Here is a 57671-nt window from a genome sequence, read left to right on the forward strand (position 1 = left end):
CACATGCAATTTAGTTAGTGTAATAAAAATTGTTTAAAACATAATTAAAAAATAACCCTAAATCTTTTATTATGAAAAAAGTAATATTAAATATTTCTGGAGCAGAGGAGCTCTTAAAAAATGTACAGAAATTTCTCAATGAAGAATTAAAAACCTGTAAAACTGAGAAGGATGCTAGAAATCTACGTGAAGAAGAGCCAACAAATGTTTTAAAAAAGCGTGTAAATTAGAATTGTTGAATTACTATTTAGTTCTTCAATTAAAAAAATATTGTTGCAACGATAGTCAGAAACTCAACTGACTTTAAAGGCTTGAGTACAATCAAAAAAATAAACTTTATTATTATGAAAAAATCAATTTTAAATTTGAAAGGAGCTCAAGAGCTTACTAAAAATCAATTAAAATCTGTTGTTGGTGGATTGAGAACATGCAAACAAAATGGTGTATATATTCCGTGTCAAAGCGGACATTGTTGTGCAGCTGATGACATTTGCTACGTTATCGGAACTCCTAATTGTATAGAATTTCCTGGATAGAAAATTTTTTAAGAGAGGAAATTATTAATTTCCTCTCTTTTTTTAAATCTAATAACTATTTTTGTTAAAACAAACATTTTTGAGTAAATTCCCAACCTACATTCAAGCCGATTCCAAAGATTGCGGACCAACGTGTTTAAAAATTATCGCCAAATTTTACGGTAAAGTTTTAAACATTCAAACGCTACGAACACTTTCAGAAACCAATAGAGACGGCAGTAATCTATTATTCTTGTCTGATGCTTCAGAGAAAATTGGCTTTAGAAGTCTAGGTGTAAAACTTGATTTAAACAAACTACAAGAAGCACCATTGCCTTGCATTTTGCATTGGAATAAAGAACATTATGTAGTTCTTTACAAAATCAAGAAAAACAAATACTACATTTCTGATCCAGCAATTGGATTAATAGAATACAGCAAAGAAGAATTTCTTAAATTTTGGATTGGCAATAATTCTGATGAAAATACCTATGAAGGTATTGCACTTTTATTAGAACCAACGCCTAAATTGCATCAATCAGAATTTGACTTAGAAGATAATAAATCGTTTGGTTTCAATCTTCTGTTTAAATACATCGTTCCTTATAAATCATATATTCTTCAATTGGTTTTTGGATTATTAGCTGGAAGTTTACTCCAATTAATTTTGCCTTTTTTAACGCAAAGTGTTGTAGATGTTGGTATTAAAAATCAAAATATTCATTTTATATACATTGTTTTATTTGCACAACTATTTTTATTTCTTGGAAAAACAGCTTTAGAACTCATTCGAAGTTGGATATTACTACATCTTTCAGCAAGAATAAACATCGCATTAATCTCTGATTTTTTTATCAAATTAATGAATTTACCTATTTCATTTTTTGATGTTAGAATGACTGGCGATATCATGCAACGTATCAATGATCACCATCGAATTGAACGAATTCTCACCACATCATCACTCAACGTTTTGTTTTCGGTAATCAATATGTTTATTATGGGTGGCGTTTTGGCGTATTACAATTTGAAAATATTTGCTGTGTTTTTTATAGGTAGTTTTTGCTATTTTCTTTGGGTGATTTTGTTTTTAAAACGAAGAGAGAAATTAGACTACAAACGATTTTCTGAAGTTTCTCAAGAACAAAGTAAGGTAATCGAACTCATCAATGGAATGCAAGAAATCAAACTTCACAACGCCGAAAAGCAAAAACGTTGGGGTTGGGAATACATTCAAGCACGTCTGTTTAGAGTTTCTATGAAAGGTTTAGTGTTAGAACAAACGCAATCTATTGGTTCGAATTTCATCAACGAATTAAAGAACATAATTATTATCTTTTTATCTGCAAAATTGGTAATTGATGGCACAATTACGCTAGGAATGATGATGGCAATTAGCAGTATTGTTGGAGGTTTAAATGGTCCAATTATTCAACTGATAAGTTTTATTCGTGAAGCTCAAGATGCTAAAATATCGTTAGCTCGTTTATCTGAAATTCACGAAAAAGAAGATGAAACGCAGCACGAAGATTCGCAAACGCATGAAATTCCGGAAAACAGTGACATCATAATTAAAAATCTATCTTTTAAATACACCGGTTCGGATGTCAATGTTTTGGATGATTTAAATTTGACCATTCCAGCCAATAAAATTACAGCAATTGTAGGAACAAGTGGAAGCGGTAAAACCACACTAATGAAATTATTGCTAAAATTTTACGAACCCAATCAAGGAGAGATTTCAGTTCATAAAACGGCACTTAAAAGCATAGCACAAAAGACCTGGCGAAATCACGTTGGAACAGTGATGCAAGAAGGCTATATTTTTAGTGATACCATTGCCAATAATATTGCCATTGGAGTTACCAACATCAACAAAGAGCGATTGAAATATGCTTCAGACGTTGCTAATATCAAAGATTTTATTGAAGATTATCCATTAGGTTTTAATACCAAAATCGGAATGGAAGGTATCGGAATGAGTACGGGTCAAAAGCAACGTTTACTTATCGCAAGAGCTGTTTATAAAAATCCAGAAATGTTATTTTTTGACGAAGCAACAAGCGCACTTGATGCCAATAACGAAAAGGAAATTATGGAGAAATTAAATTTTTTCTTTAAGGATAAAACAGTTGTTGTAATAGCGCATCGACTAAGTACGGTAATGAATGCAGACCAAATTGTAGTTCTTGAAAAAGGTAAAATTGTAGAAGTTGGAAACCATCAGGAATTAGTTAATTTACAAGGAAGCTATTTTAAATTAGTTAAAAATCAATTGCAATTAGGGAAGTAGTTGGAAGTTGGAAGATGGGAGATGGAAGATGGAAGATGAAAGATGAAAGATGAAAGATGAAAGATGAAAGATGAAAGATGAAAGATTGTGAGAGATATATAGATTTGTTGAAACTTAAAATAGTGGTATGAGCTTTAAATTTGAAAAACTTATTATTTGGCAGAAGGCAATGGATTTTGGGGAAGAAATTAACTTGATGACTTCCAATTTCCCTCAAAAGGAAATTTATAATTTATCTTCTCAAATAATGAGAGCTTCTGATTCTATTGCATTAAATATTGCTGAAGGTTCGATAGAACAATCTAATGCCGAGTATAATAGGTTTTTAGGATATTCTGTTCGATCATTAGCTGAAGTTGTTACTTGTTTACATAAAGCAAAAAGGAGAAATTACATCGAAGAAGATGAGTTTAGTAAAAATTATGATGCAGCATTCAATCTTATGAATATGATGATTGCATTTAAAAATAAAGTAAAAAATGCCAATTGATAAACAAAAAAGTGATAGTTCATCTAGGGTAAACTCCCAACTTCCATCTTCTGACTTCCAACTTAGAAGCGAAGAAGTTCAAGAAATTCTTACTCGTGTTCCGCATTGGTTAATTCGATGGGGTTCATTGGTGGTTTTGATGATTTTTATGTTGCTGATATTTCTGTCGTGGTTGATAAAATACCCAGATATTATTTCGTCTCAAATAAGTATTACAACCAATATTCCACCACAAAAATTGATGGCAAAAGCATCGGGTAGAATTGAGGCTATTTTAGTGAATAATAAAGCTACAGTTTCTAAAAATGCACCATTAGCGGTGATAGAAAATTCAGCGAATTACAAAGATGTTTTTCTGCTTAAAAGTATTGTTGAATCAATTGACATTAAGAAGAATTCTTTTCCTTTCGAAAAATTAAACGAAGCGCAATTGGGTGAAATTGAAAGTTCTTTTGCTCTTTTTCAAAAGGAATACAGTATCGATAACTTGAATTCCAATTTGCAACCTTATAAAATTGAAGGTGACGCGCAAAGTTATGAAGCGATTCAATTAAAGGAACGATTAAGTTTACTTGAATCTCAAAGGCAAATTACCCAAAGTGAATTAGAACTGCAAAAAAATGATTTAGATCGATATGAAGCGTTGTTCAAAAAAGGAATTATTGCATCGCAAGAAATAGAAAGAGAACGTCTAAAATATTTGCAGTCACAGAAAAATTTCAAGAGTGTTTTGAGTACGATTTCACAATTAAAATCATCCATAAACGACTTAAATAGAAATAGTAAAGCTACAAGAATTAACGAAAGTAAAGAGAATAGTAATCTGGAGCGAAATGTTTTGCAAGCATTTTTCCAGTTAAAAAAAGCTATTAAAGAATGGGAACTGAACTACGTTTTACACTCTGATATCGAGGGTCAAATTAACTTTTTACAAATTTGGTCGGTCAATCAAACGGTGAATTCTGGAGATGAGGTTTTTGTTGTAGTTCCCACAAATAGAAATAATTATGTCGGAAAAGTAAAAGCAAGCGCTCAAAATTCTGGTAAAATTAGAGTCGGACAAGAAGTAAACATTCGCCTTGCCAATTATCCTGATGTTGAATTTGGTGTTTTAAAAGGAAAGATACAATCCATTTCTGATACGGCCGATAAAGATGGGAATTTACTACTAGATGTTTCACTTCCAAACGGATTGGAAACTTCCTATAAAAAGAAAATCAATTTCCGTCAAGAAATGGTTGGTTCTGCTGATATTGTTACAGAAGATTTGAGATTAATCGAGCGATTGTTGTATCAATTTAGAGGCATTTTCAACAGATAATTGTTTATTTTATCTTTTTGTATTCCTCGTTTTTAGAAATTAAAACATTCATCATTTCAAATTTATTTTTGTTACTAATAACTTCTAAGACCTTGTCGTCTGCTAAGCAATAATCAAGAAATAACTGAATTTGGTCAGGTTTTAATTGTAAGGTTTTAACAAAGAATTCTTCATTAAAAACCGATTCTATAAACTGTTCATAGTCGATTTCTTCTTCTTTAGTGACTTGCTTTTTCTTTTTGCCTTTTAGTAACTTCCATATCGATTTTCCTATTTGAACAAAGTCCATACCATTGACCATTTCGCCAGTATAAACGCCAACTACTTTTGGTGTAGTTTGTGCTTTTTCAATTCCAGCCATTTTAATATCGTTGTAACCAACAGGCACTTTAAATTGTGTTTTATCCTCAACTTTTACTTCGTCAAGTTCGATAGGTTTTTTTGTTAAATTGATGATGAGATTTTTAGCAACGTTTTCATGTGTGATTTTTACTTTAGTATCATAATATGCTTCAGAAATAAATATAAGCGTTTCAAAAACAGTTGCTGCGATTTTAAAATTTCCGTTCTTGTCAGAAGTCGTACTTGCTTTTGTATTCAAGTTAATAATATCAACAGATGCAACTGCCATTTCATTTGAAACAACTCTGCCTTGAACATAGCGTTCTGTTTGTGAAAAACTTTGAAAAAAGGTAAAAAGAAGTACAAGTAAAGATAATTTTAGCTTCAAAATAGAGGATTTTGGTTACAGCGAATAAAATTATCAGATTTTACTTTTTTAATGTAATAAAGAAGTGTTAATTGTGATTTTCATTTTACATTTTCAAATAAAAATCCTTTGTTAACTCTATATATTCGTCTGTATATTCATGGCGACTAATTTCAATAACTAGTTCATCTGCAGTCAATACTGAAAGTTCGTATCGTTTAAAAGCCAATAAACTTCTAACGATTGGTGTAGTGTGAGTTCCTTTTACACGAGTAACTTTCACAGGAAAAAGTTCTACTTGAGCACACAAATCTATAAATCGCTCTTCTTCTTTGTAAGGAATAATAACGGCGAAAATTCCGTTTTCAGATAATAATAAATCAGCAGCTTCAATCAATTCTTCAAAAGGCAAAGCATCTTGAAATCGCGCTAAATCTCTTTGAGAATCATCTGTTTTATAATTTTCAGAATGAAATGGTGGATTGGAAATTATAATATCATATTCGTCTTCGGGTTCATCAACAAACTCATCCAAACCTGCATGAAAACAAAATAAACGATCGCTCCAAGGCGAATTTTCAAAATTCTCAACGCATTGTTCATACGCATCTTCGTCAATTTCCAAAGCATCAATCTGTTCGGCATGACTTCTTTGCGCAAGCATTAAAGACAAAATCCCAGTCCCAGCACCAATATCCAAAACCGAAAAAGGATTGTTATCAACAGGACACCAAGCGCCAAGCAAGACACCATCAGTACCAATTTTCATAGCACATTTATCTTGATTAACCGAAAATTTTTTAAAATTGAATGTTGACATTTTTTTTGAAAAGGATATGATCTAAGTAGTCTAAAAATCCAACAATCTAAAAATCTAATTAAAGGTACATTTCCACCAAACCTTCCGGCAAGTCCATAATTACTTTCTTGTTTTCTCTATCAATTTTAACCAAAAACTGATCAATCATTGGAACAAGAATTTCTACAGAACCATTTACAACTTCAAATAAAGGTTGCGCCGAAGAATCATTGATAGAAACAATTTTTCCGAAAACACCCAAACGTTTGTCTTCAATTTCAAAACCAATAACCTCGTGAAAATAAAATTTGTTGCCTTCCAGTTTTGGCAACATCGAAATAGGAAGATAGACTTCGCAGTTGATAATTTCGTCGGCTTGCTCTTCATTATCAACATCTTCAAATTTGACTCTAAGAAAGTCATTTTTATGAAGGGAAGAATTTTCAATAAAAAATGGAATCAAATTTTTGTTGAATTCAACAAAAATCGATTCCATATCTTCATATAACTCAGGTTCGTCAGTATCTAAATAGATAAGAACTTCACCTTTGAAACTAAATTTCTTCGCGATTTTGCCTAGATAGAAACAATCTTCTTTACGCATTATCGCTAGGTATTAAGCTTCTGTTTCTTCGCTAGCTTCTTCAGCAGCTGGTGCTTCTTCAACAGCAGGAGTTTCAGCATCGGCAACAACTTCAGCAGTTTCTTCAACAACTTCTTCTGTTACTTCGTCAGCTTTTGCAGCTTCAGCAGCAGCATTTACTCTTTTTTCGTTTGCAGCTTGTTCAGCTTTCAACGCTTTAGCTTTAGCTTCAGCTTGTTTTTTAGTCAATCCTTCTTTTTTAGCATCAACTTTTCCAGCTTTTTCATCAATCCAAGCAGTTAATTTTGCATCAGCTTGCTCTTGAGTTAAAGCACCTTTACGAACTCCACCATCAAGGTGATGTTTCAATAAAGCACCTTTGTAAGAAAGAATTGCTCTTGCAGTATCTGTTGGTTGAGCTCCATTGTGTAACCATTGAACAGCTTGGTCAAGGTTTAAATCAATAGTAGCAGGATTTGTGTTTGGATTGTAAGTTCCCAATTTCTCTAAGAATTTACCATCTCTTTTTGAGCGAGCATCAGCCGCTACGATCCAGTAAAAAGGTCTTTGTTTTTTACCGTGTCTTTGTAATCTAATTTTTACTGACATAATCTTTTGATTAAATTTTGAGGTTCTCGACCTCGATTAATTAAGGGTGCAAAGATATAAAACTTTTCCATTCAAACTAATACCAATCAAAAAAATAGTTTTTATTTGAAATTTAGTTAAAAAAAGTAGGTCAAATCACTAAAAAAACTATTTTTGTGCTTGTAAATTAAATTTAAAATGAAGAAATTATTTTCCCTTATCGTAGTTTTGCTAACATTAAGTTCTTGTCAAGAAGAAGTTAAGTTTAATAATGATCCAGGTTTTCAAGCTTTTCGCGATGATGTTTTGTTTAAAGGTTTAGATGTAAAAGCATATAAATCAACATCAGGAGCGCTAAGAATTGTAGCATTAGCTCAAGGAGAAGAAGTAGTTTTAAGAACTACAAGTACAGACGTAGGATTGTATCCACTAGGAACATCTGTAAGTAAAGTAGCAACATATACTAATTCATTCGATGGTAATGAAGTTTTTTACACAACAGGTATAGATATTGGTAACGGACTTATTGAAATCACAGAAAGTGCCAACAATACTGTAACAGGTAAGTTTAAATTCAATGCAGAAAACACACTAAACAATCCGTTTGGGAACGAATTAGTTAATTTTCAATATGGTGCATTTTATAAGTTGCCATTAATTCCAGAACCATAACAAGAAACAATTTAAATCCTCATATCTAATCACCTCCCAAAAAGAGGTGATTTTTTTATTTTAGTTAATAAAAACCTATTTAATAGTAGTTTACATATTTATTTAGCTTACCTTTGACAGGAATTTTAAAATAAAATTATGAATATTTTTGTTGGAAGTCTTCCTTGGAGTATAGAGGAAGCAGATTTAAGAGAGTCTTTTGAAGTGTACGGATCTGTAAGTTCTGTTAAAATCATTACTGATAAATTTACTGGAAGAAGTAAAGGATTCGGTTTTGTTGAAATGGACAGTGATGAAGAAGCTGAAAAAGCAATAACTGAATTGAACGGCGCAACTGTTGACGGTCGTACAATTGTAGTTAACAAATCAGAACCAAAACCAGAAGGAGAAAGAAAATCTTTTTCTAACAACCGTCCAAGTGGTGGTGGTTACAATGGTGGTGGAAATTCTCGCGGTGGCGGTAGCGGAAGCTACGGTGGCGGAAATAGAGACAATAATGGTGGTGGAAACAGAGGAAGATACTAGTTTCAAACTAAATTATATACAGAAAACCATTCGAGAAATCGAGTGGTTTTTTTTTGTTCAGGAGCGAACGGCTCGGGATTTATCAGCAATCCATATTCCTGCTGCCTTTCCAAAGTCCCGATAAAAATCGGGAGCTTTTCCCTTGCATCAGGGCTAGTCAGCAATCCTTTTCTCCTTTTGTTAATAACTAAAATTGACAAATAATTCATTAAAACGTACTTTTGATAAATCCCAAAAATCAAATTCCAAATCCCAAAATAAAGGCGGTTACAATTGGAATTTGGAATTTATAATTTGGAATTTTATAAAGTATGTATTTAATATTCGATACCGAAACCACTGGATTGCCCAAAAAATGGGCCGCACCAATTTCTGACACAGACAACTGGCCAAGATGTATACAAATTGCCTGGCAACTGCACGACGAAATGGGAAATCTTATCGAGCATCAAGACTATTTGGTGCAACCAGAAGGTTTCAATATTCCATACGATGCCGAAAGAATTCACGGAATTTCAACCGAATTAGCGCAACAAGACGGAATTTCATTACAAGAAGTTTTAGAAAAGTTCAACATTGCACTTTCTAAAACGAAGTTTATTGTTGGACAAAATGTAGGTTTCGACGTAAACATCATGGGTTGCGAATTCTATAGATTAGGAGTCGATTCTCCAATGACACAAATGCCAGTTTTAGATACTTGTACCGAAGTTACAGCATCACTTTTAAAACTTCCTGGCGGACGTGGCGGAAAATTCAAACTTCCAACATTAACCGAGTTACATCAATATCTTTTCAACCAACCCTTTGCAGAAGCGCACAATGCAACTGCCGACGTTGAAGCTACAACGCGTTGTTTCCTAGAATTAATTCGTACAGAAATTTTTACCAAAGAAGAACTCGACGTAGAACCAGAATATTTCGAAGATTTTCAACTTAAAAATCCTAGATCAATTCAGTTAATTGGGCTTAAGCACATCAATCTCAAAGAAGCTTCCGATAGAATTCGTCAGCAATTTGGCGATAAAGGAAATGTGCCCATTTCTAAAGAAACACTTTCAGAAAATAAGCAAATTCTCATCGATGCAGAGTTTGTTCATCTTCACAATCATACTCAGTTTTCGGTTTTACAATCAACGGTTTCTGTAAAAGATTTAGTAGCGGCAGCAGTAAAAAACAAAATGCCAGCCGTTGCCATGACCGATATCGGAAATATGATGGGTGTTTTTCACTTTGTCCGCGATATTTTATACCACAATAAATCGGCAGAAGCCAAAAATGCAGCTGCAATTGAAGCTGGTGAAATTCCAACAGAAACTATAATTAAACCAATTGTTGGCTGCGAGTTTTTCGTGTGTGACAATCATAAAGACAAATCAAGAAAAGACAACGGATATCAAATTGTCTTACTTGCAAAAAATAAAAAAGGGTATCATAATTTGGCAAAAATGTCATCCATTGCTTACACCGACGGATTTTATTATGTACCAAGAATTGACCGTGAAATTATCAAGCAATACAAAGAAGATATCATTGTTTTGTCTGGAAGTTTGTATGGTGAAATTCCGAATAAAGTTTTAAATCTAGGTGAAAATCAAGCCGAAGAAGCGCTACTTTGGTGGAAAGAACAATTCGGTGACGATTTATACATCGAGTTAATGCGTCACAATCAAGAAGATGAAAACCGAGTGAATTCATCTCTAATTGATTTGGCCAGAAAACATAATGTAAAAACGGTTGCGACAAACAATTCCTTTTACATTGACAAACAAGATGCCAACGCTCACGATATTTTGCTTTGTGTTCGTGATGGCGAAAAGCAGTCTACACCAATAGGTCGTGGTCGCGGTTATCGTTTTGGTCTTCCAAATCAAGAATATTATTTCAAGTCAAGCGAAGAGATGAAAAAACTTTTCGCCGATTTGCCTGAAGCCATTTCAAACATAACTGAAATTGTAGCTAAAATAGAAATTTTCAATCTGGCTCGTGAGGTTTTACTTCCAAAATTTGATATTCCAGAGGAATTTCTGGTTGAAGAAGATAAATCGGATGCTGGAAAACGTGGTGAAAATAAATTTCTACATCATTTAACTTACGAAGGAGCAAAACGCAGATATGCCGAAATTACGCTAGAAATTCAAGAACGCATTGATTTTGAATTATTAACCATAGAAAATTCAGGTTACCCAGGATATTTCTTAATTGTACAAGATTTCATTGCCGAAGCTAGAAAAATGGAAGTTTCTGTTGGTCCAGGTCGTGGTTCTGCAGCGGGTTCTGTTGTAGCTTATTGTCTCGGAATTACCAATATCGATCCATTGATGTACAATTTGCTTTTTGAGCGTTTTCTTAATCCAGATAGGGTTTCACTTCCCGATATTGATATCGATTTTGATGACGAAGGACGAAGTAAAGTAATGGATTACGTAATAAATAAATACGGTTCCAAACAAGTAGCGCAAATTATCACTTACGGAACGATGGCTGCAAAATCATCAGTTCGTGACACGGCAAGAGTTTTGGATTTACCATTATTTGAAGCCGATAAAATTGCAAAGTTAATTCCGCTGAATCTGAATTTGGCAAAAATATTTTCTATGGAAGAAGACAAGCTGAAAAAAGCACTTCGACCAGAAGATTTCGATAAAGTAAAAGAATTAATTGCACTTGGAAAAGCATCTGATTTAGGTGGTGAAACTATTCAGCAAGCCCAAATATTAGAAGGAAATTTAAGAAATACCGGAATTCACGCTTGTGGTGTTATCATCACACCAGACGATATTACCAATTTCGTTCCAGTGGCAACTGCAAAAGATTCTGATTTATATGTTACCCAATTTGATAACTCCGTTGTAGAAAGTGCCGGATTACTTAAGATGGATTTCTTGGGATTAAAAACCCTAACATTAATAAAAGATACGGTAAAACTTGTAAAATACAGAACCGGAAAAGATATTGATCCTGATGCATTTCCTATCGATGATTTAAAGACGTACGAGCTTTTCCAACGAGGTGAAACGGTTGGTATTTTCCAATATGAAAGTCCGGGAATGCAAAAATATATGAAGGAATTAAAGCCAACGGTTTTCCCCGATTTAATTGCCATGAATGCACTTTATCGTCCAGGTCCAATTGCATATATTCCGAGTTTTATTAAACGTAAAAATGGCGAAGAAGAAATTGTATACGATTTAGATGCGTGCGAAGAATTATTAAAAGATACTTACGGAATAACAGTTTACCAAGAGCAAGTAATGCTTTTGTCGCAAAAATTGGCCGATTTCTCCAAAGGTGATGCCGACGTTTTGCGTAAAGCGATGGGAAAAAAACAGCGTGATGTTTTGGATAAAATGAAACCAAAGTTCATTTCTCAAGCCGAAGCTAAAGGTCATTCTGCCGAAAAATTAGAAAAAATTTGGAAAGATTGGGAAGCCTTTGCAGAATATGCGTTTAATAAATCCCATTCGACTTGTTATGCTTGGATTGCTTATCAAACGGCATATTTGAAAGCCAATTATCCAGCAGAATATATGGCGGCAGTTTTATCTAATAATATGAACGACATCAAGCAAGTTTCGTTCTTTATGGAAGAATGTAAACGTATGGGTTTGACCGTTCTTGGTCCGGATGTGAATGAATCATTTTATAAATTTACAGTAAACGATAATTATGCCGTTCGTTTCGGAATGGGCGCAGTTAAAGGCGTTGGAGCAAATGCCGTTGATACCATTGTTCAAAACAGAAAAGACGCACCGTATAAATCGATATTTGATTTAGCTAAGAAAATAGATTTACGTGCAGCCAATAAAAAAGCCTTTGAAAGTCTAGCTTTCGCTGGAGGATTTGATTGTTTTACAGATACACATAGAGCACAATATTTTCATATTGAAGGCGAAGGAATTACATTTTTAGAAAAAGCCATCCGTTATGGATCGAAATTTCAGGAGAACGAGAATTCATCTCAAGTAAGTTTATTTGGCGAAAGCAGTGATGTTCAAATTGCCGAACCAGTTGTGCCTCCATGCGAAGATTGGAGTACGATGGAAAAATTAGCAAAAGAAAAAGAAGTGGTCGGAATTTACATTTCTGGTCATCCGCTTGACGATTACCGATTTGAAATGAAATATTTCTGCAATGTAAAATTAGCTCACTTAAAGAGTTTAGAATCCTTAGTTGGAAAAACACTTACTTTTGGAGGAATTGTAACGAACGTGCAGTATCGAACTGGAAAAAACGGTAAAGACTGGGCAATGTTTACGCTAGAAGGTTATGACGAAAGTCACGATTTTAGAATTTTCAACGAAGAATACTTGAAATTCCGTCATTTCTTGGTGAACAATCAGTTCATTTATTTCAAAATTCATGTGAAAGACGGTTGGGTAAATCGAGATACTGGAAAAAAATCGGATCCTCAAATTAACTTCCAAGACGCCAAATTACTGGCCGATGTCTTGCCAACATTTGCTAAAAAAATTGCAATACAACTGGATATTTATGATTTACATCAAAATTTAATTCAGCAATTAAATGATATTTTCAGAGCCAATGAAGGCGATCATCAAGTGAGTTTTGATGTTTTAGAAATAGAACGAACTAAGAAAATTCAAGCAATAACTCCAGAAATTCCTTCAATACTACCCGAAATACCTGTAGATAATGATGTTGAAGTAGATATTGATAATTTAGATGTGGAAACTGAAATAGAGGAAGAAGTTGTTTCAAATACTCCAGTAGAAATGGAAGAAAATCGTGTTGTAACCAAGCTGTCAATGCCTAGCAGAAAGTTGAAAATTAAAATTTCAAAAGAATTATTGGAGCAACTAGAGAAGTTGCAGGTTAATTTTAAATTGAATTAGCAATCAATTCTAGCAATAAAAAAATAGCTAAAAGTAATACAAGTTACATTTGGTTACTAAAATGTTTCTTTATCTTTGTACTCTAAAATAATGAATTAAAATAAAAAAGATATGGCATTAGCAATAACAGATGCTACTTTTGATGAAGTAGTTTTAAAATCAGACAAACCAGTAGTAGTAGATTTTTGGGCAGCTTGGTGTGGACCGTGTAGAATGGTTGGACCAGTTATCGACGAAGTTTCTGCAGAATACGAAGGTAAAGCGGTAGTAGGAAAAGTAGATGTAGATGCAAACCAAGAATTTGCAGCAAAATACGGAGTTAGAAACATCCCAACGGTGTTAATTTTCCAAAACGGAGAAGTAGTAGGTCGTCAAGTAGGTGTTGCTCCAAAGAAAACATATACTGATGCAATTGATGCATTACTATAATAGAAAATAAATAGAAAATGTTGAGGTCTAACGAAAGTTAGGCCTTTTTTTTATAGCTTTTTTAAAGTAAAAAAAACAGGAAAAACACCCTTTTTAAATCAGGGTAATTACTCTTACATGGTTTAAAATCTTGACTCAAATTTGCAGAAGAAATTAATACTTTAAAAAACTAAAAAACAAAACAATGAAAACAAATTTTTTAAAAGCTACACTTTTAGTAGCACTAGCATTAGTATTCACTAATTGTAGTAAAGACGATGACGAACCTCAAGTAAATCCTTTAACAACTTTCATCAACGAGGCAGGCTTCAATGAAGTAACAAATGATTTTATAGACAGTGGAGATTATGAGTTTGGATATTCATTTATCCCAACCGTTAACGGAAAAATGAGAGCAATCGTTGCAAAAATCCCTGATGCACATACCGATATGAGAGTTACAATTTGGGATGTAGACACCGAAACTGTTCTTAGAACAGAGCTTATTACAGTTGAAGCAGATGTAGAAGTTACTAAAAAAATCACCGCATTGTCACTAACAAAAGACAAAGAATACATGATAACTTTCAACAGTAACGATTGGTACGATCATAGAAGAACAGATGCTTCCAATGCAACCTATCCTATTACATCTGGTGATATTTCAATAACAGGATATGGTTATGCTAGCGGAACTACACAAACATTTCCAGTAACCTATCCAAACAATTACTACGCAGGAGACGTGAGCTTTAAATTCCAAAAAAATTAGAATAAGTTAATAAATTTAGGTTAGTTGTAAAAAGGTTCAGCGCAAGTTGAGCCTTTTTATTTGGAGCGAATCATTCGGGCATTTTCAGCAATCCATTTTCCTGCTTTCCATTACAATTTTTTATTTTTAAAGAAAAATAAAAAGATTTTCATTGCAATCAGGGCTAATTAGTAATTCATTTTTGTGAAAATCCATTTTCAAAACAATTTTGTGAAACTTTTAAACTTCTAAACTTTTAAACTCCTAAACTTTTATTTACATTTGATACATGAAGATAGAAGAACAAAAAGAAATAATATCTGGTTTCAAACATCTTGAGCTTTTAGCTAACCAAGTTGTTGAAGGCTTTATTTCGGGAATGCACAAATCACCATTTCACGGATTTTCTGCCGAGTTTGCCGAGCATAAAGTGTACAACACAGGTGAAAGTACCAAACACATCGATTGGAAACTATTCGCCAAAACCGACAGATTATACACAAAACGTTTCGAAGAAGAAACCAATCTACGTTGTCATTTAATTATAGACAATTCGTCTTCAATGCATTTTCCAAAACTCAAAGACAACGAACCTTTCTACGAAAGTAAAATCGGATTTTCAGTTTTAGCATCGGCCGTTTTAATGAGTTTATTAAAAAAGCAACGCGACGCAGTAGGACTAAGCATCTATTCCGATAAATTTGAATATTACGCACCCGAAAAAGGAAGTGATCGTCATCATAGAATGCTATTAAATCAACTAGAAAACCTTCTTGAAAATCCAAAAGAATCAAAAAATACAAACACAATAACTTTTTTACATCAAATAGCCGAAAAAGTACATCGCCGTTCTATGATTGTTCTTTTTACAGATATGTTTCAAGACGGCAAAGAAGAGCAGCTTTTTAACGCATTACAGCACTTAAAACACAATAAGCATAAAGTAGTAGTTTTTCACGTAATTGATGAAAAGCGCGAGCTGAATTTCGATTTTGACAACACGCCAAGAAAGTTTATCGACGTAGAATCGGGTGAAATAATCAACCTTTTTGCCGAAAATGTCAAAGAAGAATACGAAAAAAAGGTCTCCGACTACTTCAAAAAGCTATCTTTAACCTGTGCGCAGAACAAAATAAAGTACGTTCCAGTAAATGTAGGAGCAAATTTCGAAAAAATTCTTACTACCTACTTAGTTGAAAAACAAAACTTTGGTTGATTTCATTGAAGTTTTATTAAAAAAAAATAAAAAAATAGTTGCAAAAACAAAAAACGTGTGTATATTTGCAACCGCAATAAAGCGATGGTTTGGTAGTTCAGTTGGTTAGAATACATGCCTGTCACGCATGGGGTCGCGGGTTCGAGTCCCGTCCAGACCGCTAAATTGGGAAAAGCACTTCAGAAATGAGGTGCTTTTTTGCCCAAGGAAGTAATCGAAATGCATTTGCGAACAATTGTTAAATGTTCAGCAAATCATTCAAAGTAGTTGTGTTGTTTTCGATACGCCTTTGTAAAGCGTATCACGGTTTAGTAGTTAGACCAATGAAAAGCTTTCCACTTTTGTGGATGGCTTTTTTGTTTTTTAGATCAGTTTTTGATTTTTTAAAATAACAATTGTTTTAAAAAATTGTGCGGTAATTTCTCTTTGTTAATAATTGAAAATTTGTATCTTGCGTTGTATTTTACTCGTGAGCAACATTTTAACAAATTTTGCATCCAAAAATTACAAACTAATCAACCAACCAAATGAAAAAACTACTACTCTCAATTACTTTATTGTTCTCTACATTTATTGTTTTTGCACAAGGATTAAGCCAGCCAACTACATTTAATAACGTCTGTGATGACAATGGTGACGGATTTTCATCCTTTTATTTAGGTGAAATTTCATATGAAATTCTTCAAGGTTTAAACGCCGCAAATTACACAGTTACACATCATGAAACTTTAACAGATGCGACTTTAGGAGTGAATTCTCTTTCGAGTCCTTATTTCAATTTTAATCCGTTTCAGCAAACAATTTATGCGCGTGTCGTAAATAATCTTACCAGTGAAGTTCAAATTGTTTCTTATCAATTGAATGTTAATCTGCCACCAACAGTTTCTAATCAAGTTTTGACAAATTGCTACAGTGTGGCTACAAGTTTCCCATGTTGGAATTTAGAAAGTTTAATTCCAAATATTCAAAGTGGAATCGCTACAAATAATGTAACTTTTTATCAAACCATTTCAGATGCAATTACAGGAGCAAATGCTATGAACAATACGGTGTGCTATCAAAGTTTAAGTCCAGGAAATTCTTTGGTTTATTTTAGATTAGAAAATGCTACAGGATGTTTCTCTATCGGCGAAGTACAATTGCTGATGATAGAATGCGTTCAGCCAGGTTTTCCTCAAAATTTAACACAATGTGTCGATTCGGGTGTTGGTTGTTTTAACTTAACGGATAATAATGTTAATGTAATTGGAACGTTAAATCCATCCGAATATACCATTTCTTACCACATTTTACAATCAGAAGCTAATTCGGATACAAATTCATTAAGTTCACCGTACTGTATGATTGCAGTTGGCACTCAAACAATATTCGTTAGATTGGAAAATAATACAACTTCAGAGTTTTCAATTTATCCTTTTACCATTTCAACAGCATTAGTTGCTCCTGATGTTGTATCATTACCAGATATGACTGCTTGTGATGATAATAATGACGGAACAGTTTCGTTCAATTTCACTACCGTTCAAGCGCAAATTGGCACAACAAACGTTTTAGAATACTATCCAAGTTTGGCTAATGCTCAAAATCAAGTAGTACCGTTTACTAATCCATCATCGATAAACATGGCGTCAACGATAGCAATAACTAATGTTTTCGTTCGTGAAATCGTTCCTGGTGGATGCGATGTTATTTATACTTTTGCAGCAAAAGCTTTTGCTATTTGTAATTTGGCTTATGTTTGTAATCAAGCAAATTCATTGTGTAGTGCTCTTGGAGTTCCTTTTAGTAATACAACAGGATCTGCATCTGTCGGATCTCCTGGTTGTCTTGGTAGTGCACCAAATCCTACATGGTTTTATTTGCCTGTTAGTACTGCTGGCTCAATAGGTTTGTTGATTCAACAAAGTACAGATATTAATTTTTCTACAAATAATTTAGATGTTGATTATGTTGTTTATGGACCGTTTACAGATCCTGTAACTCCATGTGGTTCAGGGTTACCATCAGAAAGCACAATTGTAAGTTGTAGCTATTCTTCAGCACCAATAGAAAATGTACTAATTAGTAATGCTTTGCCAGGACAATATTATTTAATTATGACCACGAATTTTTCAAATCAATCTGGATATATTAAAATCACACAAACGTCAGGATCAACAGGAACTATTAATTGTTCAGGTTTAAGATTAAATGCATTTTTAGACTCTAATAATAACGGAATTAAAGACAACGGTGAAAGTAATTTTCCATTAGGACAATTTCAATACGAAGTCAATGATAATGATGTAATCCATAATATTGCTTCACCATCAGGAGTTTATAATATTTATGAAATTAATCCAGCAAATTCTTATGATTTAAGTTTCACTGTTGATGCTTCGTATGCTTCAATGTATAATGTAACAACTTCAACTTACAGCAATGTAAATGTTGTGGTTGGAGCCGGAATGACGCCATATGATTTCCCTGTTACGGTTGTTCAACCTTACAATGATTTAGCAGTTACAATTGTTCCGTTTAACGCTCCAAGACCAGGATTTGTCTATGAAAATAAAATTATTTATTCCAATTTAGGAAATCAACCAATAACTTCGGGTACGTTAACTTTCAATAAGGATTCAAATGTTTCTATAACAAACATTTCTCAAGTAGGAACAACACCAACGGCTACTGGATTTACTTACAATTTTACCAACTTAATGCCATTTGAAGTAAGAACAATTACAGTAAGTATGCAAGTTCCAACAATTCCAACGGTTAACGCGGGACAATATTTAACAAATACTGCTTCGATAATACCATTAACTGGTGATGTAGTAACAGAAAATAATAGTAATACTTTGGCGCAAATAATTGTTAACGCCTACGATCCAAACGATAAAATGGAATCTCGTGGTGAAGAAATTTTGTTTTCATCATTCAGTTCGAACGACTATCTGTATTACACAATACGTTTTGAAAATACTGGAACTGCAAGTGCAATTAATGTTCGAATTAACGATGTTTTAGATGCTCAACTTGATGAAAATTCATTGCAAATGGTAAGCACAAGTCATCCAAATTATATTATGGATCGAATTGGAAACAATATAAATTGGGAATTTGACAACATTCAATTACCGGTTTCTGTAGCCAACACAAACATTGGAAAAGGTTATGTTATGTTTAAAATAAAACCAAAACCTGGCTTTGCTGTTGGTGACGTAATTCCAAACACGGCTTCAATATATTTCGATTTTAATCCAGCTATTGTTACAAATACATTTACTACCGAGTTTGTTGCAGCTTTGGCTATAAATCAATTTGAAAATAGTGATTTTGTGTTCTATCCAAATCCAACTTCAGATTTTGTTACAGTAACTTTAAAAACAGGGTCAGATACAATTTCGTTAATTTCAGTTTATGACGTTTTAGGAAAGCAAATTATGAATGTAAAAGCCAATTCAATTTCTGAAACTATAGATTTATCTTCAGTAAATTCAGGAATTTATTTTGTAGAAGTTGTAACAGAAAATAATTCTAAGGTAGTCAAAAAATTAAGTGTGAAATAGGTCACAAAATAAATAGCTCACAAAAGGCGTTCAAGTAATTGAGCGCCTTTTTTTTAATAATTCTTAATAGCAACAAAAAGAAATAAAATTAAAAAAGAGAAACACAACATAAACTTCATAAAACTAGAAACTAGAAATCCTAAAAAAGCACCAAATGCAGCTTTCAAAGCGCCTTTTTTATCTTGAAAATTATAAATGAGTTCGCCAATAAATGCACCAACAAATAATCCAATTATAAAACCAATAGGAGGAAAAAACAATCCCACAATCAATCCAATATTGGTTCCCCAAACACCATATTTAGTGCCACCAAATTTCTTTGTACCTTGCGCTGGAATGGTGTAATCTAAAATCGAGACTATAATCGTGAGCAGCAAAGTTATTCCTAAAACCCAGTAATTATTTTCTACATAATCGGTTAGGTACAATAATAGCAAACCAATCCAACTTAATGGAGCGCCAGGTAAAGCCGGTAAAAAACTACCTAAAAGCCCAAGAATAGAACAAATTAAGCCTAAAACAACCAATATCACATCCATAAAATAATTTTTAGTATTTTTGATGACCAATATGAGAAAAATAATTCAAATATCGATTTTTTATCTGCTGCTTTTTTGTTCGACAAGCATTGCTTTTGCACAAGAAAAGAAGTCGAATGATCCTGATATGCAAATCAAGGAAACTTTATATGCCAAATATAAAAATGAAGTTCGTGCCTTTGACAGACGTCATTTTGACGACTTATTTTTCGAATATTTTCAAAAGCAAGGAGACTCAAAAATAACCCTTACCAAAGAAGAGTTCTACACTTACACCATCAAAATTGCAATTTATTCTGAAAAACTCGGACTGTTGTACAAAGATAAAAAACAAGAGGCGCAACAAGCCAAACAAGACTGGTTTAGTAAAAGTTACTCCGAATATTTAAGCACAAAAAAATAACAATTTGAAAAAGTTTCTAGCATTACTTACAATACTTTTATTGCAATCGTGCAACTATTTTGAGAAGCAAGTTCCTTCCGAAAAAGAATTGCTAGATAAGCAACTAAAAGAAATAAATTGGCAAGAAGTCGATGAGTATCCTTCGGTAGCAGAATGCGAACTTCTAACCGATGAAGCCCAGAGAAAACAGTGCTTTTTCGAATTTTTAACCAGTACAATTCAAGAAAAATTAAGCGTCGACACTTTGTCTGTTTTATATCCAGAACTTGACACCATCGAAGTAAAAGTCACCGTTTATCCCGATGCCAAATTAGAATTTGAACCCCAATTCCCAAAAGATTCTGTTGCTTATGACAAAGTAAAAATTGACAGCATTCTTCACGCTCGTTTGGTAGATTTACCCAAAGTAAACCCAGCTTTAAAACGTGGAATTCCAGTAAAAACCCAATTTATTTTACCCGTAATTTTAAAAGTAGAATAGTTTTTAAGAAGCTATTTCCAGCTATCCATTATAAGTTTTTATAAAAAAATAAGTTTTTCTAAGACCAAAAAAGAGCTTCCGTTGGTCGCTTTTTTTCGTCAAGAAAAACTATATTTTTTCAATAAAAAGCTTTCCATTTCTATCTGGGCTAGGGCAATCGTCTTCGCAACAAAAATTATTTTTTAAAACTTCTACCTTTCCAAGTAAAACTTCCAAAAAGCGAATAAATTCCAACCAAACTACAAAAGAAAGGATAAACCAAACTACTAGCCAAAGGAAAAATAAATTTACCCTTTCGCAAATATTGATTCGATTTCAACAACAATAAATAATCAACAAAATATTTAACTGAAAAGACGATTAGTAAAGTTTTCCAATTGAGGGAATTTGAAATTAATAAATACAGTCCAATAACCAAACTTAAATTCATAGCCAAAACCACAACCGCCAAACTTTTAGAATAATATCCAGAATATCCAGTTGTTTTACTTGCCCAACGAACACGTTGCATAAACAATTTATACAAATCATTTTCGGGTTTTGTTTTGACTATTGTATCGGTATTTTTTAGGTAATGCACTTTCTCAGCATGATTTTTCAATGCTTTTTGCAATAAAAAAACATCGTCGCCACTTGCCATTTTGTTGTTTCCGCCAAAACCTCCAATTTCATTAAAAAGTTTTTTGGTGTAAGCGAAGTTCGCTCCATTACACATAAACGGTTTTCCAATTCCAAAACTTCCAATCGTTGTTCCTTGCAAACTCAATAAATCCAATTGTTGAAACTGATGGAACCAGTTATTTTTAGTTTTATAAACCACAGCGCCAACAACCATTTCAGCATTGTTTTTCTGAATAAAATTATCTAAAGTCAGCAGCCAATTTTTATTTACAATACAATCGGCATCAGTTGTAACAACCCATTCGTGTTTCAAAATCGGAATTGCTCTAGAAATAGCATCTTTTTTTGGTGAATTGGATAACCGTAAATTTTCTAAAAGAGTCGTTTCAATCAAGCCGTTTTCCATTCGCCATTTGATATAAACACGTTCTGAAGCATCGGTAGAAAAATCATCTACCATTATTATTTCGAATAAATCTTTAGGATAATTTAAATTGGAAATCGACCTTAAAAGTTTAGGTAAATTTTTCTCTTCATTTCTAAAAGGAACAATTATCGAGAATTTAGTTCTGGGTTTTTCATCCGTTCTTACAAGTGATTTTACTTTATCAAAACCAAAAATAAGTTGTAAAATAAACACAACATAAATACCTAAAACAACAAATAAAATAATTTCAATCATAAGTAAAGATTTTAAACGAATTTAAACAAATTAAAAGATAAATAATTCAATCTTAATAAAATCTTTGTTACCTAGTGCTTTGCGGCGAAACCTTAAAAATCATTACGTAATAACTTCCAAAAACTACAGGTAAAACTACGTTTAAAAACCACATTAGCATGGTCACAAAAACTACAATCCATTCGTTAACGCCAAGCAATCCAAAGAAATAAATCGCCAAACTTCCTTTCAAAGCAAAATCTAAAAACTGAAAACTCGGAACAATCGAAGCTAAGAAATAGACAGTAGTAATCGTTGCCATTAAAGTTGAATAAGGCAAATCGACATCAAATGCCAAAAACAAAAAATAATATTGATGCGAAAAAACCAGGTAACGACAAAATCCTAAAATCAAGTTCTTACGGTGAATTTTCTTTGGAATTTCATTGATTTTTTCAATCAAATCTTCGATTGAGTAGCCTTTAATTTTTATCTTTTTTGTGAAATAAGAAAACAGAAAAAATGCAATTGTAATTGCTATTATTCCGAAGCTCCAAAGCCAATAACCTAACAACATCATACCAAGAATGCCAAAAATTCCGGTAGCAACAATTTGAACGCCATTGCAAATTAAGTTCAGAAAAATAATTTTTTTAGTGTCTTTTTTGTCAAAATACAATGCTTTTCCAGCATATTCACCAACGCCAACTGGAGTAAAAACACCCAAAGTTAAAGCTGCGAGAACTTGTTTCGTAGCTTCATTTACAGAAATAGCTTTTACAACTTGAGCCAAATTTTGCCATTTCAGAATTTCAAAAAAACGATTTAAAAAACTAAAGAATAAGATAAATGAAATCCCAGCAACCGATTGATTTTTATGAAATAAAACTAAAAATTTATCCCAATCCAATTTGTCATTGGAAGCAAGTTGGTTGTAAATAAAATAAAATGCACCAACAACAATCAAAAGTTTGACTGAAAAAACCAAGAATTGTTTAGCTTTGTGAGGAATTGTAATCATTGGTACAAAGAAACAAACTTTAAACTTTTAAACATTAAACTTTTAAACTAATTCATTGGCAAACGAAAGAATAATTTTAGGAATCGACCCAGGAACAACCATTATGGGTTTCGGATTGATAAAAGTAGTCAACAAGAAAATGGAATTTCTGCAGTTGAACGAGTTGATATTGAGTAAATACGACAACCATTACCAGAAATTAAAAGTTATTTTTGAGCGAACAATCGAATTAATCGATACGCATAATCCAGACGAAATTGCTATTGAAGCACCATTTTTTGGTAAAAACGTACAATCCATGTTAAAATTAGGGCGAGCACAAGGCGTTGCAATGGCAGCAGGACTTTCAAGAGATATTCCAATTACAGAATACGAACCCAAAAAAATAAAAATGGCAATAACCGGAAACGGAAACGCCAGCAAAGAACAAGTTGCCAAAATGCTACAACAACTTTTGGGTTTGAAAACATTACCTAAAAACCTAGATTCAACCGATGGATTGGCAGCAGCAGTTTGTCATTTCTTCAATTCTGGAAAAGTGGTTGGGGAAAAAAGTTATACAGGTTGGGATGCTTTTGTGAAAAATAATGAGGATAGAGTAAAAAAATAGCATGTCAGGAATTTACATACACATACCATTTTGCAAGCAAGCGTGTCACTACTGCGACTTTCATTTTTCGACTTCATTGAAGAAAAAGGGTGAGATGGTTTTGGCGTTGGCGAAAGAAATTGAAATGCGTAAAAGTGAGTTTCGAGACGAAGTTGTGGAAACCATTTATTTTGGTGGTGGAACTCCGAGTATTTTAGAAATTTCTGATTTGAAATTGTTAATCGATGCTGTCTATTCTAATTATAAAGTTATTGAAAATCCGGAAATCACGGTCGAAGCTAATCCAGATGATTTATCGAAAGAACGAATAATCGAATTGTCAAATAACAAAATCAATCGTTTGTCTATTGGAATTCAATCGTTTTTTGAAGACGATTTAAAGTTGATGAATCGCGCTCATAATTCGGCGGAAGCCAAAGAATGTTTAGAAATTGCAACACAATATTTCGATAATGTTTCAGTCGATTTAATTTACGGAATTCCAGAAATGAGCAACGAAAAATGGCTTCAGAATATCGAAACTGCTTTGTCGTTTAATATTCCGCATATTTCAAGTTATGCTTTGACGGTTGAGCCAAAAACAGCTTTGCACACATTTATTCAAAAAGGAATTATTCCGCAACCAGAAGATGAAGTGGCTCAAGAACATTTTCAGATTTTGGTTGATAAACTATCTGAAAATGATTTTATTCACTACGAATTGTCCAATTTCGGAAAGGAGAATTATTTTTCTAAAAACAATTCGAGTTATTGGTTGGGCAAAAAATACATCGGAATTGGTCCTTCGGCACACAGTTATGACGGAGAAAAACGTGGTTGGAATGTTTCGAATAATTCGCTGTATCTAAAATCAATATCCGAAAATAAATTACCATCCGAAACCGAAATTTTATCCAAAACCGATAGATATAACGAATATGTTATGACTGGTTTGCGGACTATTTGGGGAATTTATTTAGATAGAATTGAAACCGAATTTGGCAAAACTTATTTAGACTATCTCAACCAACAAGCAGCAAAATATATTGAAGATCACTTGCTTTTTGTAGATGAAAATATTTTGCGAACTACAAAAAAAGGTAAATTTTTGAGTGACGGAATTGCTTCCGACTTATTTTTATTAAATTTGGAGTAAAAGTAACGCAGAAAAAATCCGTTAAATCCGCGTTTGAAAATCCGTTAAATCCGCGTTCCATCATGATTGCATTAATTGACAATAAATTCCAAATCGACCTATCAAAACCAATTGACATTTCCATTCCGTTATCCAATACTGATGAAAATCCGATTGCGTGGTACATTGAAAAACCCGAAATTGAACCAGTAAAATTTGGCGATTGGATTGGAAAAGTTTCCGAAGGAAGTTCTACTAATTTCAATAACATTTTCTTCAATCCACACGGACACGGAACGCACACCGAATGTCTCGGACACATTACGCGAGAGTTTTATTCGATAAATCAATGTTTGAAACAGTTTTTCTTTACAGCCGAATTGATTTCGATTGCACCAGAAAATATAAATGGTGATTTGGTAATAACTAAAAATCAAATTGAGAAAGCTTTGAACGGAAAAACTACAGAAGCAATTGTAATTCGAACGCTTCCAAATTTGGAGCAAAAAAAACATAAAAATTATTCCAAAACAAATCCGCCTTATTTATCTGAAGAAGCAGCAATTTTTATCCGAGAAATCGGAATTCAACATTTATTGATTGATTTACCAAGCGTTGATAGGGAAGAGGATGAAGGAAAATTATTGGCGCATAAAGCATTTTGGAATGTAAAAAATGTCAATAATTTAAATGACGATGCACGATTGAATTGCACCATTACGGAAATGATTTTTGTGGAAGATAAAATTCAGGACGGAAGTTATATACTAAATCTACAAATTGCTTCGTTTGAAAATGATGCTTCGCCATCAAAACCAATTTTGTATAAAATATGATTTCAGTTTCAACAGATAAAACCAAACTTGATGTTCCGTTTATTCAAAACTTTTTGAAAGACGTTTATTGGGCTGCAGGTCGAACAATTGAAGACGTTCAAACCACAATTGATAGTTCGTTTTGCTTCGGAATATATTTAGATGATAAACAAATTGGCTTTTGCAGAGTGATCACCGATTATGTAGTTTTTGCTTATGTTATGGATGTTTTTATAATTGATGAACATCGCGGAAAAGGTTATTCGTCTATTTTAGTAAACGCAATGATGACCGAACCCAAATTACAGCAAGTCAAAATTTGGCGGTTAGCGACATCAGATGCTCATTTTTTATATGAGAAATTCGGATTCAATTCATTAGCTCATCCTGAGAAAATGATGGAGAAAATAGTAACAAGTAAAAAGTAAATAGTAATTGGCGAATAGTCAAAAGCTAATCACTAATTACTCATCATTAATCACTAAAAAAAATATGGACATTCAACAACTCTACGAATTCTGCTTATCCAAAAAAGGAGTAACTGAACATTTTCCGTTTGATGAAGATACTTTAGTGTTTAAAGTTGGTGGAAAGATGTTTTGTCTCACTTCTTTAAAAGAATGGGAAAAAGGAACGCCATCATTAAATTTAAAATGCGATCCAGAGAAAGCATTAGAACTTCGTGCAGAATATGAAGCCATAAATCCGGGTTATCACATGAGTAAAATTCATTGGAATACGGTCAATTTCAACGGAGATGTTTCTAATAAGTTGATGTGCGAACTAATAAACCACTCTTATGAATTGGTTTTCAAAAGTTTGACTAAAAAAATTCAGAGCGAAATTCTAGAATTAGAAAATTAGGCATTACTTTTGATGCCTCTTTTAAACTCTTAAACCTATAAACTTATAAACTTTCAATATGATTGATAATTTAAAGAAAATACTAAACGAAGATCAAGATCCAAAAGCGATTGAGAAAATTACTGCAAAATTGGCTAATTTATTAATGTCAAATGAAGAAATTGGATATATCGCGGTTCAGAAAAAACCTGCAGTTACAATTCTTCCAGACAGTATTGTGGTTACCAATAAAAGAATAATTCTTTGCAAGCCTAAAAATCTTGGTCTATCAATGGAGTTTGTAGATTATGATTGGGATGACATTGCTGCAAGTTTTGTAAAAGAAGGAATTTTAGGTGCTGATTTTACTTTTTCTACCAAATCAGAATTGACACATACTGTTGATTATTTGCCAAAAAATCAGGCTCGAAAATTATATACTTACGCTAAAGAACAACTTGATATTTTGAAAAACGGCGTTGCTCCAATTGCAAATGCTATTGTCGATGAACCAATTTTAGAAGAAGTTGCTGAAGCTGTTTTGGAAGCAGAAGAAGTAGAGCAAGTTGAAGAAATGGAAACAGAAGAAGTAACTAATTTTGCTGAAATTGTTCCGGCTTCTCAACCTATTTTTAATGCTGAACCACAAACTCAGTTTTCGCAATCGGAAGTAAAAACAGAAAAATCATTAGCCGATTTATCGCAAGATGAGTTGTTTGAAAAACTTCAGAATTATAAAAAACTCCTTGATAACGGATTGATCATGCAGGGTGAATATGATAATTACAAGAAAGAAATTTTGAGTTTTATGTAATTGCCACAAAGACGCTAAGTCGCTAAGTTTTAATAATAAAGTAAAACCCGATAAAATTGAATTTATCGGGTTTTTTTATGGATTTGGGAATAATTTTAGTTACTTATTTCTTTATTTAAAACATACATATCCGCCATTTTACTATCGGAATTTTCTTTTCCTTCAGAGTTTAAACGAATTAGCTTGTTTTCTCCAACTTTATACATTGCCGTTGTTTTATTTTGTGAAATCGTGGTAATACCGCTTCCTTCTTTGTTCCAAGAAAAAGCGCCGTTTTCATTAAATTCGTTTTTTTCTTTTCCCAAATAAACAGATTTGGATGTAAAAGTTAAATCTTTATTTAATGTAATTTCCATTGCTATTCCTTCACAATCGGCACAAGGAATTGTTCCTTTATAAGTTCCATTCCAATCTAGTGAATTTTGCGAATTATCGCCAACAGCAATCGTAGAATCTGTTTTAATTTCAGTTTCAGCAGTTGTTGTTTCTATTTTTGTATCGTCAACTTTTTTGTTGCAACTTGTAATTAAAAGCGTGCTAAATGCTAGAATTAAAATTTTATTTTTCATGGTTTTATATTGATTTCTTCTGTTTTTCCACAAATCCATCCGATTGCAATTTCAATAATTCCATTGCACCTTTCTTTTTGTAATTGTAAAGTTCTCGGTCTTCTTTGATATCAGCATAAACTTTATCATAGATTTCGGCATCGGTTTTTCGTTGCAATTCACTTTGATAACGGTTTTGTGCCAATACATTTTTGATTCCCATTTCGGCATCCTCTTGTTTGAAATCATATTCACCTTTTGGTGATAACAATTTAGCAATAATTGGCGAAGTTTCAATGGCTAAAAACAACAACATTATGAAAAATGAAGGCAACCAAGGTAATTTATTCAAAGCATTAATTCTTGCCATTAATCCATCAAATCCATCAATTATGGGTTGCGAATCGGTTACTTTTTTGTCAAGATCGGCTTGAAGTGTTTTGGCTTTGTTTTCTTTTTCTGTAATTTTTACGGCATTTACAGCTTTTAACGAATCCAATTGTTTTAATTGTGCATCGTGTTTCAATCTTTTTTCGGCATAAACTGGACCTTTTCCTAACTTTTTAGTTCCAGCTGTTCCTTCGGCTTCGGTGATGTATGTTGCATATAATTCGTTGACTTCTTTTTCTTTTTTGGCAATATCACTTTTTAAACTATCGATTTCGGCTTTGTTTTTATCAACATCAGATTGGAAATAATTGGTAACTTGTTTTTTGTTTGCCAATGCCATTTCGTTTTTCTCTTTCAATAAAACGGTTTCAATTTCTTTCTGAAAGATTTTGATTTCGAGAGGTTTTGAAATTACAATTGCAATGATTATCGCCAAGGCAATTCTAGGTGTTGCTTGAATAAATTCGTCTAGAAAATTATCACGTTTTTTTATCGTAGAAACAATAAATCTATCGAGATTGAAGATTAAAAAGCCCCAAACTAGCCCGAAGAAAACCGCGGTGTAGACATTGTCAAAAACCGTGAAAAGCGCATAACTACTGGCAATAAAAGCCATAATTGCTGTGAAGAAAACTGTGGCTCCAATTCCGGCATATTTGTTTTGTTCGCCGTTGGAACAGCCGTTCACAATGTCAGTGTCGACACCAGAACAAAGAATAAAAAAACGTTTTAACATGATTGATTGATTTTATGATTGATGATGATTATACAAATTTAACGCCAAAAATTTTATAATGTTGTAAAATCTTGAAAATTAGTTTGGTTAGCCACTGATTCACAGATTGTTTTAAAAGAAAAATCCGCTTGATTGGAGCGGATTTTGTTTTAAATTATTTTATATTTTCTCACCTTTTTTATTAACTCTGAATCCCCAACGATTGTAATATTCAAAGATATTATCATCATTTTTCACAAAAAAGTAAGTGGCATTATTCATATATAAGTAACCGCTTTTTTTTGTTCCTTTATCTAAATCATCAAGTGACTTTATATCTTTATTATAATTAGCTTTTTCTATTTCTTCTTTAGATGCATTTCTATAATTTAAATCATTTTTTTTGATTTCACTAAGTAGTTTTTCTCCATTTTCATCAACTTTAAAACCCCAACGATTGAAATAATCAATTGTATTATCATCATTTCTTTTAAAATAGTAAGTGCCACTTTTCATATAAATCCAACCTTCTTTTTTCCCTTTTGTGTCAAAATCACTAAGTTTATCAACAATGATTGGTTTAAATTTTTCTATTTCTTCTGCCGTTGCTGGTCTTATTTTTAAATCTTTATTATCTAGTGCGGCGTATATTTTTTTAATCTCTGTATCACTAATTTCAATAATAATTTCGTCTTTTGGCTTTGCAACTTCTCCAGATTTTGATTTTTTTGGTGGCGATGGCGGAATTAGTTTTTTCTGTTCTTCAGTTAGTTCTTTATATTTTTTTCTTAAAATAGTAGCACCATTTTTACTTCTAAAAATTACGGTTGTTTCAGGATCAATTTTATCATTTTTATCACTTAAATAAAGATTGTAACCTTCTTTTCCTTCCGTAAACCAAACTATTGTGTCGGCTTTTGACTTTTTCACAACAGGGTTTTTCATTGCTGTTTGATAATTCGCAATTACAATTTTGATAGTGTCTCTTTGAAAATGAACATGGCTGTTTTTTAAATTTTCATCAAAATAATCTTTAGTGTAAAGTGTGTATTGGTTTTCTTGCGGAAAACGTTTTGAACGAGCATTTTTGTGAACAAAACTATAAGTGTAATAACTAAAATCTGTTCGTTTGTACTTTTTGATTTCCTCTTTAGTTTTTACTTGTCCATTAATCCAAACTGCCATGTCCTTGGTTTTCATTTTTTCAAATAAAGGTTCTGGAATTTCTTTTTCAATCATCATTTCTGGAATGAAATCTAGATATTTTCTTTTTTCTTCTAAAGATAAATTTTCATATAGAGTAACATCATTTCTCTTTGTTTTTTCATCACAAATTTTCACGTAAACACCGCTGTAATAACTATCTCTAATTTTATCTTTATCAGTTATTTCAGATTTTATTTTTTCTGAGATTTCACTAATTACTTTCTCTTGTGCTACAATTTTAATACAGAAAAAGTAGATTAATCCAGCGAGGATTGGAACGATAGCTACTTTTTTTAGTAGAGCTATTTTTTGCGATGTGTTTTTTGTCATCATAATTAATCTTTTTTTGGTTACTAAATAATTCAAATTACTGGCCAAGTAAATCGTTTGTTGTTCGCTACTTTTCTGCAATAGCAAGTTTTGGTAAAACGGAACATTATTATAAGTTTTCACAATTTCTTCATCGGCAAGAAATTCGTGGTTGAGTTGAATGGCTTTTTTGTATAACATAAATAGTGGATTGAACCAAAAAATGACTTTTAAAAACTCAATAAATAAGATGTCTAACGTATGTTTTTGCGTTACATGAACGAGCTCGTGCGTGTACAATTCGTCTTCAATATTTCTGTTGTTGTAATCGTCAAAATTGATAAATATCGAATCCAGGAAAGTGTGCGGAAGTGTTTTCTCGTCCACTAAAACCAAATTGGCATTTTTGTATTTTACAATTGGATTGGATTTAGATTTAGAACTTAATTTCCAAATGTTTTTTCCGAATCGTATTAGTAGTAGGAAGCTAATTAGTGCATATAAACTCCATACAATATAAGGTATATAGTTTGTTTTTTCTTCTTCGATAATTTCTGATGTTGCAATTGGAAATGATTCTTCCATCATGGGTTCGATGACTTGAACAACAGGAATAATTTTGATGATTTCAAATGTTAGAAACGGAATTGCAAGCGAAATTATGATTGAAAACAAAAGATAAAATCGATTGAACTGATGCATTTTTTCTCGTTCTAAAACCAAATGATAGAAGCCAAGAAAAACGATTAAACTGAAGGTTGATTTTAATAGAAAGTCGGTCATTTTTTCTTTTTTTGAAGTTCTACATCTATGATTTTTTTTAATTCTTCCAATTCTTTTTGACTCAAATTCGTCGAAGTTGTAAAAAACGAAGCGAATTGTGAAGCAGAATCGTTGAAGAAATTTTTAATCAATCCGTTAACGTGTTTTGAGAAATAATCTTCTTTTTTTACTAACGGATAGTATTCTCTTGAATTTCCAAATTCGTTGTAAGCCACAAAATTTTTATCAATCATTCTTTTCAATAAAGTTGCAACTGTTGTTGTTGCAGGTTTTGGTTCGGGAAATGATTCTAGCAAATCTTTCATGAAGGCTTTTTCAAGTTTCCATAAATGTTCCATTAACTGTTCTTCTGAATTGGATAATTGCATTGCTCTACGTTTTTAGAATTAACTCTACAAATGTAGAATAAAATTTCACTTCTACAACTGTAGAGTTAAAATTTAACATTTGCGTCTATTTTACTGGGTTTGCGTTAGGGATGGAAGTGGAAATCCTTTTTCTTTTTTCTTTAAAAAGGAAAAGATTGGGAACGTACAGCCCGACCTTGTTGTTTACAAATTGTTGTTTTGTAACGAAATGTTGTGCAACAAGGTAACGCCCAAAAAGAAAAATACGCTTACTCAATTAAGAATAAGCGTATTTTAAAGATTCTGAAACAAGTTCAGAATGTCAATTATTATTTAGATAATTCTACAAAATACTTATAAAACAACGGAATGGTCTCAATACCTTTCAAGTAATTGAAAATTCCAAAATGTTCGTTTGGTGAGTGAATAGCGTCACTATCCAACCCGAATCCCATTAATATGGTTTTTGATTTTAATTCTTTTTCGAATAACGCTACAATTGGAATACTACCTCCAGAACGTACTGGAATTGCTGGAACTCCGAAGGTTTCTGTGTAAGCTTTGTTGGCTGCTTTGTAACCGATACTATCAATTGGAGTCACATAACCTTGTCCGCCATGATGCGGTGTAACCTTAACTTTTACCGATTTTGGTGCGATACTTTCAAAGTGATTTTTAAACAATTCTGTGATTTCTTCCCAATCTTGATTTGGAACTAAACGCATTGAAATTTTTGCATAAGCTTTACTTGCAATAACGGTTTTTGCGCCTTCGCCAGTATATCCGCCCCAAATTCCGTTAACGTCTAATGTTGGTCGGATAGAGTTTCTTTCGTTGGTAACGTAACCTTTTTCGCCGTAAATATCATCGATGTCTAAAGCTTTTTTATAATTGTCTAAACTGAAAGGTGCTTTTGCCATCTCGGCTCTTTCTTCAGTAGAAAGTTCTTCTACATTATCGTAAAATCCTGGAATGGTAATGTGATTATTTTCGTCATGAAGCGACGCAATCATCTTTGTTAATACATTTATTGGATTTGCAACTGCTCCACCATAAAGTCCCGAATGTAAATCGCGATTTGGTCCTGTAACTTCAACTTCTACGTAACTTAAACCACGCAAACCTGTTGTGATTGATGGTTGTTGGTTTGAAATCATTCCGGTATCTGAAATTAAAATTACGTCACAAGATAATTTTTCTTGGTTTTCTTGAACAAATCCGCTAAGACTTTTTGACCCAACTTCTTCTTCGCCTTCAATCATGAATTTTACGTTGCATGGAAGCGAATTACTTTGAATCATGTATTCAAATGCTTTTACGTGCATGTACATTTGACCTTTGTCGTCGCATGCGCCACGAGCAAAAATGGCACCTTCTGGATGAATTTCTGTGGTTTTTATAACTGGCTCGAATGGTGGAGAAGTCCAAAGCTCCATTGGATCTGGCGGTTGCACATCGTAATGTCCGTAAACTAAAACTGTTGGTAGATTTTTGTCAATGATATGTTCTCCAAAAACAATTGGATAACCTGGAGTTTCGCAAATTTCAACATGATTACATCCGGCTTTTTCTAGAGAAATTTTCACAGCGTTTGCTGTATCAATGACATCTTGAGAGTAAGCTGTATCGGCACTTACTGAGGGAATTTTTAATAATTCGATTAATTCGTCAAGAAAACGCTCTTTATTTTCTTGGACGTATTGTTTTATATTGTCCATTTTTGAGTTTGATTTTAATGTCAAAATTACTAAAATAATATTTTTAAAAAAATTCATAATTCATAATTTGTAATTAAGAATTATTCTTATATTTGCACTCACAAAATTGGAGATTCATCGAATACAAATGAGAATCTTTAATCTAGTGAGATAATTTCGCGGATATGGTGAAATTGGTAGACATGCCAGACTTAGGATCTGGTGCCGCAAGGCGTGTAGGTTCGAGTCCTATTATCCGCACAGAAAGTCCAAATGAAAGTTTGGACTTTTTTTTATGCTTATAAATTTGGTTAATTTCTATGTTAAGAACTTATTTGTAGATCTAAAATTGATTCCTTTTCAATGAGTATTTTTGTAAAGTGACACAATCTGAATTGTAACCAAATATCGGAATGAAATCGCTACTAAAAAAGGTTTGTTGCAAACAAACACCTATAAATAAATGGCGATACCATATATGACCGTTTACAAATCAAATTTAGCATATATGAAAAAGAATTCTTCTATGACAGCACTTATTTTAGCGTTTATTGGTTTTGCTTTGATTTCGGGCGCACTATTTTCGTTGTATCGTTCTAGTAGCGATGTCGAAGTTGTTGAGGAAAAAAGCGAGACTGAAATTGATATTGCCAATAAAAAGATTGATGTTTTAAGCGATGAAATTCAAGAAACCAAAGAGCAAATTATAGAATCTGAATATAAACAAGACGATTTTAAACAAGAAATAATTACTCAAATTGCAGGTCAAAATATTCCAATAATCGAAATAAAAGATACCGATCTTGGCGAAGGTTCAGATGGTTATGATGAGTTGGAAAGCAAGAAAAAAGGTCAGCGAATGATGTACAACCATCAGTTAAAATTTTCACTAATGAATGTTGGAAAATTTTCATTGAAAGAAGTGATTTTCTCCATCAAAGACATTTATAATGATCCGAAAGAAGGAAAAAATAAAAAGAAAAAACCCAGCGAATACAATTACATGGGTAGAACATTTGACAACGAAGATGTTGGTGCTTATAATAATATTGAGGTGAATACTCTAAATTTAAAATCGAAAAAGTTACTGTACATATGTAATTTACCAACAAGTTTTGGAGTAGGAGATTATTATTTTGATATCATAATCGAATGGAATAATGGTTTTTATCAAATGCACGTTGACATTGAAGAGCTAAACGGAAAACTAAAATACCGTTACCAATTTTATGATGTTGAAGGTAAGCCAATTGATTTAAGAAATTTAGAAGAAAATATTAGTGCATAAAAAAATCCCTTATTTTGTAAGGGATTTTTTAGTTTTTAGTTTAAGCGTTTAACGCTTCAACAATTATATCTTTATCGTTGAGCATGTCTTTTAGCATGTTTTCGATTCCACTTTTTAATGTAAAAGTTGAGGATGGGCATCCGTTACACGAACCTTGAAGAATAACTTTTACACGTTTGCTTTCTTCATCATAAGAATCAAATAAAATATTTCCACCATCGGCAGCGACCGCAGGTTTCACATATTCTTCTAAAATATTTATGATTTGTTGCGAGGTTGTGTCTAAATTATCAAAATTCTTTATTTGCTGTTTGTCTTGATTTGCATCTTGAACAATTAGGGTTTCATCAACAACAATTCCACCATTTTCGATATATTGTTTAATGAATGTTCTTATTTCTAGCGTGATTTCCTCCCAATTTGCAAGCTCATATTTAGTTACAGAAATGTAGTTCTCGTCAATAAAAATTTCCTTCACAAAGGAGAACTGAAATAATTCTTTTGCCAATGGCGAAGAAACCGTTTCGTCAATATTTTTAAATTCAACTGCAGTTTTTGTCAGTAATTTACTAACAACAAATTTTAGTGTTGACGGATTTGGAGTAGTCTCACCATAAACAGTGATTGCCGCTTTTTTTGGTTTAAAAACATCTTCAATTATTATCTTTGCGCCAGTGTTTACATAGTCTTCAATTTGCTCGGCAACAGCATCTTTAACGTCATTCCAATCTACAATACTAAACCTTTCAATAGCTATAAAATTACTTGAAATATAGACGGTTTTCACAAATGGTAGATAGAATAATTGTTGCGCTAAAGGCGAGTTTTTTGCTTCGTCAATATTTTTAAATTCGAAACTTTCGTTTTGAGTAATAAAATCTGGGAATTCAAATTTAAGAATGGTAGGGTTTTGAGTTTCTTTTATTTTGATTTTCATAGTATGGTATCATTTTTCTGCAAATTTAACAAAGATATTTTCTCGGAATGTTTATATTTGGACTTTTAAACAATTAATTAACACTTCCGTGTAATAATTTAACATTATTTTATCGGTAAAGCAAAAATTATATGAAAAGAATTCTACTATTACTTTTGTTTGTGATTTGTAATATGTCTTATGGACAGCTTATAGTTGATAATACAACACAAACGCCGGCTCAGTTAGTCCAAAATGTTTTATTGGGTGCAGGAATTACTGTTTCTAACATCACTTTTAATGGTGCTCCTGCAAATACTATAAGTGATCAAGTTGGACATTTTACAAATGGAGTAACAACAAATATTGGAATTGATAGTGGTGTTATTTTATCAACAGGTAGAGCTATAGCAGCTATTGGACCAAATAATTCAGGTAGTACTACGTTGCCAACAACTACACCTATGGGCGGTGATCCAGATTTAGCTGCTATTGCAACTGGTTCTATAAATACTAAAGCCATCTTGGAATTTGATTTTGTGCCTGTTGGGCAAAGTTTAAGTTTTAATTTCGTTTTTGGTTCAGAAGAGTATTTAGAATGGGTAGGTTCTTCATTTAATGATGTTTTCGGTTTCTTTTTGAGTGGTCCAGGCATTGCAGGTCCATACTCAAATGGGGCTATTAACATTGCCCTTGTACCTTCTTCAACAACGCCTATATCTATTAATAATGTTAATGCCGCTTCAAATAATGCTTATTATGTTAATAATGGAACTGGTGCAACACCTGCAATAAATCAAACAATTCAATATGATGGTTTTACCACAGTAATTGCTGCTTTAGGAAATGTTCAATGTGGACAAACATATCATATTAAATTGGCTATTTCTAATGTTGGTGATAGTTCATTTGATTCTGCGGTTTTTTTACAAGCGCAAAGTTTTAATACAACTCCTTTAAATTTAGGACTTGATCTTTTAACTAATAATGGACTTGCGCCATGTTCTAATGGATTAACTGGTGGAGCTCCTACAGTGGTTGATACTGGATTGGGCGTAACCGTTCCTCATGTTTGGACATTAGATGGAGTTGTTATTCCGGGAGAAACTGGTCCGGTTATTACGGTTACTTCTCCAGGATTATATTGTGTAACAGCGTATCCTTATGGTCCATCTTGTCCTGTTAGTGATTGCTTGGTGATTGAATTTTTGCCACCTTTACCTTTAAATCCCCCAAATAATCTTATAAAATGCGCAAACCCTTTTGATTTAACTGAAAACACACCAGTTGTTTTAAATGGTTTAAATCCTGCTAATTATGATGTTAATTATTTTATTACTTTAGCAAATGCTGAGGATTTCTTTTCTCCAATTGGTAACCCAGCAAATTATATAGGTACAGATGGTCAAACTATCTACATAAGAGTTGATGATTCGTCCGGAGCTGGTTGTTTTGAAATTCAGTCTTTTCAATTAATTCTTATTCCTCCACCAACACCACCAAATCCAGCAGATGTTACAGCATGTGATAGTTATACTTTACCAGTTTTACCAGCTAATGAAACGTATCATTCTGCATCTGGAGGTCTTCCTGCAACCGAAATTCCTGCAGGCACTGTTATAACTACTTCACAGACTATATACGTATATGCACAATCTGCAGCACCTGGTTGTACATCCGAAGGTGATTTTGTAGTAACAATAATTACTGGAACACCACCCAACCCAGCAGACGTAACAGTATGCGGTAGTTATACATTACCAGCTTTACCAACAGGAAGTACTTATCATTTTGCTTCAGGTGGAGCTGCAGGTACTTTAATTCCAGTTGGAACAGTTATTACGACTTCACAGGTAGTTTATGTATTTTCACAATCAGCTACAACACCATCGTGTAGTGCAGAAGGTGATTTTGTAATTACAGTAAATACGGCACCAGCTACACCAACTCCAGCAGATGTAACAGCGTGTGATAGTTATGTTTTACCGGCATTGCCAGCAGGACAGACTTATCATTCGGTATCTGGCGGTAATCCAGCTTTAGAGATTCCATCAGGAACTTCTATTTCTACAAGTCAAACGATTTATATTTTTGCGCAATCGGGTACGGTTCCAAATTGTACAGCGGAAGGCGATTTTATAGTTACAATAAATGTTACACCAGCAACACCAAATCCTGCAGATGTTACGGTTTGTAACAGTTATATTTTACCAGCATTGCCAGCAGGAAGTTCATATCATACATTGCCAAATGGAGGTGGAACTACATTACTTGCAGGACAATCAATAACTACAACACAAGTAATTTACGTTTTTTCACAAACAGGAACAACACCAAATTGTACTGCAGAAGGTGACTTTGTAGTTACCGTAAATTATACGCCAGTTCCAGATAATCCTAATGATGTAACCTCATGTGGTAATTATGTTTTACCAGCTTTAACAGTTGGAAACTACTTTACAGGCACAAACGGATCAGGTACGCCAATGTTTGCAGGAGATGTAATTACTACCAATCAAACGATTTATATTTATGCTCAAACGGCTACGGTTCCAAATTGTTCAGATGAGAATAGTTTTGATGTAACGATTATCACTGCACCAACAATTAACACACCAACGGATTATGTAGTATGTGATGATTCGTATAATAATGACGGAATATATAACAGTTTTGATTTTACCACTAAAAATAATGAGATTACTACTGATGGAACTTTAATTATTGGATATTATGAGACGTTAACTAATTCACAAACAGGATCAAATCCTTTAGTAAGTCCATATCAAAATATTAATCCAGGACTTCAAACCATCTATGTAGGAGTTTTCAATCCAGCTGCACCAGGTTGTAAAAGCTTTACACAATTTAATTTAATTGTAAATCCGTTACCGCTTGCTAATCCAGTAATTACAGATTATGAGTTGTGTGAGACTACAATTCCTGGAGATGGCGTTGAAATTTTCACATTAAATACAAAAGATGTAGAAATAGCCAACGGACAAACCGGAGTTACTATAAACTATTATGATAATTTAACTGATGCAACGGCTAATAATACTGCTGCTGCATTGGCAAACTTGTACCAAAACACGACAGCAAATCAGCAACAAATTTGGATTAATATCAGTAATAATACTACAGGATGTAGTTCAGTAGGTACGTTTAATTTAGTAGTAAATCCATTACCAGCTGTTACCGCTCCAAACCCAATGTTTGAGTGTAGCAATGGATCTGCTATCCCATTAACAGCAGATTTTGATTTAACCTTAAATAACGGAATTATTTCTGGTGGGAATCCGGGTGTTACAGTTACTTATTATGCAACGTTGCTTGATGCACAAAACGAAGTAAGTCCGCTTGCGATCCCATATCAAAATATCTCTAACCCACAAACGATTTATGTACGTGTGGAGAACAATGCAACAGGATGTTTTGACACTACCACATTGGAACTTAATGTAACTCAAGGTCCAGTTGCCAATACACCAACACCACTTGAATATTGCGATCCAAATAATGATGGATTCGGTCCTTTTAACTTAACCGATGCTATCCCAGAAATAGTTGGCGGAGCAGTTCCGCCAGGAGTTCAGGTAAGCTTCTATGAAACAGCAACAGGCGCGCAATTAGGAGGAACTCAGAACTTATTGACCAGTCCTTATACTAATATCGATCCATGGACGCAAACCATTTATGTTAGAGTATTTTATACCTTAACCAATTGTGCCAATTTTGTAGAACTTCAATTAATTGTTAACCCAACTCCAGAGGCAACCGAGCCACAGCCTTACCATGAGTGTGATAACGATTATGATGGATTTACAATATTTGATTTAAGCACCATAGACGCAGAAGTATTAGGAGCAATAGATCCAACAACACATACTGTTTCCTACTATACAACATTACAAGAAGCACAAGTAGGCGATCCAGCTACTGCTATTAGTAATCTAACAACTTATAATTCAGACAACCAAACTATTTATGTTAGAGTGACTACTACAGCTACAGGATGTTTTGATATTGTAGCCTTACAATTGGTTGTAGATCCGTTACCAACATCGTCACAGCCAGCTTATGTGCCTTATAGTTTATGTGAAACTACAGCATTTGGAGTAGGATATGAGTCATTTGATTTATTATCACAAGTTCCAACAATATTAGCAGCTCAAACAGGCGTAGCAGTAACTTTCTACCCAAGTTTATTAGATGCACAAAATGGCACCAATGTAATTACAACATCTAGTTATGTAAATACAGCTATTTATGTTCAAACCTTAGGAATTAGATTAACAAATGAAGCGACAGGATGTTTTGTAGTTTCTACAATGGATATTCGAGTAGAACCATTACCAACTCCAATTACTCCAATTACACCACCAACGCTTTGTGATGCAGATCAAGACGGATTTACCGATTTCGATTTAGATTCGTATACTGCAGAAATTCTTCAAGGTGCTGTTTATACTATTACGTATCATGAAACAATAACAGATGCGCAAACTGGTGCTAATGCATTAACGAGTCCGTATACTAATATCAATCCGTTTGTACAAGTTATTTATGTATCAGCAGTAGATCCAATTACTGGTTGCCGTCAAACGATGCCGTTAACATTAAATGTAAATCCATCTCCACTGATGCCAAATTTGAATGATTTAACATTATGTGATCAAACAGGTAATACACAAGATGGAATAACGGTATTTGATTTAACAATTCAAACACCAATAATTCTTGCAGCACAAACTTCGCCAGCAAGTAATTATATGGTAACATATTATGTTACATTAGCCGATGCGCAAAATCAAGTTAATAATATAATAGACGTACTGACCTATAGTAACACGGTAAACGGACAAACGATTTGGGCGGTTGTACAACACAATACTACAGATTGTTTTATAATTGGTTCGTTCCAATTAAATGTAAACACACCATTATTGTTAACTACACCAGCACCACTTAGTGTTTGTGATAGCGATGCTATTCCAAATGATCAATTTACATCTTTCGATTTAACGATAAGAGATACGATGATTACTGGTGGATTGCCAGGATACACAGTTGCTTACTATCCAAGTTTGTTAGATGCACAAAACGGTACTAACGTAATTACACCAGCAACAAGTTATACTAATACTTCAGCAGCAGTTCAAACTTTGGGAGTTGTAGTAACATCACCACAAGGATGTACAAGCATCACTACATTAGACATTAGAGTATTGCCAATTCCAGTACCAAATACTAATCCGCCAGCTTTAGCACCACAGTGTGATTACAACAATCCTGGTGATATGGTAGAAATATTTGATTTAACGGTTAATGAGGCTTACATTACCAATGGTGACCCAAGTTTAACGTTACATTATTATCCAACACAACAAGACGCTATTGATCAAACTAACGAAATTATACCACCAACGGCTGCCTCGGTAGGAGGAAACGTTTGGATTAGAGTAGAGAACAATAGAGTTGATTATTTAGGTAACAATTGTTATGTATTAGTAGAACAACCCTTAACAGTAAATCCTCTACCATCATTGGCGATTATCCCAGATTATCAAATTTGTGAAGAAGACGCTGTAACCAACGACGGATTTGAAGTATTTGATTTAACAAGTCAAGCAGCAGCATTATTGGCAAACAATCCAGTAACGACTCCAGCTACAACGTACACGATGTCGTATTATACTGATGCGGCTTTAACGAATCAAATAACAAATCCAACGACATATACCAATACAAGTAATCCGCAAACTATTTATGTTGTAGCCACAAATGATACAACAGGATGTAGAAGTCAAGTAGGAAGTTTCAATATCTTGGTAAATCCAAAACCAGATATCGCTGCACCAACTACATTATTAAATACATGTGATGGTGATGGTACTAATGATGGCTACTTTGCTTACCCATTAGATGGAGCAGTAACTACAGAGGTGTTAAACGGACAAGATCCATTGCAGTTTGCAGTAACGTTCTACGATACTGAGTACAATCCAGATGCAACACCACCGTTGTTGCCAACTTCAATTGCAGACTTAGCAGGTTATATGGGTTACACACATACCATTTGGGCAGTAGTAACTAACATTGCAACAGGATGTCAAAAAATTACAAGTTTTGGAGCAATTGTAGAGCAATTACCAGAGCCACAAATAACAACAGTTGATGATATCAATACTATTTGTGTTGACTTTACTGATAATGTTGTAGTGAGAACATTAACATTAACAGCGGTAAACAATACAGTTTATTTAGATCCAACTACAATTCCAGCATTTGAATACCACTGGTTTGAAGATGGAGCAGAAGTAGCGGTAACTACAACGCCAAGTTACACTATTACACAACCATTAAACGATGGTGTATCAAGCAACTTTACGGTTCAAATGATTAACCAAACGGCACTTATGTGTGAGCAAACATCTGCTAACTTTGAAGTGTTGCAATCAGGTCAAGCCGAAATTTTAAATGGAACAATAGGTTATACAGTAACTAATGCCTTTGCAGATAATCAAATAATCACAGTAACTGTTCAAGGATTTGGAACATACGAGTATAGTTTAGATGATGGACCACGCCAAGTGAGCAACGTGTTTGAAAATGTATCGTTAGGAACTCATACTATTACCGTTTGGGATACCGAAGGCGGACTAGATAACAGTTGTGATGCATTAGTAATCACCGATGTTCAAACGATTGATTACCCACATTATTTCACACCAAATGGAGATGGAATCCATGAGAATTGGAATATTGTAGGATTAAGTGGTCAACCAAGCTCAAAAATTTATATATTTGACCGCTTTGGAAAACTAATAAAACAAATCAGTTCGACAAGCGACGGTTGGGATGGAACATTTAACGGACAAATGATGCCATCAACCGATTATTGGTTTACCGTTGACTTTATGGAACAAGGAAAGTCAAAACAATTTAAAGCCCATTTTGCTTTGAAACGATAATTAAAAGATAGATTAAGTAAAAACGGATTCTCAATTGAGAATCCGTTTTTTGTTATTATGGTTTGCTAAATAGCCCTGATTGAAGTGGAAATAAAAAATGCTTTCATTGTATGAAGGCATTTTTTTATTGCAACGGAAAGCAGGAAAATGGAATGCATAAAATGCCCGAGACATTCGCTCCTTATTTTACAACTTTGACTTTAGGTACTTAGCGGTTATTGATTTTTTGTTTTTAGCGACATCTTCTGGAGTTCCTTCGGCTAGGAGTTGTCCTCCGTTTTCGCCTCCTTCTGGACCTAAATCGATTATCCAATCGGCACATTTTATTAAATCCAGATTGTGTTCGACTACAATAATCGAGTGGCCTTTGTCTAAAAGTGCGTCGAATGAAGCCAAAAGCTTTTTGATATCGTGAAAATGTAAGCCAGTTGTTGGTTCGTCGAATACGAATAATGCTTTGTCTTTAGTATTTCCTTTTACGAGAAATGAGGCAAGTTTGATACGTTGTGCTTCACCACCAGAAAGTGTTGATGAGGATTGACCTAGCTGGACGTAACCTAATCCGACGTCTTGCAATGGTTGTAATTTTTGAGTGATTTTGGCTTGTTTATTTTCGCTAAAAAAGGAAACTGCGTCATCAATGGTCATGGTTAAAATGTCATCGATGTTTTTCCCTTCAAAATATACTTCGAGAATTTCTTTCTTAAATCGTTTGCCGTTGCAGGTTTCGCATGGCAGCTCAACGTCGGCCATGAAGACCATTTCTACGTTTATAGAACCATCGCCTTTGCAGGTTTCACATCTTCCGCCATCTACATTAAATGAGAAATGTTTCGGTAAGTAGCCTCTTATTTTAGAAAGTTTTTCTTTAGAAAATAAATCACGAATATCGTCGTAGGCCTTGATATAGGTAACTGGATTGGAACGAGAACTTCTCCCTATTGGGTTTTGATCAACATATTCGATGTGGTGAATTCTGTGATAGTGACCTTGCATATCGGTGAATTGGCCAGCTTTTTCTCCGACTCCTTCTAATCTTTTTTGAATAGCTGGAAATAATATTTTCTTTACTAATGTACTTTTTCCGCTACCAGAAACACCAGTTATAACGGTTAGACATTCTAATGGAAATCGTACGTCTAAATTTTGTAAATTATTTTCTCTTGCTCCTAAAATATCAATGTAGGTAGACCATTTTCTTCGTGTTCGAGGTGTTTTAATTTCTAGTTCGCCATTTAGATATTTTGCTGTTAATGAATCCGATTTAAGGATTTCATCATACGTTCCTTGAGCGACTAAATTTCCACCGTGAGTTCCTGCTTCTGGTCCAATATCAATTATCATATCGGCTTGTTTCATGATGTCTTCATCGTGCTCGACAACAATTACAGTATTTCCTAAATTTCGGAGATTTTTTAGAACTTCAATTAGTAGTTCGGTGTCTTTTGGATGTAATCCAATGCTTGGTTCGTCCAAAATGTACATTGAACCCACCAAACTACTTCCTAAAGAAGTGGCAAGATTGATGCGCTGTGATTCACCACCAGAAAGTGTTGCCGAATTTCTATTTAATGTTAAGTAATCTAACCCAACGTTGCTTAAAAATGCTAATCTGCTTTTAATTTCGATCAATAATCGTTTGGCAACTGTTTTATCATAATCTGATAATTTTAATTCTTCAAAAAACGGGATTAATCTTTTAATAGATAAATCGACTAAATCAGATATTGTTTTTCCGCCAACTTGTATATAATTTGCTTCAGCTCTCAATCGTTTTCCTTTGCAAACATTACATTTTGTTTTACCACGATAACGAGAAAGCATGACCCTATTTTGAATTTTATAATTTTTCTCTTCTAGTTCTTTAAAAAAGTCATTTAGCCCTTGAAAATACTGATTTCCTTTCCATACGATGTCTTTTTGTTCGTCTGATAATTCAAAATAAGGTTTATGAATTGGGAAATCAAACTTATAGGCTTTATTAACTAATTCGTCTCTGTACCAACCCATACTTTCACCACGCCAAGGATAAATGGCGTTTTCAAAAACAGAAAGAGCTGTGTTTGGTATAACTAATTCTTCATCGATGCCAATAATATTTCCATAACCTTCGCAAGTAGGACATGCGCCATAAGGATTATTAAAACTGAATAAATGTACATTTGGTTCAAGAAAAGTCATTCCGTCTAGCTCAAAATTCGAGCTAAAGTTTAAACGTTCGTTAGAGCCAACCTCCTGCAAGTAGCATTCACCTTTGCCTTCAAAGAAAGCAGTTTGAATTGCATCAGAAAGTCGGTCATAGAATTCATCTTCTTCCTTAACTATTATTCTATCAATAATTAATAAAATATCTTTATTGTCTAATGAATGTTGATTTATTTCGTCTAATCTGACAGTATCATTTCCAATTTGAATACGAGCAAAACCTTGTTGTAGAAGTACTTTTAGTTTGTCTTCAAGTTTTCTTCCTTCTTCAAGGTGAATAGGAGCAAGAAGTAACCATTTACTATCAATTTTAAATGTTTTTACTTTATTTACTACATCAGTTACTGTATCTTTTTTTACTTCATTACCAGAAATAGGAGAAATTGTTTTACCAATTCTAGCGTAAAGTAATTTTATATAATCATAAATTTCTGTTGAAGTTCCTACTGTAGAACGTGCATTTGTAGTATTTACTTTTTGTTCTATAGCAATTGCTGGTGCGATTCCTTTAATGTATTCTACTTTTGGTTTGTCTAATCTACCTAAAAATTGTCTCGCATAAGATGATAAACTTTCTACATATCTACGTTGACCTTCGGCATACAAAGTATCAAAAGCTAATGAAGATTTTCCTGAACCCGATAAGCCAGTTATAACAACCAATTTATTTCTAGGAATAGCTACGTCAAGATTTTTTAAATTATGAATTTCTGCACCTTTTATTAAGATGTTTTTTTTTGGTTCAAGAGAAGATATATCTTTTGGAATCATGGCAATTTTTTTGGAATACAAAGATAGCTAATTAGCTTACTTTAATTGTATCAAATAAATATTGTATTTTATATTTTTAGTAAGAAAATGATAATTTTGAATATGCAAAGTAAATATTGAAATTTTTAAGGAATATGCTTTATTAATGCTAAAAAACTGTCTATATAATATAGTAGTGTTTGAATAAGTTCATTGTAAACACTTTTAATAACACAACATTACCACAACATATTGTATAATTTGGTAATTTTATTAATACTTTAAAAAATTTCGAAAACCCTTGTCTACTTGTGATTTCAATCGATTTCGTGATTTTTAAACTTGTATAGTTTTTATATAGTTAAACAAAAAATCTTGTGTACTATAAAAGGTTAAATTTGATTTTGAAAATTAACTACAAAAAATTAATAAAATCTCTTAATTATGAAAAAAATTACTCTTTTATTTTCAATTTTGATTGCTACATGTGCAAGTGCGCAGCAAGTAGTTGTTCAGAATTTTGAAACTCCTGCTTCATTTACTTACGTTGGGTTTGAAGGTTTAGCAAGTGCAACAATTGATGTAGATCCTGTACCAGCAGGAACTAGAATGAATAACTTGAAACTTGTAAGTCAAAGTACTGGAAATCCATGGCAAGGAGCAGAAGTGGTGCAACAAACTACAAATCTAAAATTGACAACTGACAAAACTGTAAGTATCGATGTATATGCAACTCAGGCATTTACATTATTGGCTAAAGTAGAAGTTGGAACGGGTCCTAATTCTGCTGCCTCTCAATCTTACACAACACCAAATGCTTGGCAAACTTTAACGTTTACATTCACACAAGCATTAGATGGAACTGCAATTGCAAATGGTAACTATCAAAAAATTGTATTTTTCCCAAATTGGAAAGCAACTAATGATGGTTTTAATCCACCAGGAAACTTTACTGTTTATGTGGATAATATTACAAGTGAAGCTGCAGTAATTGCTCCACCACCACAACCTGCAACTGCAGCTCCAACACCACCTGCAAGACCAACTGCTGACGTAAAATCTATCTTTAGCAATGCATATACGCCAATATCTACAATTGGTTACACAGGCGATGACAATACTTTTAACAATTCTTGGTGTGGTGCTAACACAACTTTAGTTTCTATTGCAGGAAATGATACTAATAAAGTTGCCGGTTTAGGATGTGAAGGTGTTACTTTTTTAGCAGGAAGATTTGATGCAACAACATTTACACATTTTCATCTTGATATTTGGACTGATTCTGCAACAATGGATAAAAGTTTTAATGTGAAGTTTTCTAACTGGAATGGTGGTGCAGGTGAAGCTAATGCAATTGAATACTCTGTAAACAATGGTAATTTCTTAACTAATCCAAATCCAGGAACATGGATTTCTTTAGACATTCCTTTAGCTAATTTTGCTCCAATTAATGGTGCTAATAGAAATGATTTAGTTCAATTTATTATTACATCTGATTTAGGAACAGTATTTTATGATAATCTTTATCTTCACAAAAACACTGTTCTTTCTACTACAGATTTTAATCTTGGGAAAGTTACTATGTATCCTAATCCTACAAAAAAATCATTTACAATCGAAGCTAAGAATAACATTCAAAGCGTTTCCGTTTTGAATATGTTAGGGCAACAAGTTTTATCGGTTAACCCAAATGAATTGACTACATTGATAGACTTAACATCTTTCCAAGATGGTGTTTATATTGTTAGAAGTACAGTTGATGGAATTGTTTCTAGCTCTAAAATAATTAAAGAATAAGTTTTTTAAATAGTTTAGTTTTTTAAAGCACGTCGAAAGGCGTGCTTTTTTTTGAATTTTTATTTCATATATTTATCGTATAATTTGACATCAAATGAGTATCCGAAATTTCCTTTTTATATTTTCATTATTTATTAGCATTTCTTGTTTTGCACAAGAATTACCTCCAATCGCTAAATATCAATCCAATATTTATGGTGCAGGAAATCAAAATTGGATGATTTCTCAAGATACAAATCAATTTCTTTTCTTTGCAAATAATGAGGGTTTACTCGAATTTAATGGTTCGGCTTGGACTTTATATCCATCACCAAATGAAACTATTTTAAGGTCGGTGAATTGTATAGATGATAAGATATATACAGGTTCTTACATGGATTTTGGGTTTTGGAATAGAAAAAAAGATGGCCAATTAGTTTACAATTCATTATGTAAAAATCTTAAAGTGAAATTATTATATGATGAGCAATTTTGGAATATATTGCCTTACGATAATTGGATATTATTTCAATCACTTCAACGAATATATGCCTACAACATTAAAACTAAGCAATTCTCTGTAATTCAACCAAAAGAAGCTATTATTAGAGCGTTTAAAACTTCGAAAGGTATATTTTATCAAACTAGTGAAGGATTATTTGAAATTGAAGGTGGTAAAAGTAAAATGTTTCTTAATGATTCAATTATTAAAGACAATCGATTAGTAAATCTCTTTGAAACGGCAGATGGATTACTTTTAATTACCCAAAATAATGGAATTTATTTATATCAAAATAATACGATATCTAAATTTACTACAGCTGTAGACAATCAGATTCAACAAAGTGGAATTTATAGCGGTCAAAAGCTTCACGATGGAAGTATTGCTTTAGGAACTATTTCCAACGGTATCTTTATTTTAGATTCATTCGGAAAAGAAAAATTTCATATTAGTCAAAGAAATAAATTAGGTAACAATACTATTTTATCACTTTTTGAAGATTTAGATAAAAACTTATGGTTAGGTCTTGATAATGGAATCAATTGCATTAATCTTCAGTCATCCGTTAGAAGTTACGTAGATGATTCTGGAGTTTTAGGAACTATTTACGCCTCTGTAGTTTTTAATGATAGATTATACATTGGAACAAATCAAGGTTTATTTTGCAAAGATGTTAATTCGAATAGTAATTTCACCTTCATTCAAGGAACGAAAGGTCAAGTTTGGTCCTTGTTTGTGCATGATAAGACATTGTTTTGTGGTCATGATTCTGGAACTTTTATTGTTAATGATCAAAGTGCAAATTTAATTTTTAAGCAATCTGGAACTTGGAAGTTTGAAGCAAATGCTGGTAAAATTTTTCAAGGAAATTATTATGGAATATCCGTATTAGAAAAACAAAATGGAGCTTGGCAATTTAAAAATAAACTTAAGAACTTCGATTATTCATCAAAATATTTTGAAATAATTAATGGAAATCAAATTTATGTTGGACACGAATACAATGGGATTTTTAGATTAAATATTAATTCTGATTTTACAACTGTAACAAATAAATACAAATATACCAATCCGAAAAAAGGTAAAAATGCCTCTTTAGTTAAATTTAATAACCAACTGTATTATGCATCTAAAGATGGTATATATAAACTTAATTTAAAAGATAAGAAGTTTTATAAAGATAAAAATTTGAGTCAAATATATGAAAATGAAGAATATGTAACAGGTAAAATGATAGTAGATGCATCCAACAATCTTTGGTTTTTTACAAAAAATTACATTCATTATTATTCCAAAGGAAAATTATCAACCGATTTAAAACGTAATAGTTTACCAATTCCGGCTTCATTGACTAATTCAATGCCTGGATACGAAAATATTTCTCAAATAAGTAGTAATACGTACCTAATTGGTACAACAGATGGATATTATTTGTTAAAGAATAGTTTCATTAAACAAAACAAATACAATGTTTCAATAACTGGCGTTTCAAGTAATGTGTTGAATAAAAAATTAATTAATTCATCAATTACTGAAGAAGGTACATTTCAGCATGATGATAACAACATAACATTTAGTTTTACAATTCCAGATTACGAAATTTACTTAAATGGTGAATACCAATATAAATTAGAAGGTCTACATGACGATTGGAATGAATGGACCTCAATTCCAATGGTTAAATTTGAAAATCTACCATCTGGAAATTATGTTTTTAAAGTTCGAGCTAAAGTAGCCAATTCAATAACTGAAAATATTGCTAGTTATTCATTTGAAATCAAAAAGCCTTGGTATGCCAATAATTTTGCAATACTAATTTACATTATACTTTTTGGAGTTATTGCCTATTATATAAATAGACTTTATACTCAATATCATGATAAACGTCATCAAAAAATTATTGCCGAAAACAACCTTTTACTTGAATTGAAAGAATTAGAGATTCAAAAGGAGATTATGAATATCAAAAATGAACAATTAAGTATTGATGTTGATAAGAAAAATAAAGAATTGGCTGCATCAACGATAAACTTAATTGAGAAAACAGAACTGTTGAATATCATTAAAGAAGATTTAAAAAATTCTGATGATAGTAATTCTAATAGAAGTATAAAATCAATAATATCTACCATCAATAAAAGTGTTAAGGAAGAAGATACTTGGAACAAATTTAAAGATGCTTTTGATAGTGCAGATAAAGATTTTTTAAAGAAAATAAAACAACTGCATCCTACTTTAACTCCTAATGATTTAAGAATTTGTGCCTACCTAAGATTGAATTTATCTTCTAAAGAAATAGCACCTCTTTTAAATATTTCTGTACGTAGTGTTGAGATAAAGCGATATCGTTTGCGTAAAAAAATGGATTTGCAGCACGAACAAGGTCTTGTTGAGTATATTTTAAACATATAACCTTTACAGTTTCCTCTTTTTTACCTATACAACAACACAACATAGCATTATTTTTATGCATTAAAGTTACAATTTTATTTAATTTTAATGAATTGACTTTTATCATGTTTAGTATGTGTTTTATGTAAATATGATAAAAAAATGCATAAATAATTATTATGTATATTTTTTGTTGTGGTTCTTTTTACGTTGTATGTAATTTTAACTTTTATTTTTATAAAATAATTAACTGAACACATCTAAATCTGTTCAGTTGTAGTATTACTTAAAAATATATGTATAAATTATCAATAATTTAAACTTGTTCACTTTAAATCTAATCCCTAGCATAATTAAAATTTTAACTTAATTACATCACATGAAAAAACTAATTCTTATTCTAATTTTTTGTTGTTTTTCATCTCACTTTCATGCTCAGTCCGACAAGGTCACCGTATTGAAAGATAAAGAAGATTTTAAACTACTTGTTAACAACAAACCATTTTTTATTAATGGAATGAACTGGAACTATGATCCAATTGGAACTAATTACAATTACAGTTTATGGAAACAATCAGATGATGTTATTAAGGCAGCACTTGATAATGAAATGGGTTTGCTTAAAAACATGGGAGTAAATGCTGTTAGACAATACACCGGAATTCAACCAAAATGGATTACGTACATCTATGAAAAATATGGCATCTACACCATGTTAAACCACTCTTTTGGAAGATATGGCTTAACCATTAATGGTAGCTGGGTTCCAAATACCGAATATTCTAATCCAGCAACAAGACAGCTTTTATTAAAAGAAACTCAAGCTATGATTCAAGAGTATAAAAATACTCCAGGTTTATTATTATTTCTTTTAGGAAACGAAAATAATTATGGTTTGTTTTGGGATGGTGCAGAAACAGAAAATATTCCATTAGAAGATAGAAAATCAACAAAAAGAGCTAAAGATATGTATTCTATCTTTAACGAAGCTGTTGTTGAAATGAAAAAAATAGATACATCTCATCCAATAGCAATATGTAATGGTGATTTACTTTTCTTAGATATTATTGCTGAAGAATGTAAAGACATAGACATTTTTGGAACCAACATGTATCGCGGAGTTTCATTCGGAAACGCATTTCAAGAAGTAAAAAGTAAATTAAATAAGCCAATTCTTTTTACTGAGTTTGGAGCGGATGCATTTAACGCTATTGATAATGCCGAAGATCAAAAATCGCAAGCATACTATATGGTTAATAACTGGAAAGAAATTTATCAGAATGCAGCAAACTTAGGTAAATCTGGAAACTCTTTAGGTGGTTTTACATTCCAATTTAGTGATGGTTGGTGGAAATTCGGGCAAACAAAAAACTTAGACGTTCATGATAGTAACGCTTCTTGGTCTAACGGAGGTTATACTAATGACTTTCTTCAAGGTCAGAATAATATGAATGAAGAGTGGTTTGGTGTTTGTGCAAAAGGTCCAGTTAATCCAAGAGGTTTGTACGATTTATATCCAAGAGCAGCATACTATTCCTTGAAAGAAGCACACAATATTAACCCTTACGAAGTTGGAACAACATTAGAAGGAATCAACACTCATTTTAGTAATATCAAATTAATGGATGGTGTTTTAAAAGCAAGAGGCGATAAAGCAGCATTAGTAGGAAGCAGTACCGATAAATTAAGAATTAGTAATTTAAGAGCCGAATTTACCACTTTCAATACAGGAGGAAGTTTAATTACAACTCCAGATGACGCCGATCCAGATGCAACTCAATATCCAAACCAATTGGGATTTGATCACATGCAATCTTATTACGTTGGGGTAGAAGGGAATCCAACTCCTAATATGAAAGCCAATGTGAATGTAAATATTCTTGGAAATGTGGCTTTAAATCCAATTAACGAAATATTCTACGAAAATAGAGGAAGAGCTCAAATGGTTAATACTCCAGATGGACCAATAAATGTAGCCGATGCTAACAGAGTTCAGATTTATAACGCATCCTACAGTTGGAATGAAAAATATTTTGATTTACGTGGTTTCTACAGAACAGGTCATTACCATTGGGGTTATGAGGGCGATTTCTTCGGATTATATCCTGAAGCGAATTACGGACCAAATCTAGATATTTACAATGGTGAAGTTTCAGGTTTCGAATTTGATGGTAAAAAAAGTTTAAACGGACTAAAAGCGGCCTTCGGACCACAACTTTGGTGGGGTGCAAACCCAGCAGTTTTGTTAAAGTATGGAACTAAATTGGGTAAAATCGATGCAACTGCAGTGTATCACGAAGATATAGATGATGCAGCTTCTGCGACAACATCTATTTTTATTCCGCAACCAAAAACACGTAGAGCAACACTACACTTTAAAACAAAAGTAGATGCATTCGGATTGGAACTTGGTGGAATTTGGGGAGGACAACCTTTAAATGGACGTACTTTTCAATACGCCACAGGAACTTCAGGAAATTATACAGTTTATGACGATAAAGTAAAATCATCAGATAATTGGGGTGGAAAAGCTAAAATTACTTTTTCAAGCGGCAAATTCAATATCTACACTCAAGGTGCAATTATGGGATTAGTTGCCAATGGAGGAGCAGACGCTACTCAAACATTTACAGGATGGAGATTAAAAGATAGCGGAAGCGGAAATCAAATGAATTTTTTGGCTGGATTAACTTTTAATGTAAATTCAAATTTTCAAATCGCTCCAAACTTTTTATGGCAAAAACCTTTAGTTGCTGCTATGCCAAATGATGTTGATGCGCCAGGAAGATTGAGAAATATTCAATCAGATCCTTTTATTGTAAGAGCTAATCGCGAAACTCTTGGTGGTGAATTGTTATTAACTTACGATCCAACTCCTGCAACTTGGATGTACGAATGGGACAACGATATGTCCGAAGATGCTAAATTTGCTTTCAGTACAGGTTTCGTTTTCCGTCATCTACCAACTACACAAGATGCAGCAATCGGATTTTTAAGTAATCGTACTTCTTTTGCTTTCGAAAATTCTGCTCCAGCGCATGATTTATGGGAATCTAATACAAGAATAGTTTCTAAAATATCTCCAGAATTAGGATTAATTACCAATTTCTATTTCGGTAACGGACAATCTAATGGTAGCGATGCCAGACTTATTGAAAGAATTGGTGGTGACATGAGATTAATTTATAGAAAAGTAAAACTAACGCATTCTTTCAAAATTAATGATTGGGGTCCATTTGATTATCATAGAGATTTTAATTTAACATACCCTGTTCAATTGATGTTAGATTTATCAACATCAGTAGGAAAGCCAGATTGGTTTATCTTACCAAACACTAAAATTGGTATTATGGGAACTTGGCGTTCATTAGATCAATATTCACCAAGATATTCTCCAACAGAAGTTCCACCAAATACTTACCCAGCAGAACCAGTAATTAGTCCGGTAGGATTCGGAAATGGATCAGAATGGGAGATTAGAACATACATACATATCAATATAGGAAAATAATAAAAAAATTGAAAAATGAAAAATCAAAAAAATAATTTTTTAAAACTTACTTTACTTCTAAGTTTGTTTTTAGTAGTAAATGTAAGTTGTGAAAGAGATTTATCAGATGATGCAGTACTTTCCACTTTTCCTAAAACAGCCGAAATTTTCACAGACGATTTCGTAGGTTTGGGAAGTGATTTTTATAAACCTTACGGTGATTCTAAATTCACCGCATTTTCTGTAGATCTTGAACAAGGTTACGAAAGCAATTCTTCTATACGTATTGATGTACCAAATGCAACCGATCCTGAAGGCGCTTATGCTGGAGGTATTTTTGTAATTGATGGTGCAGGACGCAATTTAACTGATTTCGATGCCTTAACATTTTATGTAAAAGCTTCTCAAGGTGTTACTGTTGGTGAGTTTGGATTTGGAGAAGATTTTGCAGAAAATAAATTCATCACAACAATCACGAATGTAGGAGTTGGAACAAACTGGACTAAAATTACCATTCCAATTCTGGATGCCTCAAGGTTATTGCAAGAAAGAGGAATGTTTAGATATGCTGCTGGAACAAATAGTACAAATGGTTTTGGCTTCACATTATGGATAGATGAAATTAAATTCGAAAAATTAGGAACTAATAATTTACTTTATCCTTTTATTTTAAATGGAGATGATAACAGCGTAGATGGATTTGCAGGATCAAATCAAATAATTACCGGATTAGGTGCGGTTTATAGTTTGGCAAATGGTCAAAATATAACAATTAATGCAGCTCCTTCCTATTTCAATTTCAATGTTTCAAATACTTCTGTTGCAAGTCCTGTAGCATTAAATAATCTTGGTCAAATCTTTACAAGTGTTATTGGTACTTCTGGTTCAGCAGTGGTTACCGCTCAAGTAGATAATACATTAGCACAAGGATCTTTAACAATAAATGCTGTTGGTGCATTTCCACATGCTCCAGTGCCAACAAGGCCAGCATCATCTGTAGTGTCATTGTTCAGTGATGAATACAATAATTTGCCAGTTAGACATTACAATGGTTTCTTTTCGGGTTCAAATACTCAAGGAGGTGCAGGTAATGATCCTAACAATGTAGATATTCAGGCACCATTTATAAATGGTTCCATTGACAACATTATTAATTATACACAATTAGATTTTGTCAGCATAGGAATGTATGAAACTGTACCGAGAGTAAATATTAGTGGAATGACTCATATGCATGTTGATATCAATGTAAAGCAAGCTGTAGCTGCGTCTAATTTTATTAGAATAGAACTTCATAGTAGTCTTGCTAATGGACCAACAACGTCTTCTGGATCTTTTGTACTTAATGCAGCTTCTTTAACTAATGTTGATGTAAATGGATGGGCTAGCATTGATATTCCTATTTCAAGCTTCCCTGGATTCAATGATGCTACAAATCTTGGACAGGTGTTTTTTGTGTCTGGAAATCCCGGTGGAATATTTAATATCTGGGTAGACAACGTTTATTTTTATGCACAATAATTAGTAAAACTTTAAAAAAGAAAAATGAAAAATATAAATTATAAAATAAGTGTATTATCACTTGGTTTTTTGGGGTTAATCTTCAGTATTTATTCTTGTGACGATGACGAAAAACAAACCGTAGTCACCAAATTCGACTTGGTTATGGAAGATAATTTTGATGTCAATGGAGCACCAGATCCATCAATATGGGCTTATGACATTGGAAGAGGTTCTGAAAACAATGGTTGGGGAAATAATGAATTGCAATATTATACAGATAGTCCGGATAATGTTGTTGTTCAAAATGGTTATTTGATAATCACAGCAAAGCAAGAAGCTCTTGGAGGTGCAAGTTATACTTCTGCTCGATTGAAAACTCAAAATTTATTTGATCAAAAATATGGTCGTTTTGAGGCTCGTATCAAACTACCACTAGGTCAAGGTCTATGGCCAGCTTTTTGGATGTTAGGAAGTAATATTGATCAAGTTGGTTGGCCACAATGTGGAGAAATTGATATCATGGAATATTTAGGAAATAATCCAACTCAAATTTTAGGAACGCTTCACGGGCCAGGTTTTTCTGGTGGAGAAAGTATTAGTAAAAAATATTCTTTACCTAATAGTAGATTCGATAATGAGTTCCACGTTTTTGGAGTTGAATGGTCAGAAAATCACATCAATTGGTATGTGGATGATGTACTTTATAATCAAATAACCAGAAAACAAGTTGAAGATGAAGGTGGAGAATGGGTTTTTGATAATTCATTTTTTATGATTTTAAATATGGCTGTTGGTGGAAATTTACCAGGTAGTCCAAATAGTAGTACAACTTTCCCACAAAGAATGCTTGTAGATTATGTTAGAGTTTATCAATAAATAATAAATATAGAACCATGAACAAATCAATAAAAATAGTTAGTTTATTATTAGTCTTACTAAGCTTTTTAGCTTGTGATAATAATGATGACTCAGTTCAAAATAATACATTAAGTTCACGATATACTTACATTAGAGAAGCATCACCGGGTGTAATTACGTTTATAAATACTTCTGAAAATGCAGATACTTATCTTTGGGATTTTGGTGACGGAACAACTTCAATTTTAAAAAATCCAGTAAAAGCATTTACGCAAACGGGTGAATATGTAGTTAATCTAACAGCAAAAAACACTAAAACTGGTGAAGTAAATTCATATAGTAGTACAATTTCAATATTTGTTTTTCAAGGTGGATTAGTAACCAATGGTAATTTTGAAAGTGGAACTTCTCCATGGACTTTTGGTGTTACAAATGCTATTGGTCCTTCTTTATTGGTAACTGACAGCGGAAATACGTATTTTTCTATAAATGTGGCAGCAGCAGGCAATCCTTATGATGTAAATCTATCACACATAGGAATTAATATGATTCAAGGTAAAACTTATAGACTAACCTTTGATGCTTGGTCTAACGTCAATAGAACTATGATTGTAGGTATTGGGTTAAGTGGTAATCCATTTACAAATCAATCTGTTACACGGAACTTGACGACTTCAGTTGAAAGTTTTAGTATTGATCTAGTGGCTAATTTTACAAACACTAATTCTAGAGTAATTTTCGATATGGGTGCAGCAATCGGTACAGTAAATATTGATAATGTAACCTTGAACGAACTTCCTTAAACAAAAAAATATAATTTAATAAATAATAGAAGTAGGCATTCATTTTCGAATAATTTACTTCAATAAATTAAACTTTCAAATTTGTCTAGAAGTGGATTTGGAGATGAATAAACTATTAACAATCGAACTGATTTTATGCAATTAATTGAAATAAAAGGTGAAAAGTATTATAGAATAGAAAACTCCGATCGAATGCGACCATTCTTTATGAGTATCGTTAGTGATTCCAATCATTGGATGTTTATTTCTAGTAATGGCGGATTAACAGCAGGAAGAAAAAATGCAGAATTTGCTCTTTTTCCATATTATACTGATGATAAAATAACCGAATTTGCTGATATTACTGGAAGTAAAACTATTTTTCAAATTGCATATAATAATGAAAAATATATTTGGGAACCTTTTTCAGAACGATTTAATGATAAGTATAATTTAACTCGAAATTTATACAAAAACGAGGTTGGCAATAAAATCATTTTTGAAGAAATTCACAATGATTTTCAATTGACTTTCAGATACCAATGGAGTTCTAGTAATATATTTGGCTTTGTAAAAAATTCTGAAGTAATTAATAATTCTAAAAATGACTATAAAATAACACTCCTCGATGGAATTCAAAATGTTTTACCTCAAGGAGTAAATAGTGATCTGCAAGCCACTACAAGTAATTTAGTAGATGCTTACAAAAGAAACGAACTTCATTCAGAAAGTGGTTTAGGAATTTTTGCTCTAAGTGCCATTATTGTTGATAAAGCCGAACCTAGTGAAGCGCTAAAAGCAAATATCGCTTGGTCTTTAGGTCTTGATAATCCAACTTATTTGCTTTCTTCATTGCAACTTTCTGCTTTTAGAAAATTTCAAAATGTGCATCAAGAGACCGATATTAAAGGTGAAAAAGGTGCATATTTTGTTTCAACTGATTTATTTTTGACAAAGAGTTCTTCTAAATCTTGGAAGATTATTGCTAATGTAAATCAAAATCAAGCGCAAGTTATTCAATTAGCAGATGCTATTTGTAATG

General features: G+C 32.8%; 44 protein-coding genes and 2 tRNA genes (2 of these 46 cut by a window edge). 32 read left to right on the top strand and 14 right to left on the bottom strand.

Annotation, left to right across the window (positions count from 1 at the left end; translation table 11 throughout):
* From LG45_RS13430 to LG45_RS13450, 6 genes are all read left to right on the top strand, one after another.
* Positions 1 to 14, top strand: partial view of a vitamin K epoxide reductase family protein gene (locus tag LG45_RS13430; protein WP_035128015.1) — the 3' end only. It extends 1561 nt beyond the left edge of the window; the window shows 14 of its 1575 coding nt (coding positions 1562-1575); its start codon lies beyond the left edge, outside the window; its stop codon occupies positions 12 to 14.
* A 57-nt stretch (positions 15 to 71) separates the two neighbouring features.
* On the top strand, positions 72 to 230 hold the full coding sequence (locus LG45_RS16490; RefSeq protein ID WP_165570808.1) for a hypothetical protein: 159 nt from the start codon (positions 72 to 74) through the stop codon (positions 228 to 230).
* A gap of 114 nt (positions 231 to 344) precedes the next feature.
* Positions 345 to 536, top strand: coding sequence for a cupin domain-containing protein (locus LG45_RS13435; RefSeq protein ID WP_035128017.1), 192 nt, complete (start codon positions 345 to 347; stop codon positions 534 to 536).
* A gap of 79 nt (positions 537 to 615) precedes the next feature.
* A complete protein-coding gene (locus LG45_RS13440; protein WP_035128433.1) occupies positions 616 to 2808 on the top strand; it encodes a peptidase domain-containing ABC transporter in 2193 nt (730 codons plus the stop codon).
* Positions 2809 to 2935: 127 nt separating this feature from the next.
* Positions 2936 to 3298: a four helix bundle protein gene (locus tag LG45_RS13445; protein WP_035128018.1), complete on the top strand. Its 363-nt coding sequence runs from the start codon at positions 2936 to 2938 to the stop codon at positions 3296 to 3298.
* Positions 3288 to 4619, top strand: a complete 1332-nt coding sequence (locus LG45_RS13450; RefSeq protein WP_052087593.1) for an HlyD family secretion protein — start codon at positions 3288 to 3290, stop codon at positions 4617 to 4619. Before LG45_RS13445 ends, LG45_RS13450 begins: the two co-directional genes overlap by 11 nt.
* Positions 4620 to 4623: 4 nt before the next feature.
* On the opposite strand, the gene LG45_RS13455 is transcribed toward LG45_RS13450, so the two are convergent.
* The 4 genes from LG45_RS13455 to LG45_RS13470 all read right to left on the bottom strand — a co-directional run bounded on the left by LG45_RS13455 (position 4624) and on the right by LG45_RS13470 (position 7319).
* A complete protein-coding gene (locus LG45_RS13455) occupies positions 4624 to 5349 on the bottom strand; it encodes a carboxypeptidase-like regulatory domain-containing protein (protein WP_035128020.1) in 726 nt (241 codons plus the stop codon).
* An 85-nt stretch (positions 5350 to 5434) separates the two neighbouring features.
* Positions 5435 to 6148 (bottom strand): tRNA1(Val) (adenine(37)-N6)-methyltransferase, encoded by a 714-nt coding sequence (locus tag LG45_RS13460; RefSeq protein ID WP_035128021.1) that lies wholly within the window; start codon positions 6146 to 6148, stop codon positions 5435 to 5437.
* 58 nt (positions 6149 to 6206) lie between these two features.
* Positions 6207 to 6731 carry a ribosome maturation factor RimM gene (gene rimM / locus LG45_RS13465; RefSeq protein WP_035128023.1) on the bottom strand — a complete coding sequence of 175 codons (525 nt, stop codon included), beginning with the start codon at positions 6729 to 6731 and terminating at the stop codon, positions 6207 to 6209.
* 12 nt (positions 6732 to 6743) lie between these two features.
* Positions 6744 to 7319 (bottom strand): 30S ribosomal protein S16, encoded by a 576-nt coding sequence (locus LG45_RS13470; protein ID WP_035128025.1) that lies wholly within the window; start codon positions 7317 to 7319, stop codon positions 6744 to 6746.
* 177 nt (positions 7320 to 7496) lie between these two features.
* Here LG45_RS13470 and LG45_RS13475 point away from each other — a divergent pair, with 177 nt between their 5' ends.
* The 8 genes from LG45_RS13475 (at position 7497) to LG45_RS13515 (ending at position 19277) form a co-directional block, all read left to right on the top strand.
* Positions 7497 to 7970 (top strand): DUF6252 domain-containing protein, encoded by a 474-nt coding sequence (locus LG45_RS13475; RefSeq protein ID WP_035128027.1) that lies wholly within the window; start codon positions 7497 to 7499, stop codon positions 7968 to 7970.
* Between the two features lie 138 nt (positions 7971 to 8108).
* The gene (locus LG45_RS13480) at positions 8109 to 8495 is read left to right on the top strand and encodes an RNA recognition motif domain-containing protein (protein WP_035128028.1); all 387 of its coding nucleotides are present in this window, start codon (positions 8109 to 8111) and stop codon (positions 8493 to 8495) included.
* A 311-nt stretch (positions 8496 to 8806) separates the two neighbouring features.
* On the top strand, positions 8807 to 13351 hold the full coding sequence (dnaE, locus tag LG45_RS13490; protein ID WP_035128031.1) for a DNA polymerase III subunit alpha: 4545 nt from the start codon (positions 8807 to 8809) through the stop codon (positions 13349 to 13351).
* 111 nt (positions 13352 to 13462) lie between these two features.
* Positions 13463 to 13780 carry a thioredoxin gene (trxA, locus tag LG45_RS13495; protein ID WP_035128033.1) on the top strand — a complete coding sequence of 106 codons (318 nt, stop codon included), beginning with the start codon at positions 13463 to 13465 and terminating at the stop codon, positions 13778 to 13780.
* A 184-nt stretch (positions 13781 to 13964) separates the two neighbouring features.
* A complete protein-coding gene (locus LG45_RS13500; RefSeq protein ID WP_052087594.1) occupies positions 13965 to 14531 on the top strand; it encodes a PQQ-binding-like beta-propeller repeat protein in 567 nt (188 codons plus the stop codon).
* Between the two features lie 268 nt (positions 14532 to 14799).
* Positions 14800 to 15726 carry a DUF58 domain-containing protein gene (locus LG45_RS13505; protein ID WP_035128035.1) on the top strand — a complete coding sequence of 309 codons (927 nt, stop codon included), beginning with the start codon at positions 14800 to 14802 and terminating at the stop codon, positions 15724 to 15726.
* A gap of 86 nt (positions 15727 to 15812) precedes the next feature.
* Positions 15813 to 15886 (top strand) — tRNA-Asp (locus LG45_RS13510).
* Positions 15887 to 16253: 367 nt separating this feature from the next.
* A complete protein-coding gene (locus LG45_RS13515) occupies positions 16254 to 19277 on the top strand; it encodes a T9SS type A sorting domain-containing protein (protein ID WP_052087595.1) in 3024 nt (1007 codons plus the stop codon).
* Between the two features lie 53 nt (positions 19278 to 19330).
* On the opposite strand, the gene LG45_RS13520 is transcribed toward LG45_RS13515, so the two are convergent.
* On the bottom strand, positions 19331 to 19816 hold the full coding sequence (locus LG45_RS13520) for a DUF456 domain-containing protein (RefSeq protein ID WP_035128441.1): 486 nt from the start codon (positions 19814 to 19816) through the stop codon (positions 19331 to 19333).
* Positions 19817 to 19847: 31 nt separating this feature from the next.
* On the opposite strand from LG45_RS13520, the gene LG45_RS13525 reads away from it, so the two are divergent.
* Both LG45_RS13525 and LG45_RS13530 read left to right on the top strand, forming a co-directional pair.
* Positions 19848 to 20219, top strand: a complete 372-nt coding sequence (locus LG45_RS13525; protein WP_035128036.1) for a hypothetical protein — start codon at positions 19848 to 19850, stop codon at positions 20217 to 20219.
* Positions 20220 to 20223: 4 nt separating this feature from the next.
* Positions 20224 to 20700: a hypothetical protein gene (locus LG45_RS13530; protein ID WP_035128039.1), complete on the top strand. Its 477-nt coding sequence runs from the start codon at positions 20224 to 20226 to the stop codon at positions 20698 to 20700.
* Positions 20701 to 20875: 175 nt separating this feature from the next.
* Here the strand turns inward: LG45_RS13530 and LG45_RS13535 are convergent, their stop codons facing one another.
* Together LG45_RS13535 and LG45_RS13540 are read right to left on the bottom strand one after the other, a co-directional pair.
* Positions 20876 to 22003 carry a glycosyltransferase family 2 protein gene (locus LG45_RS13535; protein ID WP_035128040.1) on the bottom strand — a complete coding sequence of 376 codons (1128 nt, stop codon included), beginning with the start codon at positions 22001 to 22003 and terminating at the stop codon, positions 20876 to 20878.
* Between the two features lie 67 nt (positions 22004 to 22070).
* Entirely contained in the window at positions 22071 to 23003 is a 933-nt protein-coding gene (locus LG45_RS13540; RefSeq protein WP_035128042.1) for a hypothetical protein, read from the bottom strand.
* 55 nt (positions 23004 to 23058) lie between these two features.
* On the opposite strand from LG45_RS13540, the gene ruvC reads away from it, so the two are divergent.
* From ruvC to LG45_RS13570, 6 genes are all read left to right on the top strand, one after another.
* Positions 23059 to 23613: a crossover junction endodeoxyribonuclease RuvC gene (gene ruvC / locus LG45_RS13545; protein WP_035128044.1), complete on the top strand. Its 555-nt coding sequence runs from the start codon at positions 23059 to 23061 to the stop codon at positions 23611 to 23613.
* Between the two features lies 1 nt (position 23614).
* Positions 23615 to 24748: a radical SAM family heme chaperone HemW gene (hemW, locus tag LG45_RS13550; RefSeq protein WP_035128046.1), complete on the top strand. Its 1134-nt coding sequence runs from the start codon at positions 23615 to 23617 to the stop codon at positions 24746 to 24748.
* A 62-nt stretch (positions 24749 to 24810) separates the two neighbouring features.
* Positions 24811 to 25563, top strand: a complete 753-nt coding sequence (locus LG45_RS13555) for a cyclase family protein (RefSeq protein WP_035128047.1) — start codon at positions 24811 to 24813, stop codon at positions 25561 to 25563.
* A complete protein-coding gene (locus LG45_RS13560; RefSeq protein WP_035128049.1) occupies positions 25560 to 25970 on the top strand; it encodes a GNAT family N-acetyltransferase in 411 nt (136 codons plus the stop codon). Before LG45_RS13555 ends, LG45_RS13560 begins: the two co-directional genes overlap by 4 nt.
* Positions 25971 to 26034: 64 nt before the next feature.
* On the top strand, positions 26035 to 26406 hold the full coding sequence (locus LG45_RS13565; protein WP_035128051.1) for an MmcQ/YjbR family DNA-binding protein: 372 nt from the start codon (positions 26035 to 26037) through the stop codon (positions 26404 to 26406).
* Between the two features lie 58 nt (positions 26407 to 26464).
* On the top strand, positions 26465 to 27199 hold the full coding sequence (locus tag LG45_RS13570) for a PH domain-containing protein (protein ID WP_035128052.1): 735 nt from the start codon (positions 26465 to 26467) through the stop codon (positions 27197 to 27199).
* A 95-nt stretch (positions 27200 to 27294) separates the two neighbouring features.
* Here the strand turns inward: LG45_RS13570 and LG45_RS13575 are convergent, their stop codons facing one another.
* From LG45_RS13575 to LG45_RS13595, 5 genes are all read right to left on the bottom strand, one after another.
* Positions 27295 to 27768: a copper resistance protein NlpE gene (locus LG45_RS13575; RefSeq protein ID WP_035128443.1), complete on the bottom strand. Its 474-nt coding sequence runs from the start codon at positions 27766 to 27768 to the stop codon at positions 27295 to 27297.
* Positions 27769 to 27772: 4 nt separating this feature from the next.
* Positions 27773 to 28873, bottom strand: coding sequence for a DUF4407 domain-containing protein (locus tag LG45_RS13580; protein ID WP_035128053.1), 1101 nt, complete (start codon positions 28871 to 28873; stop codon positions 27773 to 27775).
* Positions 28874 to 29032: 159 nt separating this feature from the next.
* Positions 29033 to 31150 (bottom strand): M56 family metallopeptidase, encoded by a 2118-nt coding sequence (locus LG45_RS16165; protein ID WP_052087597.1) that lies wholly within the window; start codon positions 31148 to 31150, stop codon positions 29033 to 29035.
* Entirely contained in the window at positions 31147 to 31518 is a 372-nt protein-coding gene (locus tag LG45_RS13590; RefSeq protein ID WP_035128055.1) for a BlaI/MecI/CopY family transcriptional regulator, read from the bottom strand. Before LG45_RS13590 ends, LG45_RS16165 begins: the two co-directional genes overlap by 4 nt.
* 308 nt (positions 31519 to 31826) lie before the next feature.
* Positions 31827 to 33215, bottom strand: coding sequence for a dipeptidase (locus tag LG45_RS13595; protein WP_035128447.1), 1389 nt, complete (start codon positions 33213 to 33215; stop codon positions 31827 to 31829).
* 158 nt (positions 33216 to 33373) lie between these two features.
* Between LG45_RS13595 and LG45_RS13600 the strand changes: the two genes are divergently transcribed.
* Together LG45_RS13600 and LG45_RS13605 are read left to right on the top strand one after the other, a co-directional pair.
* Positions 33374 to 33455: transfer RNA gene (locus LG45_RS13600), tRNA-Leu, on the top strand.
* 247 nt (positions 33456 to 33702) lie between these two features.
* Complete coding sequence (locus tag LG45_RS13605) at positions 33703 to 34482, top strand: coiled-coil domain-containing protein (protein WP_131494667.1); 780 nt, start codon at positions 33703 to 33705, stop codon at positions 34480 to 34482.
* A gap of 40 nt (positions 34483 to 34522) precedes the next feature.
* Here LG45_RS13605 and LG45_RS13610 read toward each other — a convergent pair whose 3' ends face one another.
* Positions 34523 to 35419: a NifU family protein gene (locus tag LG45_RS13610; RefSeq protein ID WP_035128058.1), complete on the bottom strand. Its 897-nt coding sequence runs from the start codon at positions 35417 to 35419 to the stop codon at positions 34523 to 34525.
* A gap of 131 nt (positions 35420 to 35550) precedes the next feature.
* Here LG45_RS13610 and LG45_RS13615 point away from each other — a divergent pair, with 131 nt between their 5' ends.
* On the top strand, positions 35551 to 42372 hold the full coding sequence (locus LG45_RS13615; RefSeq protein WP_081932083.1) for a T9SS type B sorting domain-containing protein: 6822 nt from the start codon (positions 35551 to 35553) through the stop codon (positions 42370 to 42372).
* Between the two features lie 186 nt (positions 42373 to 42558).
* Here LG45_RS13615 and uvrA read toward each other — a convergent pair whose 3' ends face one another.
* The gene (gene uvrA / locus LG45_RS13620; RefSeq protein ID WP_035128068.1) at positions 42559 to 45348 is read right to left on the bottom strand and encodes an excinuclease ABC subunit UvrA; all 2790 of its coding nucleotides are present in this window, start codon (positions 45346 to 45348) and stop codon (positions 42559 to 42561) included.
* A 423-nt stretch (positions 45349 to 45771) separates the two neighbouring features.
* Between uvrA and LG45_RS16170 the strand changes: the two genes are divergently transcribed.
* The 7 genes from LG45_RS16170 to LG45_RS13655 all read left to right on the top strand — a co-directional run.
* The gene (locus tag LG45_RS16170; RefSeq protein ID WP_052087598.1) at positions 45772 to 47124 is read left to right on the top strand and encodes a T9SS type A sorting domain-containing protein; all 1353 of its coding nucleotides are present in this window, start codon (positions 45772 to 45774) and stop codon (positions 47122 to 47124) included.
* 94 nt (positions 47125 to 47218) lie between these two features.
* Positions 47219 to 50017, top strand: coding sequence for a helix-turn-helix and ligand-binding sensor domain-containing protein (locus tag LG45_RS13630; RefSeq protein ID WP_035128070.1), 2799 nt, complete (start codon positions 47219 to 47221; stop codon positions 50015 to 50017).
* 358 nt (positions 50018 to 50375) lie between these two features.
* A complete protein-coding gene (locus LG45_RS13635) occupies positions 50376 to 53507 on the top strand; it encodes a glycoside hydrolase family 2 TIM barrel-domain containing protein (RefSeq protein WP_035128072.1) in 3132 nt (1043 codons plus the stop codon).
* Between the two features lie 15 nt (positions 53508 to 53522).
* Positions 53523 to 55007 (top strand): hypothetical protein, encoded by a 1485-nt coding sequence (locus LG45_RS13640; protein ID WP_035128074.1) that lies wholly within the window; start codon positions 53523 to 53525, stop codon positions 55005 to 55007.
* 24 nt (positions 55008 to 55031) lie between these two features.
* Positions 55032 to 55865 (top strand): glycoside hydrolase family 16 protein, encoded by an 834-nt coding sequence (locus tag LG45_RS13645; protein WP_035128077.1) that lies wholly within the window; start codon positions 55032 to 55034, stop codon positions 55863 to 55865.
* Positions 55866 to 55882: 17 nt separating this feature from the next.
* A complete protein-coding gene (locus tag LG45_RS13650; RefSeq protein WP_035128079.1) occupies positions 55883 to 56650 on the top strand; it encodes a carbohydrate binding domain-containing protein in 768 nt (255 codons plus the stop codon).
* 135 nt (positions 56651 to 56785) lie between these two features.
* Positions 56786 to 57671, top strand: partial view of a hypothetical protein gene (locus LG45_RS13655; protein ID WP_035128081.1) — the 5' end (the start) only. Its footprint extends 2525 nt past the window's final position; 886 of the gene's 3411 nt are visible here — the first part of the coding sequence; the start codon lies at positions 56786 to 56788; the stop codon falls past the right edge of the window.

Origin of the sequence: Flavobacterium aquatile LMG 4008 = ATCC 11947 (assembly GCF_000757385.1) — a bacterium.
Lineage (GTDB): Bacteria > Bacteroidota > Bacteroidia > Flavobacteriales > Flavobacteriaceae > Flavobacterium > Flavobacterium aquatile.

Coding starts and splice junctions, on each gene's coding strand:
- LG45_RS16490 (WP_165570808.1), top strand. CDS start 72: ATGAAAAAAGTAATATTAAATATTTCTGGAGCAGAGGAGCTCTTAAAA.
- LG45_RS13435 (WP_035128017.1), top strand. CDS start 345: ATGAAAAAATCAATTTTAAATTTGAAAGGAGCTCAAGAGCTTACTAAA.
- LG45_RS13445 (WP_035128018.1), top strand. CDS start 2,936: ATGAGCTTTAAATTTGAAAAACTTATTATTTGGCAGAAGGCAATGGAT.
- LG45_RS13450 (WP_052087593.1), top strand. CDS start 3,288: ATGCCAATTGATAAACAAAAAAGTGATAGTTCATCTAGGGTAAACTCC.
- LG45_RS13460 (WP_035128021.1), bottom strand. CDS start 6,148: ATGTCAACATTCAATTTTAAAAAATTTTCGGTTAATCAAGATAAATGT.
- rimM (WP_035128023.1), bottom strand. CDS start 6,731: ATGCGTAAAGAAGATTGTTTCTATCTAGGCAAAATCGCGAAGAAATTT.
- LG45_RS13470 (WP_035128025.1), bottom strand. CDS start 7,319: ATGTCAGTAAAAATTAGATTACAAAGACACGGTAAAAAACAAAGACCT.
- LG45_RS13475 (WP_035128027.1), top strand. CDS start 7,497: ATGAAGAAATTATTTTCCCTTATCGTAGTTTTGCTAACATTAAGTTCT.
- LG45_RS13480 (WP_035128028.1), top strand. CDS start 8,109: ATGAATATTTTTGTTGGAAGTCTTCCTTGGAGTATAGAGGAAGCAGAT.
- dnaE (WP_035128031.1), top strand. CDS start 8,807: ATGTATTTAATATTCGATACCGAAACCACTGGATTGCCCAAAAAATGG.
- trxA (WP_035128033.1), top strand. CDS start 13,463: ATGGCATTAGCAATAACAGATGCTACTTTTGATGAAGTAGTTTTAAAA.
- LG45_RS13500 (WP_052087594.1), top strand. CDS start 13,965: ATGAAAACAAATTTTTTAAAAGCTACACTTTTAGTAGCACTAGCATTA.
- LG45_RS13505 (WP_035128035.1), top strand. CDS start 14,800: ATGAAGATAGAAGAACAAAAAGAAATAATATCTGGTTTCAAACATCTT.
- LG45_RS13515 (WP_052087595.1), top strand. CDS start 16,254: ATGAAAAAACTACTACTCTCAATTACTTTATTGTTCTCTACATTTATT.
- LG45_RS13520 (WP_035128441.1), bottom strand. CDS start 19,816: ATGGATGTGATATTGGTTGTTTTAGGCTTAATTTGTTCTATTCTTGGG.
- LG45_RS13525 (WP_035128036.1), top strand. CDS start 19,848: ATGAGAAAAATAATTCAAATATCGATTTTTTATCTGCTGCTTTTTTGT.
- LG45_RS13535 (WP_035128040.1), bottom strand. CDS start 22,003: ATGATTGAAATTATTTTATTTGTTGTTTTAGGTATTTATGTTGTGTTT.
- LG45_RS13540 (WP_035128042.1), bottom strand. CDS start 23,003: ATGATTACAATTCCTCACAAAGCTAAACAATTCTTGGTTTTTTCAGTC.
- hemW (WP_035128046.1), top strand. CDS start 23,615: ATGTCAGGAATTTACATACACATACCATTTTGCAAGCAAGCGTGTCAC.
- LG45_RS13555 (WP_035128047.1), top strand. CDS start 24,811: ATGATTGCATTAATTGACAATAAATTCCAAATCGACCTATCAAAACCA.
- LG45_RS13560 (WP_035128049.1), top strand. CDS start 25,560: ATGATTTCAGTTTCAACAGATAAAACCAAACTTGATGTTCCGTTTATT.
- LG45_RS13565 (WP_035128051.1), top strand. CDS start 26,035: ATGGACATTCAACAACTCTACGAATTCTGCTTATCCAAAAAAGGAGTA.
- LG45_RS13570 (WP_035128052.1), top strand. CDS start 26,465: ATGATTGATAATTTAAAGAAAATACTAAACGAAGATCAAGATCCAAAA.
- LG45_RS13575 (WP_035128443.1), bottom strand. CDS start 27,768: ATGAAAAATAAAATTTTAATTCTAGCATTTAGCACGCTTTTAATTACA.
- LG45_RS13580 (WP_035128053.1), bottom strand. CDS start 28,873: ATGTTAAAACGTTTTTTTATTCTTTGTTCTGGTGTCGACACTGACATT.
- LG45_RS16165 (WP_052087597.1), bottom strand. CDS start 31,150: ATGACCGACTTTCTATTAAAATCAACCTTCAGTTTAATCGTTTTTCTT.
- LG45_RS13590 (WP_035128055.1), bottom strand. CDS start 31,518: ATGCAATTATCCAATTCAGAAGAACAGTTAATGGAACATTTATGGAAA.
- LG45_RS13595 (WP_035128447.1), bottom strand. CDS start 33,215: ATGGACAATATAAAACAATACGTCCAAGAAAATAAAGAGCGTTTTCTT.
- LG45_RS13605 (WP_131494667.1), top strand. CDS start 33,703: ATGAAAAAGAATTCTTCTATGACAGCACTTATTTTAGCGTTTATTGGT.
- LG45_RS13610 (WP_035128058.1), bottom strand. CDS start 35,419: ATGAAAATCAAAATAAAAGAAACTCAAAACCCTACCATTCTTAAATTT.
- LG45_RS13615 (WP_081932083.1), top strand. CDS start 35,551: ATGAAAAGAATTCTACTATTACTTTTGTTTGTGATTTGTAATATGTCT.
- uvrA (WP_035128068.1), bottom strand. CDS start 45,348: ATGATTCCAAAAGATATATCTTCTCTTGAACCAAAAAAAAACATCTTA.
- LG45_RS16170 (WP_052087598.1), top strand. CDS start 45,772: ATGAAAAAAATTACTCTTTTATTTTCAATTTTGATTGCTACATGTGCA.
- LG45_RS13630 (WP_035128070.1), top strand. CDS start 47,219: ATGAGTATCCGAAATTTCCTTTTTATATTTTCATTATTTATTAGCATT.
- LG45_RS13635 (WP_035128072.1), top strand. CDS start 50,376: ATGAAAAAACTAATTCTTATTCTAATTTTTTGTTGTTTTTCATCTCAC.
- LG45_RS13640 (WP_035128074.1), top strand. CDS start 53,523: ATGAAAAATCAAAAAAATAATTTTTTAAAACTTACTTTACTTCTAAGT.
- LG45_RS13645 (WP_035128077.1), top strand. CDS start 55,032: ATGAAAAATATAAATTATAAAATAAGTGTATTATCACTTGGTTTTTTG.
- LG45_RS13650 (WP_035128079.1), top strand. CDS start 55,883: ATGAACAAATCAATAAAAATAGTTAGTTTATTATTAGTCTTACTAAGC.